The organism is Gaetbulibacter sp. M240 (assembly GCF_043876815.1).
Taxonomy (GTDB): Bacteria; Bacteroidota; Bacteroidia; order Flavobacteriales; family Flavobacteriaceae; genus Gaetbulibacter_A.
This window is the reverse complement of record NZ_JBAWKA010000002.1, coordinates 461373-519043: the sequence shown is the minus strand read 5'-3', so window position 1 is coordinate 519043 and position 57671 is coordinate 461373. Positions and strand designations below refer to the sequence as shown.

At 36.8% G+C, this 57671-nt stretch carries 54 protein-coding genes and 1 tRNA gene (2 of these 55 cut by a window edge); 40 read left to right on the top strand and 15 right to left on the bottom strand.

The genetic code is table 11. From position 1 onward, the window contains the following. The 5 genes from V8G61_RS07855 to V8G61_RS07835 all read left to right on the top strand — a co-directional run. Positions 1-378 carry the 3' portion of an SDR family NAD(P)-dependent oxidoreductase gene (locus V8G61_RS07855; RefSeq protein ID WP_394874989.1) on the top strand. Its footprint begins 306 nt before the window's first position, so the window shows 378 of its 684 coding nt (coding positions 307-684); the start codon falls outside the window, past its left edge; it ends in the stop codon at positions 376-378. Between the two features lie 2 nt (positions 379-380). Further along, positions 381-920, top strand: a complete 540-nt coding sequence (locus V8G61_RS07850) for a glutathione peroxidase (protein ID WP_394874988.1) — start codon at positions 381-383, stop codon at positions 918-920. A 66-nt stretch (positions 921-986) separates the two neighbouring features. Further along, positions 987-1448, top strand: coding sequence for a TspO/MBR family protein (locus V8G61_RS07845; protein WP_394874987.1), 462 nt, complete (start codon positions 987-989; stop codon positions 1446-1448). A gap of 10 nt (positions 1449-1458) precedes the next feature. After that, the gene (locus V8G61_RS07840) at positions 1459-1926 is read left to right on the top strand and encodes a cell division inhibitor (RefSeq protein ID WP_394874986.1); all 468 of its coding nucleotides are present in this window, start codon (positions 1459-1461) and stop codon (positions 1924-1926) included. A gap of 12 nt (positions 1927-1938) precedes the next feature. Continuing rightward, complete coding sequence (locus V8G61_RS07835) at positions 1939-3243, top strand: cryptochrome/photolyase family protein (RefSeq protein WP_394874985.1); 1305 nt, start codon at positions 1939-1941, stop codon at positions 3241-3243. Positions 3244-3333: 90 nt separating this feature from the next. Here V8G61_RS07835 and V8G61_RS07830 read toward each other — a convergent pair whose 3' ends face one another. Next, the gene (locus tag V8G61_RS07830) at positions 3334-5796 is read right to left on the bottom strand and encodes a family 16 glycosylhydrolase (RefSeq protein ID WP_394874984.1); all 2463 of its coding nucleotides are present in this window, start codon (positions 5794-5796) and stop codon (positions 3334-3336) included. Between the two features lie 307 nt (positions 5797-6103). Between V8G61_RS07830 and V8G61_RS07825 the strand changes: the two genes are divergently transcribed. Then, positions 6104-7522 carry a fasciclin domain-containing protein gene (locus V8G61_RS07825; protein WP_394874983.1) on the top strand — a complete coding sequence of 473 codons (1419 nt, stop codon included), beginning with the start codon at positions 6104-6106 and terminating at the stop codon, positions 7520-7522. Between the two features lie 154 nt (positions 7523-7676). On the opposite strand, the gene murA is transcribed toward V8G61_RS07825, so the two are convergent. The 3 genes from murA to V8G61_RS07810 all read right to left on the bottom strand — a co-directional run bounded on the left by murA (position 7677) and on the right by V8G61_RS07810 (position 9988). Beyond that, positions 7677-8987 carry a UDP-N-acetylglucosamine 1-carboxyvinyltransferase gene (gene murA, locus V8G61_RS07820; RefSeq protein WP_394874982.1) on the bottom strand — a complete coding sequence of 437 codons (1311 nt, stop codon included), beginning with the start codon at positions 8985-8987 and terminating at the stop codon, positions 7677-7679. 7 nt (positions 8988-8994) lie between these two features. Continuing rightward, positions 8995-9630 carry a DUF4290 domain-containing protein gene (locus V8G61_RS07815; RefSeq protein ID WP_394874981.1) on the bottom strand — a complete coding sequence of 212 codons (636 nt, stop codon included), beginning with the start codon at positions 9628-9630 and terminating at the stop codon, positions 8995-8997. A gap of 64 nt (positions 9631-9694) precedes the next feature. Further along, complete coding sequence (locus tag V8G61_RS07810; protein ID WP_394874980.1) at positions 9695-9988, bottom strand: DUF493 family protein; 294 nt, start codon at positions 9986-9988, stop codon at positions 9695-9697. Between the two features lie 73 nt (positions 9989-10061). Between V8G61_RS07810 and V8G61_RS07805 the strand changes: the two genes are divergently transcribed. The 5 genes from V8G61_RS07805 to V8G61_RS07785 all read left to right on the top strand — a co-directional run bounded on the left by V8G61_RS07805 (position 10062) and on the right by V8G61_RS07785 (position 14639). Next, positions 10062-10601, top strand: a complete 540-nt coding sequence (locus tag V8G61_RS07805; RefSeq protein WP_394874979.1) for an AAA family ATPase — start codon at positions 10062-10064, stop codon at positions 10599-10601. 1 nt (position 10602) lies between these two features. Then, positions 10603-12507 (top strand): ATP-dependent DNA helicase RecQ, encoded by a 1905-nt coding sequence (locus V8G61_RS07800; RefSeq protein ID WP_394874978.1) that lies wholly within the window; start codon positions 10603-10605, stop codon positions 12505-12507. 43 nt (positions 12508-12550) lie between these two features. Then, entirely contained in the window at positions 12551-13498 is a 948-nt protein-coding gene (fmt, locus tag V8G61_RS07795; RefSeq protein ID WP_394874976.1) for a methionyl-tRNA formyltransferase, read from the top strand. A gap of 186 nt (positions 13499-13684) precedes the next feature. Then, positions 13685-13957, top strand: coding sequence for an HU family DNA-binding protein (locus V8G61_RS07790; protein WP_394874975.1), 273 nt, complete (start codon positions 13685-13687; stop codon positions 13955-13957). A gap of 121 nt (positions 13958-14078) precedes the next feature. Further along, positions 14079-14639 carry a YqgE/AlgH family protein gene (locus tag V8G61_RS07785; protein WP_394874974.1) on the top strand — a complete coding sequence of 187 codons (561 nt, stop codon included), beginning with the start codon at positions 14079-14081 and terminating at the stop codon, positions 14637-14639. On the opposite strand, the gene V8G61_RS07780 is transcribed toward V8G61_RS07785, so the two are convergent. Then, complete coding sequence (locus tag V8G61_RS07780) at positions 14640-15479, bottom strand: aminotransferase class IV (RefSeq protein ID WP_394874972.1); 840 nt, start codon at positions 15477-15479, stop codon at positions 14640-14642. A gap of 61 nt (positions 15480-15540) precedes the next feature. Next, entirely contained in the window at positions 15541-15927 is a 387-nt protein-coding gene (locus V8G61_RS07775; protein WP_394874971.1) for an START-like domain-containing protein, read from the bottom strand. 132 nt (positions 15928-16059) lie between these two features. Between V8G61_RS07775 and V8G61_RS07770 the strand changes: the two genes are divergently transcribed. The 11 genes from V8G61_RS07770 to V8G61_RS07720 all read left to right on the top strand — a co-directional run bounded on the left by V8G61_RS07770 (position 16060) and on the right by V8G61_RS07720 (position 26207). Continuing rightward, positions 16060-16133 (top strand) — tRNA-Met (locus V8G61_RS07770). Between the two features lie 505 nt (positions 16134-16638). Continuing rightward, positions 16639-17046 (top strand): RDD family protein, encoded by a 408-nt coding sequence (locus tag V8G61_RS07765; protein ID WP_394874969.1) that lies wholly within the window; start codon positions 16639-16641, stop codon positions 17044-17046. A 208-nt stretch (positions 17047-17254) separates the two neighbouring features. After that, the gene (locus tag V8G61_RS07760; RefSeq protein ID WP_394874967.1) at positions 17255-18649 is read left to right on the top strand and encodes a S41 family peptidase; all 1395 of its coding nucleotides are present in this window, start codon (positions 17255-17257) and stop codon (positions 18647-18649) included. A 128-nt stretch (positions 18650-18777) separates the two neighbouring features. Next, positions 18778-19809 carry a medium chain dehydrogenase/reductase family protein gene (locus V8G61_RS07755; RefSeq protein WP_394874966.1) on the top strand — a complete coding sequence of 344 codons (1032 nt, stop codon included), beginning with the start codon at positions 18778-18780 and terminating at the stop codon, positions 19807-19809. Positions 19810-19899: 90 nt separating this feature from the next. After that, the gene (locus V8G61_RS07750) at positions 19900-20295 is read left to right on the top strand and encodes a VOC family protein (RefSeq protein ID WP_394874965.1); all 396 of its coding nucleotides are present in this window, start codon (positions 19900-19902) and stop codon (positions 20293-20295) included. A 234-nt stretch (positions 20296-20529) separates the two neighbouring features. Next, a complete protein-coding gene (locus V8G61_RS07745) occupies positions 20530-21339 on the top strand; it encodes a hypothetical protein (RefSeq protein ID WP_394874963.1) in 810 nt (269 codons plus the stop codon). A gap of 135 nt (positions 21340-21474) precedes the next feature. Further along, positions 21475-22284 (top strand): DUF6090 family protein, encoded by an 810-nt coding sequence (locus tag V8G61_RS07740; RefSeq protein ID WP_394874961.1) that lies wholly within the window; start codon positions 21475-21477, stop codon positions 22282-22284. Between the two features lie 56 nt (positions 22285-22340). Next, positions 22341-23105: a DUF6090 family protein gene (locus V8G61_RS07735; protein ID WP_394874959.1), complete on the top strand. Its 765-nt coding sequence runs from the start codon at positions 22341-22343 to the stop codon at positions 23103-23105. 313 nt (positions 23106-23418) lie between these two features. Then, positions 23419-24876: a PAS domain S-box protein gene (locus V8G61_RS07730; protein WP_394874957.1), complete on the top strand. Its 1458-nt coding sequence runs from the start codon at positions 23419-23421 to the stop codon at positions 24874-24876. 12 nt (positions 24877-24888) lie between these two features. Then, positions 24889-25536 carry a dienelactone hydrolase family protein gene (locus V8G61_RS07725; protein WP_394874955.1) on the top strand — a complete coding sequence of 216 codons (648 nt, stop codon included), beginning with the start codon at positions 24889-24891 and terminating at the stop codon, positions 25534-25536. A gap of 11 nt (positions 25537-25547) precedes the next feature. Then, positions 25548-26207, top strand: a complete 660-nt coding sequence (locus V8G61_RS07720; protein ID WP_394874953.1) for a phosphoribosyltransferase — start codon at positions 25548-25550, stop codon at positions 26205-26207. On the opposite strand, the gene V8G61_RS07715 is transcribed toward V8G61_RS07720, so the two are convergent. Both V8G61_RS07715 and V8G61_RS07710 read right to left on the bottom strand, forming a co-directional pair. Beyond that, positions 26189-27529, bottom strand: coding sequence for an erythromycin esterase family protein (locus V8G61_RS07715; RefSeq protein WP_394874952.1), 1341 nt, complete (start codon positions 27527-27529; stop codon positions 26189-26191). The two genes, V8G61_RS07720 and V8G61_RS07715, sit on opposite strands and share 19 nt — an antisense overlap. 76 nt (positions 27530-27605) lie before the next feature. Continuing rightward, complete coding sequence (locus V8G61_RS07710; RefSeq protein WP_394874951.1) at positions 27606-28760, bottom strand: hypothetical protein; 1155 nt, start codon at positions 28758-28760, stop codon at positions 27606-27608. A gap of 254 nt (positions 28761-29014) precedes the next feature. On the opposite strand from V8G61_RS07710, the gene V8G61_RS07705 reads away from it, so the two are divergent. The 5 genes from V8G61_RS07705 to V8G61_RS07685 all read left to right on the top strand — a co-directional run bounded on the left by V8G61_RS07705 (position 29015) and on the right by V8G61_RS07685 (position 36472). After that, the gene (locus V8G61_RS07705; protein WP_394874950.1) at positions 29015-29704 is read left to right on the top strand and encodes a Crp/Fnr family transcriptional regulator; all 690 of its coding nucleotides are present in this window, start codon (positions 29015-29017) and stop codon (positions 29702-29704) included. Between the two features lie 417 nt (positions 29705-30121). Continuing rightward, positions 30122-30625: a ferritin-like domain-containing protein gene (locus V8G61_RS07700; protein ID WP_394874949.1), complete on the top strand. Its 504-nt coding sequence runs from the start codon at positions 30122-30124 to the stop codon at positions 30623-30625. Positions 30626-31256: 631 nt separating this feature from the next. After that, complete coding sequence (locus V8G61_RS07695) at positions 31257-32666, top strand: PQQ-dependent sugar dehydrogenase (protein WP_394874948.1); 1410 nt, start codon at positions 31257-31259, stop codon at positions 32664-32666. Positions 32667-32943: 277 nt separating this feature from the next. Next, complete coding sequence (locus V8G61_RS07690; protein ID WP_394874947.1) at positions 32944-33585, top strand: hypothetical protein; 642 nt, start codon at positions 32944-32946, stop codon at positions 33583-33585. Positions 33586-33649: 64 nt separating this feature from the next. Then, positions 33650-36472: a CHAT domain-containing protein gene (locus V8G61_RS07685; protein WP_394874946.1), complete on the top strand. Its 2823-nt coding sequence runs from the start codon at positions 33650-33652 to the stop codon at positions 36470-36472. Here V8G61_RS07685 and V8G61_RS07680 read toward each other — a convergent pair whose 3' ends face one another. Beyond that, positions 36473-37201 carry a tetratricopeptide repeat protein gene (locus tag V8G61_RS07680; protein WP_394874945.1) on the bottom strand — a complete coding sequence of 243 codons (729 nt, stop codon included), beginning with the start codon at positions 37199-37201 and terminating at the stop codon, positions 36473-36475. It abuts the gene before it with no gap. Further along, a complete protein-coding gene (locus V8G61_RS07675) occupies positions 37194-37751 on the bottom strand; it encodes an RNA polymerase sigma factor (RefSeq protein WP_394874944.1) in 558 nt (185 codons plus the stop codon). The genes V8G61_RS07680 and V8G61_RS07675 overlap by 8 nt, the downstream gene beginning before the upstream one ends. 112 nt (positions 37752-37863) lie before the next feature. On the opposite strand from V8G61_RS07675, the gene V8G61_RS07670 reads away from it, so the two are divergent. From V8G61_RS07670 to V8G61_RS07645, 6 genes are all read left to right on the top strand, one after another. Further along, on the top strand, positions 37864-39183 hold the full coding sequence (locus V8G61_RS07670) for an OmpA family protein (protein ID WP_394874943.1): 1320 nt from the start codon (positions 37864-37866) through the stop codon (positions 39181-39183). 7 nt (positions 39184-39190) lie between these two features. Beyond that, a complete protein-coding gene (locus V8G61_RS07665) occupies positions 39191-40942 on the top strand; it encodes a hemopexin repeat-containing protein (protein WP_394874942.1) in 1752 nt (583 codons plus the stop codon). Between the two features lie 22 nt (positions 40943-40964). Next, positions 40965-42146 (top strand): hypothetical protein, encoded by a 1182-nt coding sequence (locus V8G61_RS07660; protein WP_394874940.1) that lies wholly within the window; start codon positions 40965-40967, stop codon positions 42144-42146. A 28-nt stretch (positions 42147-42174) separates the two neighbouring features. Continuing rightward, positions 42175-42693: a hypothetical protein gene (locus V8G61_RS07655; RefSeq protein ID WP_394874938.1), complete on the top strand. Its 519-nt coding sequence runs from the start codon at positions 42175-42177 to the stop codon at positions 42691-42693. Positions 42694-42824: 131 nt separating this feature from the next. Further along, positions 42825-43433 (top strand): hypothetical protein, encoded by a 609-nt coding sequence (locus V8G61_RS07650; RefSeq protein ID WP_394874937.1) that lies wholly within the window; start codon positions 42825-42827, stop codon positions 43431-43433. Positions 43434-43439: 6 nt separating this feature from the next. Beyond that, positions 43440-43811, top strand: coding sequence for a DUF4870 domain-containing protein (locus tag V8G61_RS07645; protein WP_394874936.1), 372 nt, complete (start codon positions 43440-43442; stop codon positions 43809-43811). 656 nt (positions 43812-44467) lie between these two features. On the opposite strand, the gene V8G61_RS07640 is transcribed toward V8G61_RS07645, so the two are convergent. Genes V8G61_RS07640 through V8G61_RS07630 form a run of 3 tightly spaced genes read right to left on the bottom strand, consistent with a single transcriptional unit; the run spans position 44468 to position 49415 of the window. Continuing rightward, the gene (locus tag V8G61_RS07640; RefSeq protein ID WP_394874935.1) at positions 44468-45208 is read right to left on the bottom strand and encodes an SOS response-associated peptidase; all 741 of its coding nucleotides are present in this window, start codon (positions 45206-45208) and stop codon (positions 44468-44470) included. Positions 45209-45243: 35 nt separating this feature from the next. Further along, entirely contained in the window at positions 45244-48201 is a 2958-nt protein-coding gene (locus V8G61_RS07635) for a DNA polymerase III subunit alpha (protein WP_394874934.1), read from the bottom strand. Further along, a complete protein-coding gene (locus V8G61_RS07630; RefSeq protein WP_394874932.1) occupies positions 48201-49415 on the bottom strand; it encodes a DNA polymerase IV in 1215 nt (404 codons plus the stop codon). Before V8G61_RS07630 ends, V8G61_RS07635 begins: the two co-directional genes overlap by 1 nt. Before the next feature lie 52 nt (positions 49416-49467). Here V8G61_RS07630 and V8G61_RS07625 point away from each other — a divergent pair, with 52 nt between their 5' ends. From V8G61_RS07625 to V8G61_RS07595, 7 genes are all read left to right on the top strand, one after another. After that, entirely contained in the window at positions 49468-50241 is a 774-nt protein-coding gene (locus V8G61_RS07625) for an XRE family transcriptional regulator (protein WP_394874931.1), read from the top strand. After that, a complete protein-coding gene (locus V8G61_RS07620; protein ID WP_394874930.1) occupies positions 50238-51572 on the top strand; it encodes an exonuclease domain-containing protein in 1335 nt (444 codons plus the stop codon). Before V8G61_RS07625 ends, V8G61_RS07620 begins: the two co-directional genes overlap by 4 nt. Before the next feature lie 150 nt (positions 51573-51722). Continuing rightward, entirely contained in the window at positions 51723-52748 is a 1026-nt protein-coding gene (locus V8G61_RS07615) for a hypothetical protein (protein ID WP_394874929.1), read from the top strand. Between the two features lie 169 nt (positions 52749-52917). Further along, entirely contained in the window at positions 52918-53655 is a 738-nt protein-coding gene (locus V8G61_RS07610) for a hypothetical protein (RefSeq protein WP_394874928.1), read from the top strand. A gap of 823 nt (positions 53656-54478) precedes the next feature. Continuing rightward, positions 54479-55381 carry a class I SAM-dependent methyltransferase gene (locus V8G61_RS07605; protein WP_394874927.1) on the top strand — a complete coding sequence of 301 codons (903 nt, stop codon included), beginning with the start codon at positions 54479-54481 and terminating at the stop codon, positions 55379-55381. Positions 55382-55547: 166 nt separating this feature from the next. Beyond that, positions 55548-56297: a DUF6090 family protein gene (locus V8G61_RS07600; protein ID WP_394874926.1), complete on the top strand. Its 750-nt coding sequence runs from the start codon at positions 55548-55550 to the stop codon at positions 56295-56297. A gap of 247 nt (positions 56298-56544) precedes the next feature. After that, on the top strand, positions 56545-57135 hold the full coding sequence (locus V8G61_RS07595; protein ID WP_394874925.1) for a hypothetical protein: 591 nt from the start codon (positions 56545-56547) through the stop codon (positions 57133-57135). 138 nt (positions 57136-57273) lie between these two features. Here the strand turns inward: V8G61_RS07595 and V8G61_RS07590 are convergent, their stop codons facing one another. Continuing rightward, on the bottom strand, positions 57274-57405 hold the full coding sequence (locus V8G61_RS07590) for a hypothetical protein (RefSeq protein WP_394874924.1): 132 nt from the start codon (positions 57403-57405) through the stop codon (positions 57274-57276). Between the two features lie 255 nt (positions 57406-57660). Beyond that, positions 57661-57671, bottom strand: partial view of a fibrobacter succinogenes major paralogous domain-containing protein gene (locus V8G61_RS07585; RefSeq protein WP_394874923.1) — the 3' end only. Its footprint extends 772 nt past the window's final position; the window shows 11 of its 783 coding nt (coding positions 773-783); its start codon lies beyond the right edge, outside the window; its stop codon occupies positions 57661-57663.

Here is a 57671-nt window from a genome sequence, read left to right as displayed (position 1 = left end):
TCAGTATTAAAACAAGGGCAGCAACCGGCAATTGTTCTATTTAGCACAGTAGCAACCAAATTAGGTATGCCCTTTCACAGTAGTGTCGCAGCAGCTAAAGCCGGTGTAGAAGGCCTGGCCAAGTCGTTGGCGGCCGAACTCGCACCAACAGTTCGTGTTAATGCCATTGCTCCTACGGTAACAGATACAGAATTGGCCTCGAAATTATTACGAAATGAAAAAATGATGGATAGCATGAAAGAGCGTCATCCTTTGAAAAAGTATCTAAATCCGGATGAAGTTGCCGATATGGCCGCATTTTTACTTTCCGATAAAGCAGCAGCACTTTCAGGTCAGATATTTGAAATGGATTGTGGCATTGTTAATTTAAAAATTTAAATATGAATCCCTTGAAAGCCTTTGCTTCTACCCTATTTTCTAATAAGCGTATGGAAAAAAAATTAGACATTACTAGCATTTACGATATCGCGATAAACAGTTTAGATGGAACACCTTTAAATTTAAAAGATTTTGAAGGAAATTTTATGCTGATCGTGAATGTGGCTTCTAAATGCGGGTTTACATCGCAATACAAAGATCTACAGGTTTTACAAGAAAAATACATTGAGGATTTGGTTGTTATAGGCGTGCCCTGTAATCAGTTTGGTCATCAAGAACCCGGCTCAGCAACAGATATTCAATCCTTTTGTGAGGTCAACTACGGCGTTACCTTTCCAATAACCGAAAAAATAGAAGTTAAAGGAGCTCATCAGCACCCACTTTACACCTGGTTAACCCAAGAAATAAATAATGGTGTTAAAGATTCAAAAGTGTTATGGAACTTTCAAAAATACTTGATTGGTAGAAACGGTGAATTGATTGATTATTTTACCTCAGCAACTGATCCAATGAGCTCCAAAATCACCAATCATTTGTCCTAAAGAAAGTGGGGAAAATTGTAAGATCCGAAATAATTTGATGCAGAAAAGGGACTCAATTCGTATCCAATGAAAACACTTAAATACCTCATTTTATTTTTGATCTTAAACTTCGGGGCCTTAGGTATTGGTATTTTGTTTATGAATAACGGACCACAATCTGCGTGGTATAGCGATTTAAATAAAGCCCCATGGACGCCTCCTGGATGGTTTTTTGGTTTAGCATGGACCACCATTATGGTTTGTTTTTCAATTGTTATGGCATTCCTGAGCAGTAAAGCAGATAAGACAAGACTCATTGTACTATTCAGTATCCAGTTTTTCTTGAATATCATTTGGAACTACATATTTTTCAACAAACATTTAATTGGTCTTGGTCTTGTAACGATCATATTATTAACTATTGTAGTTGGAAAATTTATTTTTGATTATAAAGGGATCTTGAAAACCAAAATTTGGTTAATCGTCCCTTATTTTGTTTGGCTTTGCATTGCTTGCTCCCTAAACGCGTATATCCTTATTAACAATTAATTCAATTAACGTGAAAATTTACACACTCCATAAAAAACAAAATTTGCCTATCAGTAAAGAAACGGCTTGGCAATTTTTATCAGATCCCAAAAACCTACAAACCATTACCCCGGATTATATGGGTTTTCATATTTTGTCTGGTGCCGACAGGCCTATGTTTCAGGGTCAGATCATCCAATATATCGTAACACCGGTTTTAGGTATAAAAACTAAGTGGGTTACAGAAATCACACATGTTAGAGAAGGCGAATATTTTGTGGATGAACAGCGCTTCGGACCCTATGACTTATGGCACCATAAACATTTCATAAAAGAAATTGAAGGCGGGGTTGAGATGGAAGATATTATAGATTACAAGATTCCATTTGGAGCTATTGGGAGACTGGCCCACCCCGTGGTTGTTAAACCAAAGCTTGAAGAAATTTTTTCATATAGAAAAGAAAAATTAGAATCACTCTTTGGCGTTTACAAAAAATAAAACATCCCTAAAATGAGTAAAAAAATAAACATATTTTGGTTTCGCAGAGATCTTAGACTCGATGACAATGTTGGGTTCGATGAAGCCTTAAGAGGTGGCTATCCTGTGATTCCAATATTTATTTTTGATTCTAAGATTTTAGAGAAACTTCCAAAAGATGATGCTCGGGTGACTTTCATACACAAAACATTGCAAGGAATGCGAGACACCCTTCAAAAGGAGTACAATAGTAGTTTGGCAATGTACCATGGTAAACCGGAAGATATCTTCAAAATGCTCTCAGAAACTTATGAAGTTGATACCCTTTATACCAATCGGGATTATGAGCCTTATGCCACAGAGCGCGATAAAGTGATCGAAAATCTGTTGAAGAAAGACGATATCAACTTTAAAACGTTTAAAGATCAGGTGATCTTTGAAAAAAATGAGGTGGTGAAAAAAGACGGTGATCCATATGTGGTTTATACGCCTTACATGAGAACATGGAAAGAAAATTTCAAAACCCATGATTTAAAGATTTCCGACACCAAGTCCAATTTAGATAATCTCATAAAGAATTCCAGATTACCTAATTTATCCCTTTCAGATATAGGGTTCGAAAAATCATCACAAACCATTGCAGATTACGATGTAAGGCCTACCGTAATCCAAGAATATGAGGCAACTCGTAATTTCCCGGCTTTGGATAGTACTTCGCATTTAGGACCTCACCTCCGTTTCGGAACCGTGAGCATTCGTAAAATGATCAAGAAAGCTATAGCTGAGAAGAATGAAATCTTTTGGCAGGAACTAATCTGGCGCGAATTCTTCATGCAAATCCTATGGCATTACCCCCATACAGTTTCAGAAAGTTTTAAATCGAAATACGATCGTATTGAATGGCGAAATAATGAAGATGAATTTAAAGCTTGGTGTGAAGGAAAAACAGGTTATCCCCTGGTTGATGCGGGTATGCGCCAATTAAACGAAACAGGATATATGCACAATCGCGTCCGCATGCTAGTTGGAAGCTTTTTATGCAAGCACCTTTTAATTGACTGGCGTTGGGGCGAAGCATATTTTGCTGAAAAACTCCACGACTATGAGATGGCAAGTAATGTTGGGAACTGGCAATGGGTTGCCGGCTCGGGAGTAGATGCAGCACCATACTTTAGAATATTCAATCCGACCTCTCAGATCAAAAAGTTCGACAAGGATCTGGAATACATAAAGAAATGGGTGCCGGATTTTCAGGAATTAACGTATCCGGAACCTATAGTGGATCACAAAGCTGCCCGGGAACGTTGTTTGGATACTTATAAGAAAGCCTTGAATTAAAGGCTCTTGAAAACGTTGCGATACATTTATTAATATCAGTTTATAATTAAAATTAAAGGCTAAAGGTAGAAATCCTTTAGCCTTTTTTTATTAGAGCTTCATGAATTTAGCTGTTTTTTCATGTGAGCTTTCGTCCCTGATCTTTATAAAATACAAACCACTTGGGAATTCTGCGACATTGATGGAACTTACATCGCCATCGGTCATTTTAGAAAGTAAGCGCTGACCACTAGTATTATAGACGTTTATAGTCGATTCAGTAGCGAATCCAAATGTTCTGATATACACTGCTGTAGAGGCGGGGTTAGGAAACACCCTTAATTCTAAACCGTTGATTGGATCTTCTGAAACTTTTGTTTTTGAAGCCAATTTAGCGGTTCCTCCGGTACATGTTATTGCATTATTAGCCGCCTCATAAACCAAAGACGCATGGGATACATTGTCAATACAAATATTAATAGTTAATGTTCCTTTTGCAGACAAAGAGGTTTGTAAAACAGCTACGCCATTGCTATCCGTGGTAGCTGTTACCTCTTCACTGAAGGTGCCAGAAAATGTACCAGTTACAGTGGCATTAGGAACAACATTTCCATTATTGTCTTCAATAGTCACTGAGGCTGTTCCATATTTTTGTCCTCTACCCGCACTGGCAGATCCTAGAGTTACAGAAGCGACCTGCATGGAAGTTGCCTGCCTCGTGGCTTGTCCGATAATAGTGATACTTGTAGAAGTCCCTTTAGCTCCAAAATCGTCAGTAGCCTCTGCTGTGAGATTAGAATCGCCCAAGGGTACCGTAAAATCCCTACTAAAAGGAGCGGTACTATCAATACCAAGAGATACACCGTTTGAAAAAAACTCAACTTGGGTTACCGTGCCATCAGGATCAGAAGTATTTGCTGAAATGGTTATAGTAGTATTCAGATCAAATGTAGCACCATCCAACGGATCAGAAATAGAAATCGTTGGCGCTTGGTTACCAGTCGATCCATTATCAGCTGCGTAGCTATCCAAGTTATCAAAATAATAGGTGTCGCCGGTAAAGGTGTTTGAGGCGAATAATAGAATCATCTTTGAAACGTCACCATCCGGTGTTGAAGGATCCGGACGATCCAATAATGTAAATGGCAAACGCTGCCAGGCATTATTAGTTTCAACTTTAGCCATATACCTACTATGTCTCCCAGAGGGATAGTTGGAAGCCGTTGCTAAAGGAGTTTCTAATTGCAGGATAATTTCTGTACCCACAGGCGCCGTTGTATATACATCCAGATAAAACTTTTTGGATTTATCCACATAATTGGAAGCATCGGTTATATTCGAGACACTATAAGTGATCAAATCGTATTGTTCCGAACTATTTCTAACATATGCACTACTAAGATTACTGCTGTTTACAACATCCGGCGATGGATTTGAAACTTCTGTTAAATCCCCTGTTGCAGATGCTAAAGTGGCTGTTCCTGGATCATCAAAATTCTCAAAAGAAAATTCCTTAATGTAGGGTGGTTCTACTTCAATATAATTTGAATAATTTTTTTCTGAACAGCCATCATTAAATGATGCTGAAACCCGTCCGCTGAAAGAGCCAAAATCAACTGTTACCGAAGCCGTTCCCTGACCACTTACTATGGTGGCGTCGGAAGGTACCCTCCAATTAACACTCGTTCCAGGAGCCAAATTTTCGATACTGTAAACCACACCTGTAGCCTGATTCGAAACTACGGCCTCCCCTGTAAAATGAGGTTTAAAACCGTCATAAACGCGCACATAATCTACTTCCATGGAAGACGGTAACATCGTATTGTCCACTGGTCCTCCAAGACTTCCGCCTACGGCCACATTAAGCAAAAAGTGAAAATCATTATCAAAAGGCCAATTATATGGGGATACATCGGCTATTTGTTTTTTAGAATACAGAATACCATCAACATACCAGCGAATTTCACCAGGCTCCCATTCGATAGCAAATTCATGAAATGCATCCGGGAAATTAGCATCCTTTAAAATATATTCATTTCCTTGATATTGATTGTTGGGATAAAGGTCACCGTAATGAATAGTTCCAAAAACTTCATTAGGATTAGATGCCACACTCTCCATTATATCAATCTCGCCACTCTTAGGCCAGGTTCCATAAGGCTCATCGGTTGACAGCATCCAAAAGGCCGGCCATAAACCATCACCATAAGGTAACTTTATTGAGGCCTCAAATCGTCCATAGGTAAAATCGCCTTTGTTCTTAGAGTTAATTCGCCCTGAGGTATATTGTGACCCTTTGTTACGCTCTTTTCGTGCAGTAATCTTTAGCGTCCCGTTACTCACTGTAACATTGGCCTCCTGGTAGGATTGTAACTCATTGTTTCCCCAGCCACAAATGCCCTCAGCACAACCGTCGCCTAATTGGTAATTCCATTTGGTCAGGTCTAAAGAATTGCCTGAAAACTCATCGGACCAGACAATATTAGGACATTGTGCTAGTGCTAAATGCATCCCAAATGTTAAAAAAATAAGATGTAAATAATTTTTAATAGTCTTTTTTGTAAAGTTGCTCATATTCTTAGGTAATTATTATTAATTCCTTAAACATAGATTGCGTTATAACTTTCTCCAAAAAATCCACCCATACAAAACCTATACATTTTTTGTTGTGTCAATTTATATAAGCCGCAATTTGTTGTAAATAAATTATTTAACACGGATAATACCCAAATTATAATGCCTCAGAATATCTTCAAAAACAATCGTTAAAATACAGAGGTTCCCAAAACCCATTCTTATTGCTTATATTTTGTTTAACCTTTTTTGGTTTTTGTTAAACAATTTTATATCTTTAAAGCATTAATAAAAAAAATGTATAATCATGAATACCATTAAGTTAAGTAAGAATCGCCCGAATCTATTTAAACTTCCTCTTCTCATGATCAGTTTTTTACTTATGACTTTGTCGTGTAGTAAAGAATCCATAAGCGATGCTCCAGTAAATGAAGTAGATCCTTCAATTACGGAAATTCTTGCTTCGTTCAACAACACGGCTAAACACGGAAAAGAAAAGTCAGATGATAACGATGTTTGGGAGACTGACGCCACATTCGAAATTTTGAGTGTTGCCCTTGCCAAAACTAAATTATCTAGCGTGGTATCTAAAAACCGACTAACCCTTTTAGCGCCAACCGACGAAGCTTTCATGGCGGCAGGAATTACGAAACAAAGTGTTGCAGATATTCCAAATATTGAGAATATTTTATTGTACCACGTCTTACCACAACCGGTTTATAGTTATGATCTAAGCTCCGGACCCGCGACTACAGCAGAAGGTACTGATGTTATTGTGAGCCTGAGTGACAGTGGCGTTATGATTAATGATGCACAGGTAACCACCGCCGATATTTCAGCTCGAAACGGTGTTATTCATGTCATAGATAAAGTTTTAATGATACCCTCAGGCAACCTGGTGGAAACAGCATTGAGCCAAGCTCCAGAGTTTTCGATCTTAGTTGAAGCTGCTTCAAAGGCTGGTTTAGCAGAAACGCTAGCCACAGGTGGTCCATTTACCGTATTTGCACCAACAAATCAAGCCTTTTTAGATTTATTGGAGGCTACACCTTATACGAGTCTGGATGATATCCCGGTTGATATGTTACAACAAATCTTATTATACCATGTTTTGGGCGGTTATACCTTTAGTGCTCAACTCACTAACGGATACGCAACCACTTTGAATGGAGCAGCCGTGAACGTTGATCTCGGTATGGCACCTGAAGTATATATTAATGATTCCAAGGTTTTAGCTACTGATGTTCAAGCCACAAATGGTTTGATACATGTGATTGATAAAGTATTGTTGCCACCAACCATGAATTTGGTAGAAATTGCGGCAAGTTATGAAAATGAGTTTACTGTTTTATTAGCTGCTGCGACCAAGGCAGGTTTAGGTGATGTCCTGATGGGCAATGGACCTTATCCGCAGCTTACAGTTTTCGCACCGACCGATCAGGCTTTTATAAACTTTTTGAACGTTGCTAATGCAGAAGAAGCTATCGCAGCTATTGAGACCTTGAACGCGGAAGATTTAGCACCTATCCTTCTTTATCATGTTGTTGAGGGTCGGGTATATTCAAGTGATTTAGCGAGTGGTCCTGTAACGACTTTAAATGGAGATTTCGATCTGGATCTCAGTACTTTAAGCATTAATGGAACTGTGAACCTTGTGCCGGAACTTTTAAATGTTCAGGCAACCAATGGGGTCATCCATGTAATAAATGGTGTTTTAACCCCTTAACAATATTAAAAAGCAATTGATTAATAGCGATTTGTAAATTTCTTTTATAAAAAGTCAATTGAATTAGTCGAAGGTATAACCGCCTCCCTGGTTATACCTTTATTTTTTTGTATTCGAATGTATTCAGATAAAACGTTTACCTCTAAGAAGTAATTTAAGCGATCCGTTCAATTTTTGCACCGATGGCACGTAAACGTTCATCAATATTCTCGTAACCACGATCGATTTGTTCTATATTCATAATCGTTGATGTACCTTTCGCTGAAAGCGCTGCTATCAATAAAGAGACACCGGCACGAATATCGGGCGATGTCATAGTTGTCGCCTTTAAGGTAGACTTGAAATCGTGACCAATAACAGTGGCGCGATGAGGATCACATAAAATAATTTTAGCGCCCATATCTATAAGTTTATCCACAAAGAACAAGCGACTTTCAAACATCTTTTGATGGATCAAAACACTGCCACGGGCTTGAGTCGCAACAACCAAAACAATACTCAAAAGATCCGGTGTGAATCCGGGCCAAGGAGCATCAGAAATGGTTAAAATTGATCCATCGATAAAACTTTGAATTTCGTATCCGTTAGTATGTGCAGGAATATGAATATCGTCACCAAGCTTTTCTACGGTAATACCCAATTTTCTAAAAACATTAGGAATCAACCCAAGATCATCCCAGGACACATCAGAAATAGTGAGCTCACTTTTGGTCATAGCTGCCAAACCGATCCAGCTACCAATTTCAATCATATCCGGTAGCATGGTATGTTCAGTGCCGCCTAAGGCCTCCACACCATCAATGATAAGCATGTTGGATCCTACACCTGAGATCTTGGCCCCCATCCGGTTCAACATCCGACATAATTGCTGTAAATATGGTTCGCAGGCCGCATTATAAATGGTTGTTCGCCCTTCGGCTAAAACGGCAGCCATAACAATATTGGCCGTCCCGGTTACTGAAGCTTCCTCGAGCAACATATAGGTCCCTTTTAATTTCTTGGACTCAACACCATAAAATTGGTCTTCACGACTGTATTTAAAGTTGGCACCTAATTTTATAAGACCTTCAAAATGTGTATCTAGTCTACGACGCCCTATTTTATCACCACCAGGCTTGGGTATATAACCCTTTCCGTAGCGCGCCAATAAAGGCCCAACGATCATGATCGATCCACGCAAGCCACGACCATCTTTTTTGAATGCATCCGATTCCAGATAATCCAAATTAACATCGTCGGCTTGAAACGTATAGCTTGATCGCGATAACTGATGAACTTTTACACCCAGGTTTTTTAATAAAATGATAAGTTTATTGACATCAACGATATCCGGAATATTATGGATCGTTACGATCTCAGGGGTAAGTAATACGGCACATAAAATTTGTAAGGCTTCATTTTTAGCACCTTGTGGTTTTATACTTCCTTTTAATTGATGACCACCTTCAATTTTAAATGTTCCCATAGATTATTTAGTAGCGCTTACGGTGTTTGCTTGATCCTTTTTTATGATGCGTTTTCTTAGCGTATTTAGTTTTAGTTCGCATTAAACTTGAGGCATCCGAAAGATCCTCATCTGTATTCTTTAAATTAATTTTTCCTCCTGACAATTCGTATAAATGATCATAGATCACTTCATCTTCAACCGTGTCTTTATTCCAATTTAAAAAACACTTTTTCATATGGTTAGCAATGGTATATTCCAGAGCCTCTTTAAGTTCGCCTTCTTCCCACGTATTAGCAACGTCGATCATGGTCTTTATATTGTTTCCGTAGAATCGATATTTTGGAAAATTTTGTGGATATTTCAAAGGGTCAGGACGCTCCTCAAATACTTCCCTGGTTGGTTTTTCATAAGGAGAATCAACATCCAACTCAAAGTTGGACATAATAAACAATTGATCCCATAGTTTATGCTGGAAATCAGGCACATCGCGCAAATGGGGTTGCATATTACCCATTACCGCAATAATAGCCTTAGCTTGTTTGTTTCTTTCGTCTTTATCCTTAACTGTTTTGGCGTGATTGATCATTTTTTGAAGGTGTCTTCCGTATTCAGGAATAATCAAATGTTCACGTTCCGTGTTGTACTCTAAATCGTCGATCAAAATAAATGTGTTGCTTAAAATTAGTGCATGTAGTTGTTATGCTCTCGCAAAATACAAAAAAAAACTATAGACTTATAACGCCTTCAACTTTTTCTGCGACTTCCTTGTATTTTTTGATAACTGTTTCGGGGTCTTTCATTTCTACATTAATAGAAACGCTGATATAATTACCGTTTTTAGATTCAGTAGTTTGAATAACCGCTCCCATATTGTCGAAAATATTTTCAATAATATTTTTTTTAAATGAATCCGATTTTATGATAAACTTATACAAGTACTCTGTTGGCCAACTGCTGGTATCATAGAGTTGTTCTTGTAGTTTCTTATAGAAGGCTTCAGATTTCGAAGATTCGCTCATAGTAATTTTTTAGAGTGCAAATATACATTATCGTGGGTTTAAATTCCTATTTTTACGGCTAAATTAACACCTTTTGAAAACAAAACGCATTGTAATAACGGGAGGTCCCGGAACCGGAAAATCAAGTGTTATTAATGCGCTCACTGAGCGTGGATTTACCTGCCTTGAAGAAATTTCAAGAGAAGTAACCTTAGAAGCTAAAAAACAAGGTATTGATCAACTGTTCTTAACCGAACCATTGCGTTTTAGTGAAGCCCTGTTACAAGGCCGATTGCAACAATATCATCAGGCCCATAATCTATCAACGGATACCGTATTCTTCGATCGTGGCATTCCGGATATTGTAGCTTACATGGATTTTGCTAAATTGAATTATCCTGAAGATTTCACAAAGGCTTGTCATAACCACCCTTACGATGCCGTTTTTATTTTAAAACCCTGGAAAGCTATTTATAAGACAGATAATGAGCGTTATGAAAATTTTGAAGATGCTATGATTATTCATAAGCATCTCGTAAACACTTATCAGTCATACAATTATCAGCTTATTGACGTACCATTTGACACGGTTGAAAAACGTACCGACTATATTTTGAATATTATCCACATCTAATATGGAGCATCCTGTAAAACTGCTGGAACGTTATTGGAACTTTACAAGTTTCAGACCCCTCCAAGAAGATATTATTGCATCGGTTTTGGCAGGAGATGACACCTTTGTATTATTACCAACAGGAGGCGGAAAATCGTTGTGTTTTCAAATACCCGCTTTAGTGAAACCAGGGATCTGTATCGTTATATCGCCGCTTATCGCTCTCATGAAGGATCAGGTAAAGGCCTTACAAAACAAAGGAATAAAAGCCATGGCGCTCACCAGCGGGATAGGAGCTTCTGAGTTAGATACCCTCTTAGATAATGCGATATACGGAAATTATAAATTTTTATATCTCTCTCCGGAACGTTTGCAACAGGAGCTCGTTCAGGATCGCATTAAACAAATGCCTGTAAACCTTATTGCTGTAGACGAAGCCCATTGTATCTCGCAGTGGGGAAACGATTTCAGACCGGCCTACAAGAATATTTTAAATTTACGTCAATTACATCCGACTGTTAATGTGGTGGCGCTAACCGCTTCAGCCAAACCAAATGTCGTGGAAGACATCATCGTCGAACTGGATTTTATGAATCCAAAAGTTTTTAAAACTTCTTTCTTTAGATCAAATTTAGCCTATATGGTCTTTCATGAAGAGGATAAATTATACCGTCTTGAAACTATTTTAAAGAAAAATAAAGCAGCTTCAATAGTCTATGTTCGCAATAGAAAAAGCACCCTGGAAACCAGTCAGTTTTTAAACGACAAAGGACTGTCGGCAACATATTACCACGGAGGATTACCATCAGCCGAAAAGGAACGTCATATGCTAGAATGGTCACAAAATCAAAAACAAGTTATGGTTGCTACCAATGCTTTTGGAATGGGCATTGATAAAGCCGATGTAAAAACCGTGGTCCACTTAAATCTGCCCGAGAGTATAGAAAGCTATTTTCAGGAGGCTGGTCGTGCTGGCCGTAATGAAAATAAGGCTTACGCCGTGATCCTAAAAAACAATAGTGATCCCGATATGGTTAAGAATCAGTTTTTAAAGGTTTTACCTGATGTGAATACAGTTAAACATGTATACAGAAAACTGTGCAGTTATTTTCAGATCCCTTACGGGGAAGGCGCTTACAACACCTTTAATTTCGATTTCACCAGCTTTTGCAAAACCTATAAGCTTCATACGATCTTAACCTATAATGCTTTGCTTATTTTAGACCGCAATAGTGTTATTAGCCTAGCCAAACAATTTAAAAATAAGGTTAGTTTGCAATTTAAAATTAATAATAAAGCCCTACTGAGTTATCTCGAAATGGATACTAAAAAGGCCCTGATCATTAAAGCTTTGTTGCGCTTGTACGGTGGTGTTTTCGATCAGGAAACACGCATCAATACCTCTAAAGTTTCAGAAAAGGCAGGGGTGTCAGAACAGGATGTGATTCAAATTTTAGAAACTTTGGAAAAGGATAATGTAATTCATTTCAAACACGTAAAAACCGACGCACAGATCACCTTTATTGAACCGCGAGAAGATGATATTACCATAAACAGAATTGCACCTGTTATTAGTCAGCAGAACCAATTAAAGCAAGAGCAAGTAACTGCCGTGTTAGAATATATTGAAAACGATGCCGTTTGTAAAAGTGTCCAATTGCTGAATTATTTTGGTGAAGAAAAGACTGAACCTTGTGGGATATGCTCAGTATGCATTGAAAAAAATTCCAATCCATCTGAAGAGGAACTTAAAAAACTAAAAAATGAAATTATTCTCTTGTTAGAACATTCTGATCTTTCATCACGAGAGATTATTTCCAAAATAGCTGGATCGGAAAACAACATTAAACAAATGCTTAAAATATTACTCGAGCAAGAGGTTATTAAAATAACTAAAACGAATACCTACACACTGAGTCATTTATAATATGTATTTTTTAGCGGCGCTGTGATAAAACAATAGTAAAGAAATGAGAGATTTAGAAATCGTTTTTATGGGCACTCCTGAGTTTGCCGTTACCCCTTTAAAAGCCTTGGTGGAAGAAGGCTATAATATTGTTGGTGTCATTACTGCGCCCGACCGCCCTGCCGGACGCGGACGAAAACTACAAGAAAGTGCAGTTAAAGTCTATGCCAAATCACAAGGTTTAAAGGTTTTACAACCCACGAATCTCAAAGATCCTGAGTTTCAAAATGAACTTGCAAAGCTGCAGGCTAATTTACAGGTAGTCGTGGCCTTCAGAATGTTACCAAAAGTCGTTTGGCAACAACCGGAATACGGCACCTTTAATTTACATGCCTCAATATTACCGAACTACCGTGGAGCAGCTCCAATAAACTGGGCTATTATAAATGGTGAATCTCAAACGGGCGTGTCGACCTTTTTTATTGATGAAAAAATAGATACCGGTGATATGATCCTTCAGGATACTATAACAATAGAACCTGATGAAAATGCCGGTAGTTTACACGACAAGCTTATGATGCTTGGTAGTGACCTCATTTTAAAAACAGTCGCCTTAATTGAAAAGGGTGAGGTAAAACCGATTCCACAAAAAGAAACTACGGCTATTAAGCCAGCTCCAAAATTAGATAAGGAGAATTGCAAGATCGATTGGGACCAATCTGTAATATCCATTTACAACCTCATTCGGGGTTTAAGTCCATATCCCGCTGCCTGGTGTACTTTAAAGAATGGTGATGAAACTTTGGATGTAAAAATATACGCAGCTAAAAAACAGAAAGAGGCTCATAAACTTTCTCCGGGAACAATTATTACGAGTAAAAAAGAACTTAAAGTAGCTGCTCTGGATGGTTACATTATAATTGACCAAGTTAAACTCCCCGGCAAAAAATTAATGGATACCATATCCCTTTTGAACGGGTACACATTTTCGGAGGAGGCAAAAATGCTCTAACCCCTTGTTAATAGTGCTTTTTTTAAATAACCTGTTAAATAATCTAAGCTTTATTAACAAATGATCCAAGTTATTAACAAAACCTTGGATTTCCCTTGCTATTACTTGCATGATTGCATAATCCGTATAAATTTGTAGAGGATTTAACAAAAAATGTTTAACCAATTAATTACTAAATTTAATATTATGAACAAAACAGATTTAATCGACGCAATGGCAGAACATGCCGGAATTACAAAAGCAGCTGCTAAAAAAGCTCTAGAATGTATGCTTATTGAAATCGAAGGCGCTTTACAGAAAGGAAACAGAGTTTCTTTAGTAGGTTTTGGATCTTGGTCAGTTTCTAAAAGAGCTGCAAGAGAAGGAAGAAATCCTCAAACTGGTGCGACTATAAAAATTAAAGCTAAAAAAGTTGTTAAGTTTAAAGCTGGATCTGATTTAGCAAATGCAGTGAACTAATTGAACCTGCTTTTTTAACATAAATAAAGCCTTCAATTTTGAAGGCTTTTTTTGTATAAAGCAAAATACTTTGTTTATTACAGAAATAAATATTAGATTTAAATGTTAAATTTCCATTAAAATGGTAACAATAAAACCTAAAAAAGGTGACTTGCTCATAGCCGAACCTGCTATTATTGGAGATGTATCTTTTAACAGATCCATTGTCCTATTAGCAGATCATACGGAAGACGGTTCTATTGGTTTTATCCTCAATAAACCTTTGGAATATACCGTTCAGGATTTAATTCCTGAATTGGAAGCAACGTTTAAAGTCTATAATGGCGGTCCCGTAGAGCAAGATAACCTGTACTTTATTCATAAAGTTCCAGACCTTATCCCGAACAGTATTGAAATCTCTCTTGGTATTTTTTGGGGAGGCGATTTTAGTAAAGTTGCCGAATTGATTAAAAACGAATCCCTCCAGGAAACAGACATCCGTTTTTTCCTTGGGTATTCAGGTTGGGATAAGTCACAACTTGAAAATGAACTAAAGGCCAGTTCTTGGGTAGTCACCGAAAACGTTTATAAAAAAGAGATCATTGAAAAAGATTATGAATCTTTTTGGAAGGAAAAAATGTTGGAGTTTGGTGGCGAATACAGTATTTGGTCTAACGCCCCTGAAAACCCGAGCTATAACTAGTTAGGCAGTAATTCTTTCGTTTAATTTTTCTATCAGTTTTTCGGAAACATCCGTTGTAAACACCTTTTTCCTGTATTTACTTATGGGTTGTATGCCCCATATGACATTAGTGATGAAAAGTTCATCGGCCTTCTGAAGTTCAAAGGGTGAAATGGATGCCTCTTCAAAGGTGTATTCTTTCCAAGACTTTCCAAGCTCTAAAATTTGCTGACGCATAATGCCTTTTAAACAACCATCGGCTAAAGGCGGCGTTTTTATGGTGTTTCCCTTTACTAAAAAAATATTGCCATTTAAGGCTTCAACCACTTGTTTTTCGGTATTCAATATCAGGCAATTATTCAAACCATTTTCTTTGGCATAAATACTGCCAACGATATTCAAAGCTTTGTTATTGGTTTTTAAGGTCGATAATAAAGACGGTGACAAGTAATAATCCTTAAAAAGATCTACCTCGTACGGTTCCTTATTTAAGGCGTAGACATCTGATTCTAAAACACTCACCGAGATCACGAATTCAACATCATTGGTTTCGGGAGTATATAAACCGCCATCCTTGCGATATACAATCACTTTTACACGAGCCGTATTATTTTCAAGTCCATTCGCCTTTAAACTCTTTATAATTTCCGCCTCCAAAAATTCCATAGTAAAACTCATGGGGATTTCCATTCGCATAATACGCATAGAGGCCATTAAACGGAAGTAATGATCTTCCCAAAACAACACCTTGCCTGAAGTATATTTAATGGTTTCAAATATGGCGTCTCCGTAATTTAAACCGCGATTATTAGCTGATATAAATTGATCGTTTTCCTGAATTGTACCGTTAAAATTTTGCATAAAAAAAGCTCATTCTTAAGAATGAGCAAAGATACTTTATATTATATAATTTACCGCCTTTTTAAGCAGAACCTAACACTTGTTTTAGATCAGAAATTTGATTTTCCCAAAGCATTTTAGCTTCATCGAGTTCGTCTTCTTCTACAAAATCTGTAACCATTAACGAAACGTCTTTTGTAATCTCATCAACCTGAATCCGGATTTCGAAATAATAGATTTCATCTTCATCGTCGACCCAGCGAAATTTAACACTTTCACCACTCTTCTTTCTAATTAAACGAGCCTTCTCTTCACTGCCATCCCAAATAAACGTAAAATATTCCCCTCTGGAATTAACATTATCTGAAAACCATTCCGACAATCCTGAAGGTGTCGATATATACTGATAGAGTAATTGTGGCGATGCATGTATAGGAAATTCTAATTCGAATTTAATTTTGTCGTCCATAAATAGTAGTAAAATTTATTGATGCCCAATATATACATTAATTGATAAGTTTTACAACAATTTAATGGAATATTTTCGAGAATTTATGTTTGCATGGATTAATAATGTTATTATCTTTGCAGCCTTAAATATGGCGAGGTAGCTCAGCTGGTTAGAGCGTCGGATTCATAACCCGGAGGTCGGGGGATCGTGCCCCCCTCTCGCTACAACAACAAAAGTTCAACACCTAGTGTTGGGCTTTTTTTTATACGCATTACCCGGAGTTTGCTGCTGGGTATAAGTGAATAAAAGCCGAACCTGCCAACCGGTAGACTGGTAAAAAATGCCTTGGTATTTGTGAAGGCAGACTGTAAAGAACAGAAATTTCAGACCAATACCAAAAACCTAAATGCCGGGAGCTCAAAGCGAAATAGGGAGAGTGCGTTCGCTCTCCTATGTGAGCCAATTTCGATTATTTTACTTTTAACCAATATTCTAAAGATAAGAGACATTGATCTTCAAATTCATTAATAACTGTAAGATTAATTGACTCAAAGTGACCCCCGTAAAAGAATAATAAAAGACTCCAAAAGTTCTTGTTATCCAGAGATAAAAATCCAAAATGGTGTATATTTACCTATATATAAGGAGTTGTAAGCAAGCAAAAATAGCAATCATCTGAATTCAATATTAGAAAATAGAATTAAAGCAATTTTAGTTGATTATCTCATCATGTGTGTAATCGGATTATTAATTTTTGCAATAAATGACAATCTATATCTTGGAATAATGATTGTTTATATAATTACAATGAATAAAGACTTTCTTAACGGAAAAAGACTTTTCGGAATCCAAGTACAAAATCTGACTGACCAAAAAGCTTCAGAATGGAAATGTTCATTGCGGAATTTTTTGCTCATAATCCCAATAGATTTTCTGTTTACAATTTTTAGTCCTACGCGAAGAATTGGAGACCGAATTGCAAAAACTAAAATCGGAATTGAAACAAAGCAAAATTTAAAAACAATTAGTTCGGAATTGAAAAATTATCGAATTAATAAAGAATTAGTTTTCGGAATAATTTTCGGAATTGCCAATATTTATGGACTTTTATGGTTATACGGAATAATATTATCGTGAATAGAAAAGCCAGCTTACAACACCGTGTAAAAAACATTGCTTATTTTAGTTCAATCGTTTGGTCGTTGCTTTGTTTGCTAGCTTCTAATTTTCCTTCGGAAAATCCTCGCACTCAAACACGCAACGTTCCTTACGCATAAACGTTGTTCCTGCTAAATACAAAGTAACATTCGAAGAATTCATTCGTCATTAAAAAAACAAACAATTAATGAGGAACCCTTATATCATTGCATTTTTCCTTTTTGCAATATTTTCGCAATATTCCAAAGCCCAACTATCTGAAAAGAATTTTAGTCGAAATGACATTATAGAAGATTTAGATTATCTTCATAACTCATTAAAAGATGCTCACTATAATCTCTACGCCTATACTTCAAAACAAGACTTTTCGAAGAATTACCAGAATGTAAAACAATCCATAACTAAGGATTCTATTACTCTATTACAAGCCACCACTATGTTTCAAAAAGTGATATCATTGGCAAATAACGGACATACGGAAATAGAATTCCCTGGAGCTTCTTACGCAACATATGCCTATAGTGGAGGAACAATATTTCCCTTAGAAATTGCTTTTGAAAATAACAAAAGTTTAATCCGAAAAAACTTTTCCTATAATCCTGACATTAAAATTGGTTCGGAAATAATAAGTATAAACGGGGTATTAATGAAAGATATTTTAGCTGAAATTTACCCACAAGTTTCAGCTGAAAGAGCATACTTTAAAAATGCAAAAATAGAAATGTTTTCGTTTCCCAGATTATATTGGCAAGTATTTGGAAAGCAAGATAACTTTCAAGTTGAAATTCTCTCAAATGGAACTGTCAAAAAACATTCAATAAAAGCGGTAAACCTCATAGAAGATTATGAAATGAAAAGAGCCGAAATATTGAATGCTAAGATGGAATTAAAGTTTATAGATCAATCTGCCTATTTAAATCCGGGCAACTTTTCGGGCGACGAACAAGGGTATCAGAAATTCATTGATTCTGCTTTTGTAGAAATAAAACAACGTAACAGTAAAAATCTAATAATTGACCTTAGAAATAATGCTGGTGGTAATGACTCTTTTAGTGATTACTTAGTATCCTATATTGCTGATAAGCCCTTTAAATGGAATTCGGAATTTAAAATAAAAACAAGTCAATTTCTTAAAGACCATACAAGGAAACACAATGACACTACAGCTGCTTATTTTCAAAATATACTCGCTCATAAAAATGGAGAGCGATACAACTATGACTTTGATGAATACCAGCCTCAACCAAAACCTAAGAGGTTTCAAGGAGCGGTGTACGTTTTAGTCAACAGACAATCACATTCGCAATCGGCCGTTACAGCTTCTCAAATTCAAGATTACAAGTTTGGGATTATTGTTGGGGAAGAAACAGGCGATTTTCCAACACTTTATGCTTCACAATTTCAATACTCATTACCTCGTACAGGAATTGTAGTTAAAGTATCTAAAGGACAAATTGTTCGTGTAAATGGTAGTAAAAAACAAGAAGGCGTTAAACCTGACATTAGGATTAAAGACCACTTGTTGGATGAAGAAGATGAGATATTAAATGGTATTTTGAAAAAACTGAATCGAAAGTACTAAACACAGCAATGGCTCTAAATATTTGTTTCTTCTCACCAACTTCTGAAAATCCAACTAAATTTATAATTTGGGATGTATTTACTAAATTAGTTGGGTAAGCCACTCAACAACTCATAGCCGGAGACGTCATGAGTAATAAAAGTAAAAAGATCATGAGCTACAGGTATATCAGCTTAAAAGAATTTGGTGGTCCTGAGGTATTGGAATTAGAAATAAAAGAAAACCTCCCCGAACCGAATGAAGGTGAAGTTAGAGTCAAGGTATTGGCGACTAGCATCAATTTTACCGACACCTTAATCCGAAGAGGCATTTATCCCGATGTAAAAGCGAAGCCTCCCATTACGCCAGGTTATGACATGGTGGGAATTGTAGACAAGCTTGGTTTTGGAGTAACTGATTTTACAGAAGGACAAAAAGTAGCAGAACTGACCGTTATTGGAGCTTACTCAGAATATTTAATTCTACCTGCCAAGCAGCTAGTTCACGTACCAGAAAATGTAAATGCGGTCGAGGCAGTCTCAATGATTCTCTCTTACGTGACAGCCTACCAAATGCTAACCCGGTCAGCAAACATTAAAGAAGGAAATAAAATACTCATTCACGGAGCAGGTGGGGCTGTTGGTAGTGCCTTATTACAAATTGGATCTTTATTTAATTTGAAAATGTTTGGAACTGCATCAGCCGACCAGCATGACATCCTAAGAGAATCAGGTTGTCATCCAATTAATTATAAGTCTGAAGATTTTGTTCAGGTAATCAGGGATTTAGAACCAAATGGACTCGATGCCGTCTTTGACCCCTTTGGTGGAGACCACTTTAAACGTTCCATTAAAACACTGAACAATAAGGGAAAATTAGTTGCATTTGGAGCTTATAATGCAAAAACACAAATGGACCTAATAAAGAGTTTTTTACGTGTGCAAATATGGAATTTAACGCCTTGGATGCCTTCTACCAGCTTCTACTCCATTGGTTCGTGGCATAAAAAGCGTCATGGTTGGTTTGAAAGTGACTTAAAAAAGCTTTTTGTCCTACTATCAGAAAAAAAATTGAAACCCCTAATATCCAAAACCATTAAAATCGAGGAAGCTAAAGAAGCACATGAATTAATTGAAAAAGGAGGGTTAAAGGGGAAACTTGTTATAAAAATGAATAATTGAAAAAACTCCCCACATCAACGGTTATGGCACATGCCCTTAGAAACACGGATCATACATAAATCGTTGGAAATCATTTAAAAATCATAGAAAATGAAAGTAACACTAATTAGTATTCCGGTTAGAGACCAAGAAAAAGCCTTGAAGTTTTATACTGAGAAATTAGGCTTTATTAAAAAGAAGGACGAACCTGTGGGTGGTGGAAATAGATGGTTAACCTTGGTTTCAAAAGATTGGCAAGAGGGACCAGAACTATTGTTGGAACCAGCTCCTAATCATTTTGAACCATCAAAAATTTATCAAAACGCATTGAAAGAAGCGGGAATTCCCTGGACCCAATTTGACGTCGACGATGTGGATTCTGAATATGAACGACTGAGGGATCTTGGTGTCGAATTTAGTGTTAAACCGACTGAAGCAGGAAATGTGAAATATGCCATTCTCAATGACACTTGTGGAAATTATATTCAACTCGTGCAGTTATTATAAAAAACACTACTTCCACTAAACGGTTTAAAACATAGAACGGACAATGGTTTCCGCAAGTTTTGGATATTCAATGAAAGTAGAACTAAATATTTGAAATATGTGGAATAAAAAACGTTGGATATCATGAACTAAAATCAATTGCTTACAACCAAGCAAACCCAAAAAATGCTATCTTTAACTCGAAGCGAAATGCCGGTCAAAGCGCTGTACATCATTATAACCAACCACTAACCAATGATAAAATTCTTTAGAAAAATTAGACAGAATTTACTTTTAGAAGGTAATACTGTTAAGTACTTCAAATATGCTATTGGAGAAATTGTGCTTGTTGTTATTGGTATTTTAATTGCATTACAGCTTAATAATGCAAAAGAAAATTGGCAGAGGGAAAAATTAAGGCAAGAGCTATTTATAGAATTGCGATCAAGTATTATGGAAGACACTCTTTCCCTGAATAGAGAAAAGAACAGATTAAAATCGGCTTATATAAATGCCATGCTCTTAAAACGGGTTATAAAGGAAGATTTACCTTATACAGAATCATTGGATTCTTCTTTAGCTTTAATTCGACGGGCATCAATTATTACGGCTGATTACAAAATTTACGATAGACTATTGGCTCTTGGCATGGATGTTATAAATGATAAAGACTTAAGTAATGAAATTGTCCATTACTATGAGGATTCCAAAAATCAGGAAAATACTGGAGAAGATGCCATTAAACTGTTAAAAGAGCGAATCTATCCGAATTATTTTATAAGCTATAGCGGTTCTAAAGCGGTGCCAGAGGATTTTGAAAAGTTGAAAAAATCTAATGAATTTAAAATAGCGCTTGACTATTCTTCAAGGAGTTCATATTCTTTAATAGGACGATCTGTTCACAGAAAAAATCTAGCTACGGAAATTCTTAAAATTTTAGATAAAAAAATTACAACTGACAGGCATTTGCTGGATAAAGAACCTTATATAAGAACCGCGAAAAAGGACACAATTGACATGACAAGAGAATATGATAAATTAAAAGCTATTATTAATGATTTATGAAAGTACTATTCCACCTATAATCAATGACAATTCTAATTTACTCACAAAAGTCCTTGGATGTTTCTTATTAGATTGTATACCCGCAACTATTCTTGCATGAAGCCATTGGGCTTCATTGAAACCAACCACTAACCAATGATAAAATTCTTTAGAAAAATCAGACAAAAGTTACTCAATGAAAATAAATTCAGTAAGTATCTACTTTATGCATTCGGAGAAATTATTTTGGTGGTTATTGGTATTTTGATTGCATTACAGATAAATAATTGGAATACGGAACGCATTAACAATAATCGTGTTAAGCAGTATGCGAAATCGTTAATTCAAGACCTTGAAAATGATATTGCTATGATTAATGTAAGTCAGTTTCAAGCGAAAAAAAGTTTTAAAAAAATAGATAGTTTAAGAAGTTATATTCTTTCTAAAGATCTATCCGAATTGTCAAATACCGACTTTTTCGTACTTACCCATGACATTATGTATCGACCCTATATGTGGAATAGATCCACTTTTAACGAAATGAAAAACTCGGAAATACTTCATAATTTTAAAAATGACAGCTTAAAGAAAAAGTTAATAGCTTATGAATCATTTTCATACCACTTGGATGAGGATTTTGATCAGGATATGACGAATGCACATAAGGCCGAGGAAGTTACAAGTGAAATTATGGATTTGAATAATCCATATTTTTCTCAAATGTTAGTTTTGGAAAATGAAAGATTTAATGATCCTACTTTAGACCTTTTTAAAACGATAGAATACCAAAAAGCAAAAAAAGAAGATCGTGTATTTCAAATTACTGATGAAAATAATTTAAAAAAGTTCGTTAACGCTTATATACGAATTCAGGATTCATATAGAATTAGGGCATTTAAAGAGATGGACGAGATTAAAGGAAATGCTAAAGAGATTATACAATTCCTTAATTATGAATCGCAATAATTAAAAAACGAAAGCATAGCCTAGTCCATGCCCTTCATTATAATTGATAAACACTCATGATAAAATTCTTTAGAAAAATTAGACAGAATTTGCTTTCAGAAGGAAAAACTGTTACGTATCTCAAATATGCCATTGGGGAGATTGTTCTTGTGGTCATTGGAATTTTGATTGCGCTACAAATTAACGATTGGAATGAAAACAGGATTAACCGAAAACAAGAACATCAAATACTGTTGCAACTTAAAAGTGAATACACCGAGAACTTAAACGAACTTGACAATAAAATTACGATGCGAAATAATATGATTGACGCTGCGTATAGAATACTTTCGGTTAAAGAGGGCCTTCAGGAAAATGTCCCTATTGACAGTATTGGGTTAGATTTATTAACTTTAAATAGCACACCTACTTTTGATCCCGTTATTGGAACAACAAATGAAGTATTATCATCAGGTAAATTGTATCTATTAACTAACGACACCCTAAAAACCTTGCTTACCAATTGGTCTGGACAAGTAAATAGGCTTACGGAATACGAGCAAGATTTACGTAACTATAGCATTAATCATTTTTTTCCTTACCTAACAAAAAACCATAGTATTAAATTATTGTTTAATGGATTATGGTGGACAGATAAATTCAATTTTAAAAATAAAGACAAACGTATTGCGGTCAATAAAATAATTGAAGATGATGACATCGACGATTATATTTTGACCATAACCGAACAATGCGGCATTACTAATAATGAAGCCGTGCATGTTAGAAACAACATAGAATCAATCTTGGAATTGATAAACGCTAACCTTGATAAAAAATAACGAAAGTATAGCCTTATTATTAACCAATACTCATGATAATATTCTTCAGATAAATTATACGAAATTTATTTTCAGGAGTTAAAACTGGTGCGTATTTTAAATATCCTTTGGCGAAATTTTAAAGGCATTAGCCTTTGTTTACGAAATAATTCTACAATCATACATTAAAGTAAATTTAAGCCCTGCTATCAAAATGATATTCATCATTTTATCTCCTTTTAACATTTCATAGTTTTACTAAGAACCGCAAAACCATAGCATCGAATGCTTTGGCTTAACATGTTTTAGGACTTTCATTTTAACACTTTATCATGTGAAACTTTCAGCTAAAATTCGAATTACCTCAGGTTACATCATTAACATGATCGTTATATTGGCTATAGGCATCATTCATTTGAACCAGGTAACCACAAGATCCGAGAATTTACTTTGGAATTGGGTCCTGTTCGCGCTTGTTGTGCTATCTATAGGAATGCTCACAACGGTTTTCTTTATGCTCAAAAAGCAACTCAAAGCGAAAAAAATATACGAAATGGAACTGCTAAAAAACCAAAAGTTATTGCAATCTATTATCGACAACACCTCCAGCCCTATTTGCGTTAAAAAATTAAATGGCGAATACCTCCTTGTAAACCAGCAATATCAGAAATTATTTCAATCTAAAGAACAAAACCTCATAGGTAAAACAAATCATGATTTTCTTGAAAAAGAGGTGGCCGACCGCTATCGTAATTCTGATCTGGAAGTTATTAAAGCTGAAAACGAAATTCATATTGAAGAAACCATCGAACAGGCGGACGGCGTGCATACCTACCTATCTGTTAAATTTCCCTTGTTTGATAGTTCAAACAGAATCTATGCTATCGGAACGATCGCTACCGACATTACAGATCGTAAAAAAACAGAGCAATCTCTGAAAGCCGCTAATAATTTTTTCAATTTATCTATTGATAGTCTGGTTATCGCCAATAACACCTCCTTCATAAAAGTCAACCCTTCCATCAGTAAAATTTTAGGCTATAGTACTTCAGAGCTTTTAGAAAAACCGTTTTCTTCTTTTATTTTTCCTGAAGATATCTCAAGAACTTTCGAAGAGATCAAAAAACTTGATAAAGGAGAAAACATTATCAATTTTAAAAATCGATGGGTGTGCAAGGACGGTTCTGTAAAGTGGCTTACTTGGAATGCTACTTTAGATAAAAGCACGAACCTTATTTACGCCGTTGTACATGATATTACTGAAGAAATTAAACTCAAAAATGAAGCTGAAGAAGAACGTAATGAATTACTGGAAAGTCAGCAAAAAATGAACATGATCATTGAAAATATCAGTGATGGGGTTATCGTTGCCAATTCGGATAAACAGGTTTTATTAGCTAACCATAGTGCCAATGAACTTTTTAATATTGAGGATGATTATAGTATTTCTTTTAATTTCTCCAATCATTTTGACGTGTTTTATCCCGACGGAAAAACCACCTTTCCTTCCCAGGAATTACCAGCACAAAGGGCTTTAGCCGGCGAAATCACAAACGATGTAGATGTTATCTTAAAAAACTTGGAAACCAAAGAAAAACGTCGGGTGTTATTGAGTGGAAGACCTATAGCGAACAGTCAGAATGAAGTGGTAGCGGTTGTAGTAACCATAAAGGATATCAGCGTTTACAAAAAACTAGAGGAAGATCTTGAAAAAAAGGACTTGGAGTCACGATCTATGATCGGATATAAACTTGAGCACGTTAAAAAACGGAAAAATCCACAAAAAGATTAAATACACAAGGTTATGAAAACATTAGAACAGCATCCCGTGTCTATTACGATCGGAGATAAACAATTAAAAGGTATTTTAAGTATTCCAGAAGATGCGAGAGGTTTAATTATATTTTCGCATGGGAGTGGCAGTAGTCATTTGAGTCCACGAAATCAATACGTTTCCAACCAATTGAACGATAATGAATTTGCTACCTTACTTTTCGACCTATTAACACCTGAAGAAGATCAATTTTATAACAACCGTTTTGATATCAAATTATTGAGCAAACGCTTGATCGAGGTTACACACTGGACGGAAAACCAAGCCAATTTGAAGGATCTACCCATAGGTTATTTTGGAGCAAGCACAGGAGCAGCTTCAGCGCTAAACGCTGCTGGTAGTTTAAAATCAAAAATCAAAGCCGTGGTATCTCGCGGTGGACGTCCTGATCTGGCTGATGCCGAGCAATTGAATAAGGTTTCCGCAGCCGTTCTGCTGCTTGTTGGTGGTTGGGACAGGCAGGTGATACCGCTAAATCAAATGGCCTATCGTTTTTTGAATGAAAATTCCAAACTTGAAATTATTCCCGAAGCCACTCATTTATTTGAAGAACCCGGAAAACTCGAAGATGTGACCTATGCCTCCATCGAATGGTTTCGACAAAATCTAATCCCTTAATACTAAAAATCATGTTTACCAATAGAGTTCAAGCAGGCCAATTATTAGCAGCGGCCTTAGGAGATTATAAAAACAGTAATTCTGCGGTTCTGGCAGTTCCACGAGGCGGATTGCCTTTAGGGGCCATAATCGCAAAAGAGTTGAATTTACCTCTGGATATCGTTCTTACTAAAAAAATAGGACACCCCTATAACAAGGAATACGCCATAGGGGCCGTTAGTTTAAAAAGTAAAATTCTGGATCCTGAAGCCTCAAGATCAGTTTCAAAGGTCTACATCGATGAAGAAATAATAAAATTACGAAGTGCCTTGAAGGAAAAGATGAATATTTATTATGACCGTGATGAACCTTTAAAACTCAAAGGAAAAACCCTGATCGTTGTGGATGACGGTATTGCCACCGGAAATACCATTTTAGCTACGGTTCAACTTCTAGCAAAAGAAAGACCGAAAGCCATTATTATCGCTATTCCCGTATCCTCCAGATCGGCGATAACCAAGCTGCAAAACGCACCTGATGTTTCTAAAATAGTTTGCTTATTGCAACCCGATAATTTTTATGCCGTTGGTGCTTTCTATAAGGATTTCACTCCTGTTTCAGATCTGGAAGCCATTCAATTATTAAAAGAAAACAAGAATAATCAAAAGATGAATTACACACCCCAGGGATAGGTTTCCGGAATTTGATGACCGTCAGGTTTTATGTGCACAGGATGAAGTGCTGAAGAGGTATCGATGTGAATAAATCCATCATAGCGTAAAGGAATATCACTTGGGACGTAATTTCCAAAACGCTCGTATTCCGGTTGATACACAACACCAATTGCCCGGTGGTCCAACCGTGTTTTAAAGGTAGGATCATTTTGCCATACATCGGTTGTAAATACCAGATCTGCACCGTCACCCGCTTGATGCAAAATAGCCTCCCAGCTATCTTCAGCCGCTTTCGGAACATTCATAATCTCCATGGCGTCCCCCCATTTTCGTCCGGCGATCACGGTGCCTTGATAAGTACCGAAACCTACTTTAAACACCTCATCAGCATGATGATAGATCGATATAAGCTCACCGATATTCACCATACCCTGCCGACTCATGTCTGTAGCTCTCGCATCGCCCACATGCGTATTATGTGCCCAAACGATGGCTTTAGCTTCATCACCATGAAAATCCATGAGGCGCTCCAGCGTTTCAACCATATGACGATCTCTGACATTCCAGGACGCTCCGCCACCTTTGATCATGGTCCGATAATATTTTTCTGCATTTACCGCTACCAGGGCATTCTGTTCGGTATTAAATACAGCTTCAGGATCGGTATTATAGGAAGTGATTTTAGTTCTAACATCTCTTAAGAGATCAACCACTTCGGTCTCGCAGGTTTTCGGAATAAGCCAGGTAGCCCTGGCATAATCTGTACCCTCGTAACCAAAAGGCTCAAAACATTTTACAGCCTCCTGTGCTTTTATATAAGCAGCATGATCTGTTTTTTCGAGGTATTGCATTAAAGCTTCCAGAGATTCGCCCAAACTGTAAACATCCAGACCGTAAAAACCAACTTTACGGGTTGTTGCTTTTTTTGTATTAAAGTCTTTCAACCAGTTAATAAATTCAATGACTTCCCAATTAGCCCACATCCAGGTTGGCCAGCGGTTGAATTCGCGGATCGTGTCATAAGCATTGGAAGGGTGATCGCCATAGTTTTTTACATAGCGGTTTACTCGATAACAATCGGGACTATCGCCCTCCACGCCAACAAATGAAAAACCTTTCTCCTCAATCAAACGTTTGGTAAGGATAGCACGCCATAAATAGAACTCATGAGTACCATGGGTCGCTTCGCCAAGAAGGACGTATCTAGCATCTCCAATGCGTTCTATTAAAACATCTAGATCTTTTGGTTTTGATAGGGTTCGAGCGTGTTTCTTCACCTTGTCCACCAGTGCCTTTGTGCTCTTATAATAGTGTAACGCATTATCGGTTTCTGTTTTCATAATCTTTTGGCTTTTTATTAATTCTTACGCAGTTTTTTAAATGCCACTATCAGGATATATTTCTAACAGGATTGAATTACTGATACAAAATGGCATTCCACGAAGAACTTGAAAAAGGCATGTCATCCGATTTCAATTCATAGATGCTCCTACCCTGCAAAAACAAGGTAACCACGGCCAAATTTGTAAGTTCCACATTAGGCGGACTGTGTTTTCGTCCAATAACCAGGTCACTCGTTTCCGGATTATAGGTGCCCCAAGCTTCATAGTTTCTTTTCAGGAATAAGGTGTCTACTTTTTTGTTGAAAATAGCTTTAAAGATACTTTTCATATCAAAGGCAGTTTCCTCAGTGTAGGCTTTGTCTTTAAAATCCTTGATTTTATGGTTGCGTTGTTCACGTCTTAAGGGTGCTACCAGTTCTTGGGCCCTTAATTTTATAACCTTTAAACTATGTGTTTTAAGGGATTCAGGAAGGTGTTTGGCGAACAGGTTTTTATATGAATTAATTTTTTTATACATCGCGAATAAATGATCAGAACCGGAGATTACTAGTGGTAAGCCCTTGGCATTCAATTCAGGAAGAATAGCCTTATTCACCGCTCTGAAAAATTTCTGAATTTCCAGATCTGAATCATCCTTTCCAGCACCATAACCATGCATGGCCATGGCCTTACTTCCTTTTTGAACACTGCGATATTGCAGGTTATTCTCTTTAAAATCGTACCCTACAGTTTCCTGAAGTACCAAAGGCATCAAATCCTTTAAATTTTGTTCTGTAATGGAATCGTCCGTCACCTCAAATAATTTTACTTTATCCGACTCAAGTCGAAGAAGATAGAAATTAAAACCATCAGTAAAATTTACAATCAGCGGTTTTAGGTAAAATGAGCTATTCACATAATTAAAAGGTTCCGGGGCAAACGGTAAATTAAAAGTTTCAAAAACCTCATTTGACGCTAAAATAGCTAAACCTTGAGATTGGTGTCTCCAAAAATCATGGTCATCAACCAAACTAACAATTGGCTTTATTTTACGTTCAATGATGTCCTCCGACAAACCAGCTGCCACAAGTGCTTCTTTGACATGTCGGATTTCATTCTTTAATCTCAGGTTATCTTTTTGTTCCTGAACAGCACGACCAAAACGGTGTGTTGGGATATATACAGATATGCACTCCGGCTCATGAACGGCCGCGAGTTGTTCTATTTTTTTTCTATTTAGACCTTTCATGATCCACTATTTAAAATTAACGTAATTACTTATATTAAATGTACTGCTCGTTAGACTGATAACATAGGACTTAAGTCTCTATAGAAACTATTTTTATCACAATTTTCGGTCGACATTTCAGCTGGTTATTTTCTTTTTTTTAAGAGATTAAAAATGAATGTTTTAAATCATATTTATCTGTTAACTTGATGGTTATCATTTTAGGAACAACAGCTTTTAAATACCTTTGGCCACATCACCAATAACAAAAGATCATGTGGCGCAATAATGAAGCCTTAACCTTTAATGAGCAAGCAGGGAATTCAGGTACTCACAACAATTCCTTTGATCTTATAGAAAAGAAGGATGTTCTGGTCTTTAAAAAAGGGCAGATTATTTATTTTGAAGGAAGTTCACCTCAGGGTATTTATTTGATAAAAGAAGGCGTGGTGAAAGTGAGTAAATCGAGCTGTAATGGCAGAGAGTTCATTACACGGATTGCCACTAATGGAGATATTTTAAGTTATGGTGACCTCGCTTTAAATGCTCGGCATTCCGGTTCCGGAGAAGCACTGGAAGAAACCGTGATTTACTTCATTTACAAACATGACTTCCAAGAAGCCTTAAGGAGTCATGCGGAGTTCTTCGAGTTTTTCCTTGAAAAGCTGATTAAGTATGTGCGCCAATTGGAGACCAAAGCTTCTCAAATTGCCTATAAACCGGTTAGAGGCCGTTTGGCTGATGCCCTCTTGTACTTAGACCTAAAATTTAATGGCCCTCATGAAAATGCTTCTGAGATCAGTATTAACAGAAAAGATCTGGCCGGTTTAATTGGTACCGTAAGAGAAACGGTAAACCGATTATTATCAGAATTCAGATCAGAAGGTTGGATAAAAACTGATGGCCACAAGATTCATATTCTCAATCCTAAAGCACTTAAAAAAGCCGCTCAAATGTATAATTAAGAACAGTAAACGGGAACCCGAAGATCCCCGTTTTACACAAAGTTTTGCACTTCAGCAAAATTTTAAATATCAAACTACAGTTATTTTGGCTTCATCATCCGGCCTGAAAACCGTCAGAATCTAACGCAACACTCTTTTTCTTATTCCAACTCACGACTCAGCAAGAATTTCAAAGAAAAACAACCATTCCGTTTAGCTTTACAGCCTGCCTTTTATCTCTCATTTGATGGAATAAATATAAAATCGTTTCCAAAAAAGTACAAGGACTTAGATTATCCTGAACAGTGATTTTCAACTAAATAAAGTTTTAATTTCAACCATAAATATTCTAGTCCTGAATAATAAAAGTCATTTATTTTTATCCGTGTAACAACTATCTTATAATGCTATTAGAAGTATCATTTAAAACCTAAGATCATGACAAAAAGAATTGAAAATTTAAAGGATGTTTTCCTCGAACGCGGACGTGAATTATATAACGCATCGGTAGAAGAACAAAAAGAATTACCCAGAATGCAAAAACAAGTTACCAATTCCGGTTTAAAACAAATTATAGACCTCGAATTGAGTACGGCTTCAAAACAAAGCCTTAAGTTATACGATTTCCTTTCAAAGTTTGATGTTAAACCCAAAGGTGAAAAGGACGAGTGCTGCCATTCTATTGTAAAGGAGGCTAACAAAATGTTGGCAAAAACAACTGATAGTTATGTTAAAGATGTGGTTATTTTGGAATCCATTCAACGTTTGAATCACAACAATATTTCAACGCTAGGTACTTTAGCATCCTATGCACATGAAATCGGTGAAGGTACAATGGCCGCCTCTTTACACGAGTTGGTAGACGAAGAAAAGCGTATCGATACTAAGTTATCTGAACTCGCTAAATCTAAAATCAATAAAAAAGCTGCTTCCGTTTTCTAAACGTTTTAAAAGGTGAGTCTATGAATGCGATGCAGTATACGAACAGATTCTTTTACATCTTGGCTACATTGTTCTACATGATTAATTAATAATGAATGGATGTCAAATGATCTTGTTCTGCATGAAGGTGGTTTAAATACCACCTTCTACTTTTTTAATTTTTATTTTCTTCCTTTATTTTGAAACGGAAAGACCTTTAGAATCGCAGTGCCATACCAGAGGGTCTTTAATTGCCGATTCCAGAATGTGGAGTTAAAATGTTACTACCCCATTAAAACAGTAAGGGGGAATCCATGATTCCCCCCTAATTCAAAATCTTACGTATGAGGTAAAATTTTAAACTTCAAGCTACAGTTATTACAATGTTATCATCCAACCGAAGTTTTCCGACAACAATCACAGAAAAACTAATCCATTCCAATGACTATTTTCGAAAAAATAAATCAAGTTTCAAAATTAGTATTAATGCAATCCAACTGTTTCCAGTTAATCCTTTATCGCTAACTTGATACATCAAATATATAACAGAACTAGAGGTTTTACAATGACCTGCATGATGTACCTAAGTGATTAATATTTCCTTTTAAAGTTCTTTTACTTAATTTTAGGAGCTTAATACCATAATGACCACATGAAACTTCGATATTTCGCGCTTCTCATATTTTTATTGTCTGCTATAACCACCAATTCTCAGGACTTTTCAAAAATGAAAGTAAAGGACCTGTATGAAAATTTATGTATGAGTTGTCATACTTCCGGTGCCGTTGGCGGTAGTTTAGTAAACAGGACATGGAAACAAGGTTCTTCAGACGCCGAAATTCTTAAATCGATAAAAAATGGCTATCCGCAACAGGGCATGGTGGCATTTGGCTCAGTGATATCTGATGCCCAACTGCAAGCTCTCGTAGTTTATATTCGGGAGTTGGAATCACAGGAAGTCAAAAAAAACATAACGGAGGTAGAACCAAATAGAATAATTAAAACGCAACAGGAATCGTTCAAGGTAGAAGTACTTACCACCGGACTTAAAACGCCTTGGGGCTTGACCTTCCTTCCCGACGGGAGAAAGCTCATCACAGAACGACTTGGCCCTTTGCGAATCATTAATACGGATAACACGCTCGACCCTACACCTGTTAAAGGAACACCTGAGGTTATATTTGACCGCCCGGAAGGTGGTATGATGGACATTGCGCTCCACCCTGATTATAAAAAAAACGGCTGGATTTATCTGGCATTTGCCGATGGTTGGCGTGATGAAAACGGTAAATCCTGGTCACAAACAGCAATTGTTCGGGGCAGGATCAAAGATCACACATGGATAGATCAGGAATGGATTTACAAGGCCGATAAAAAATTCTATATGAAATCCGGTGCGCACTACGGAAGCCGGATCGCTTTTTATAAAGGCTACATCTATTTTGCAATCGGAGAACGCGGTTCCATGGGGCAGGCACAAGATCTAAGCCGACCTAACGGTAAAATATTCCGGCTTTATGACGATGGTAGGGTTCCTAAAGACAATCCTTTTATCGGTGACCCTAATATCCCAGGTGGTATTTGGAGTTATGGTCATAGAAATCCTCAGGGTCTCGTGGTTGATAAAAAACATCGTTTGTGGGCTACTGAACATGGGGCGCGTGGCGGTGATGAATTCAATATAATCCATAAAGGAAGGAATTACGGCTGGCCGGTTATTACGCATGGGATCAATTATAATGGTCAACCCATCACTTCAATTACCGAAAAAGAAGGCATGGAACAACCGGTTCTTCACTGGACACCTTCGATAGCACCTTGTGGCCTAACCCTGTACGATGGCAGAAAGTTTCCAAACTGGAAGAATGATTTTTTTACCGGCAGCCTGAGAGCTGAAGAATTGCACCGCTTGCGGGTTAAGAATAATAAGGTTATTAATGAAGAAATTATACTGAAAGGTTTAGGACGCATTCGCGATGTAAGAACAGGACCCGACGGTTATATTTATTTGCTTACCAATGATCCCGGCCGATTATTACGCCTTGTAAATAAAAAGAATTAGACAGCCTGAAATGAAAAAAACTCATACTATAATTCTGGTTGGTTTGACACCCGTAAATCGATTGAATTTTATTTATTGTAAAATTTAGGTAGTGGAAATATTTTATTCTAAGATTGGAAATAGTATGAAAAATACCTAGATTATAGTTTTCCCGAGTGGTACAATCTGCTGGAACAAATTATAAACGTAAAATGATAGTTGTTTTAATTTAATTAGAAAAAATGTTTACTCTTGGAAGTGTTTTACATTAATAAAAAACAATTAAAAACTTAAAACCATGAAAACAATGTATTTATTTTTTATTTTCTCTTTTCTCATTGGGGTTTCTTGCTCATCGGATACACAACCAACAATAGAACAAACAGAACCAATGGAAATTTTTTCTAGTAATAATGTAGAAGAACCTCAAAACATTTTTCTGGAATTGTACCTTCACCAATATTTTTTAGAAAATGAACTTACGCTATTAAACAAAAGAAAGCAGGAATTGACTGCAGAGATTGAGGAAGGTAATGATGAAAAAATACCAGATCTTGAAGAGGTTCAACAGCAAGTTGAGATTTATGAAAAATATCAATCTTACAATGAAGAATTAATAGAAGGAATTATTCCCATAGATAGACCACCGAAACCTCATCCATGCGATAATCCTGGCAGTGATAACAATTGTCCTGTTCCTACGCTAGGTAGTTTCAATACCCTTGTACATCCAGATCAGGGGGAAATATCAACCGTTTTCTTAAATGATGATGAACCTGTTTCGGAATTAAACGGCGTCGAAGAATCGGAAAAATATCAGGGATTAATTTCTTACAATATATCAACAACTTTTATTGGAGAAGCGGTTTTGAAAATTACAAAATACTATGAGCCTGCAGGTTCTGAAATTTCCTATGAAGTACACGTTATTATCGAATGATTCTTTATTGAATTCAGAATTCATTACATTAGTCTTCAAGCCAAAACACTTGAAGACTTTTTTTATGTTTAGATATCTTATTATTTTTTTCTTCGCTTATAGTTTTACAGTTTGCTCTCAAGAAAATAATAATGATGAAAAAATCACCTCTTATTTCTACGAAGGTTATAATAAAATTTATACTCAAAAAGATTCTGCCTACTATTTTTTTGATAAGGCCCTCTATCTTGCTGATCAATTGAAGGATTATGAAACACAACTCCAATTATTAAGCTATAAGGTATTTACGAGTGGCTATCACTACGATATGACTGTTTATCGTAACAGTTTGGATGAAATCCTTAAGATCATGCAAGTTGACTCTTTGTCTTCAAAAGTGAAAGACCTAAACCTCTATAAGCAGCAATTACTTTTAGATACCGGTAACTATTACTACAAACTTAAAGACTATTCCAGAGCTAAGCCCTATTTTATTGAAGCTTATTCTGAATTATCCAAAATACCTAAGGATAATCGCTCCATGAATGACCAAGAATCCCTATTAAGCGTTTACAATTTTTTGGCCTCCATCTATAAAAATACCGGAAAATATGATTTGGCTGAGTTGTATTACAATAGATCAAACCAACTTAGCAAAGTTATTTATGAAGGCGATAATTTGGCTATGCACTTGGCCTCCACCAACAAATTGAAAGCACAACTTTACAATAATAGTGGGAAATTAGACAAGGCACATTTAATTTTAAAGGATGTTATTGGTACCCACGAATTCTTTTACAAAAAGGACAAAAAATATAAAAATAATCTGGTCTCCGTTTATCAGACCATGGTTGAAAATTCAATAGAAAAAAAAGATTATAAGACTGGTTTAAGTTATTTAAAAGCATGTGAATCTATACTCCTACCTGAAGATCCCTTTTATAAAAAATCACTCATTTTATACGGTACTATATATTCTAAAATGGGTAAGGACGAAAAGGCCTTAGAATACTATAATTCAGCTTTAAAAGCATTTCTAGATTATCATCAAACTCCAAAACATATTGATGTCGCGCGGGTTTTCGCAAAATTATCTCGGTTTTATTTAGATAGAAATAATTCCCGAAATGGTTTAGAATATATTGAAAAGGCTTTACAAAGCTTAGACTATAAAGGTAAAAACAAAGCTTCAACAGTACCTGCATTATTATATAAACGAGAATTACTTCATTTTTTAGACCTTAAAAACCAAAATTTAGTCCTAGCCTTTAACCTCAGTCAAGATCAAGATTATTTAAATCAGGCCATTAAAGTAAACGTCTCAATTTTAGAATTGTTTGGACTTCTTAAAAAGGAATTTGAAAGTAAACTTGATAAGGAATTTCTCTCGAATACGGCGTATCCTATATTTAATAGAATGATGGATATCACATATTTAGCTTATAGCCTCAGCCCCAATAAAGACTTATTAACATTAGCACTCAATATCAGTGAAAAAAACAAAGATATCTTTCTATTAGATGCTTTTAGAGATTCAAATGCAACGAGGTTTAATAATGTTCCTGAGAGTATTTTAGATCAAGAAGCCCTTTTTAAATCGAATCTCAACAACCTGGAAAAGACTATATTTAGTACAAAAGATACTATAAGAACAAAAAAATTGAAGGATGATTTATTTATTTTAAAAAATAACTATTATCTGTTTTTAGATTCTATTTCAGTCAAATACCCTAACTACTACAACCTTAATTACCAGGAGAAAAACATCACTCTTAATGATTTAAGGAGTTCCATTATAGACCTCCCTGAGCTCATCATTTCTTACAAGCTCACAGAAGATAATCTTTATACTATAGCGATTAATAAAAATAAAGAAGTCTTTACGAAAACTACCTTTTCCTCAGAGGAACGGAAGTTGGTTTCCTCTTTTTACAATCAAATCTCTAAAGTTTCATTGCAAAAATCAGATCAATTAAATGAATTTGGAAGAGCCCTTTATAACACTCTGTTATCTGAAATCTTAATTCGTTTTGAAGAAAAAAGCTTGATTATCATACCGGACGGATTATTACATTATGTCCCATTTGAAGTATTGACTGATTCTACCGGAGATTATCTTTTATTCGAAAAAAAGATAAGTTATAATAGTTCTATATCATCTCTGACACACTTAAAGGCAAAGAAAACGGGTGCTAAATCAAAATTAATTGCTTTTGCTCCAGATTTCAAATGGAATGAAAAAGGTTCTTTTATACAAAGCCCCTTACTTCATAATAAGCTTGAGGTTGAAGGTATATCTAGATTTTTCGAGACAAATTCTTTTATGGACCAAGAGGCTACTTTGACAAATTTCAAATCGAATGCGTCCATGTATAACATCATCCATTTAGCAACACATGCCTCTGCAAATGATGAATTCCCGGATTATTCATACCTGGCTTTTTCCGCATCTGATACAAAGGATCATACATTGTATATAAAAGACCTTTACAACACACAAATAAATGCTGATTTGGTGACTTTAAGTGCTTGCCAAACAGGTATAGGAAAATTAAGGAATGGCGAAGGCATGATTAGCTTGTCTAAAGGGTTTTATTATGCCGGAGCAAAATCATTAGTAAAAAGCCTCTGGAAGATTAATGACAAATCCACTTCCCTTTTAATGGAGGCATTTTACCGCGAATTAAATAACGGAAAATCAAAAGACGAAGCACTTCGATTGGCTAAAATTAATTACTTAAAAACAGTTGATGACGATTTACTAAAGCATCCTTATTATTGGGCTGCATTCATAGTTTCCGGAGATATTTCACCATTGAGAAATCATTACTCGTGGTGGTATTTTGGCTTATTGGCTTTGATAATAGTCAGTGTAACAATCTTCATAGGAAAAAAGAACAAGGTTTGATCAATCGAGTTTCTCTTTTAGTTCTTTCGCTTTTTCAAGTTTAAAACTTTTTAATTGGATCAAAAGATCTAATTCCTTCTTGGCCTTTTCTAAATCATTTAATTTTAGATAACATAAGGCCAGATACCAATGTGCACGATCGTTAAGTAAAGAATCATTCTGTATATAACCATTAAAAAGTGAAATAGCTTCATCAAAGTTCTCGAGTTGCATTAAAACAATGGCATTATAAAACGCAATATAGCTATCATTTTTTTGTTGTCCCAGTTCTTTGAAAAGCTCGAATGCTAATTGATAATCTTCTAATTCATAGGCCAAAAAGGCTCTCGATTCAAGATCTTCCAACTGTTTACCACGCTCCAGTGGGTGCACAATATTCTCATAAGGCTTATAATACGCAGCATAAAGCTCCTGCGCATTGACCTTAGGTGAATTAAAAAAATAAAACCAAGAACCCAAACCAACAAGTATAACTATCGAAGCAGCCGCAAACCATGGAACCAAGCGTCCGATCTTTGTTCCTTTATTGGACGAAGTGTTTTCCAAGGAATTTAAAAATATTTTAGTTTTTCGTCGTTCTTCGTTTTGTAAAGCAGATTGTAACTCCTTTTGAAACTGAAATTCCTTCAAAAATTCCATATCCCTCTTAAGCAAGTCTTCAAACGTTCTTTGATCTTCTTGGGAAAGAGTGCCTTCAAAATAAGCCGTTATTAAATCTTCTTTAGTCATTTTCTTTCTTTATAAATTCTTTCAATGTCTTCAGGCATCTTGATTTTTGGCTTTTCACCACATTTTTATTTTCATATCCCTGTATGTCTACAATCTCATCGATTGTTAAACCACGGTAATAAAATAAACTCAAAATTTGCCGGCACTTTTCACCCAATAATTTAAAATTCCTTATCAGTTTTTGTTGGTATAAATTAAGAGGCTTATCTTCTAATACACTATTCATAGTAGCATAGTCATGGGTATTAAAAACATAATCGTCTTCCGGGTTACATGTTTTTAGATTTCGTCGTGACTTATCAAAAATCATGTATTTACCAACACTAAATAAATAGGTTTTTAAGGTGGATTTTAAATCATCTAATTTTCCTTTTTGAGCATTCTCATAAACCACGATTACAGCGTCTTGATATACATCTTCGAAGTCTTCCTTTTTGAGGTCATATCTACTCGAAAACTTAAAAAATTCAACTTTATAGTCCAAATAGACTCGTTTCAGCACGTCTCGGTTTCCTTTTTTAAGTTCAGAAATAATTTCCTCTTTATGCATTAATGAATTTGTGGTTGATAGGTTAACACTCTAAAAATAAGATTTTCTTATCAGGTATGTTAACCTTTTTCAAAAATATACATCAATAGGTGTAAACTACAAAATCATTAAAATGAAAACGATCAAATTACTTAGTGTTCTTTTTTTAATCATGAGCTTTTCAACGGAAGCCAATGCGCAATTATTTAAAAAGTTAAAAAATAAAATTGAAAAGGCTGCAGAGGAAACCGTTATTGATAAGGTTGAGGATAAAACCAGAAAAGAAACAGGAAAAGCAGTTGACACCCTGCTAAATGGTAAAAAGAGAAGAACTAAAAAAGAAACGAAAAATAGAAAAGGCGAGGAAACCGAAGCCGGAAATTCCGCTGCCCAACAAGAAACATTATTTGAACATTATAGTAAGTTCGATTTTGTACCAGGTGATGAGATAAAAACCTACGAGGATTTTTCGGAAGATAATATTGGTGATTTGCCTGCCCATTGGAATACGTCAAATTCTGTTGAGGTGGTGGGCTTAAATATTTATGAAGGTAATTGGGCCCAATTGGGATTGGGAAAAGGGTCATTTGTCCCTGATTTTATGGATGATCTTCCTGAAAATTTCACTCTTGAGTATGATCTAATTATAGATTACGATATCAAAATGGGCGGGTTTAAACCTGTTTTTTTTACCACCATATCTGATTTAGAAAATCCCAACTATGACCTTAACGATGATACTCCCGGTAAAAATGGAGCCTCCTTTTTAATTTACGGAGGAGTTGGTGATAAAGGAAAGATTGAATTTTATAAATACGCTACAGATAATAATTTAAATAGTCGAACAGAAAAGGACTTTTCTACTTTACAATACGATTCTTGGACCCCTACAAAGATCATGCATGTTTCTATCTGGAAACAAGGAAAGCGCTTACGCGTGTATCTGGATGAAGAGAAAGTATTTGACCTTCCTAGAGCTTTTGAAGATTCGAATTTAGCAAAAAGCTTTCGGTTTTTCACCAATGTACCAAAGGATGATATTTACTATTATCTAAGCAATATTCGATTTGCAGAAGGAAAGTCAGATATACGAAGTAAACTGTTAGAGGAAGGCAAGCTTGTAACATATGGCATAACCTTCGATACGGGTAGTGCAGTTATAAAGCAGGAGTCTTTCGGTGTCCTTAAAGAAGTAGCCAGTGTTCTCAAAAGCAACAAAGACCTTCGTGTGAAAGTCATTGGTCATACAGATGCTGTTGGTGATACTAACAATAACCTTAAACTTTCTCAAGAACGTGCACAATCTGTGGTCAATGCTCTGACTGATTATTTAAAGGTACCCGAAGCGCAATTAGAAACTGAGGGTAAAGGCGAAACTGAACTTTTAGCAGAAGGCAACTCTCCAAGTGACCATGCCAAAAACAGACGTGTTGAGTTTAACATCATAAAATAAACCATTTATGAAATCGAAACTGTCAATACTGTGTACCGTCTTGGTCTTAGGCCTAGCCTTAAAAGGCCATGCACAAAGAATAAAACCACTCACGAAAAAAGTGCCCCTACGTGTTATGCCGCGCGTTTCACCAGTAGTAAAAGCCAATCGAATAGACACTAAGCTTCTTTATAGTTTAAAAGGAACTTGGATCAGAATCGGAGGAAATAACGATGATGCTGACGGTATGACGGTGACCGTTAACAATACTGAAGGAACTATTGAAAACCCCGCGAAAACACCTCTTAAAAAGGGAGACCTTAAATGGAAGAATATAGAAATCCAAGATTCCAAATCTATAAAACATCAAGAACTTGGAAGTAATTACAGCTACTACGATGCAAAAATGATATTCGTGCACAAAGACACCATGAAATTAAATGTTCTGGCCTCGGGAGCAGGCAACTATCAAATTTGGGTAAGGCTGAATCCTGAGTCTACTCAAGAAGCCTCAGGAACAGAGCCCAACGAGCAAGAAATTGAAGAATCGGTTGCGTTTGTCAATAACGATCGTGATTTGTTTCAAGCATCATTAGTACATCCTAATGGTAAGATTTACTTCTTTAGAAGGGTTTTTTACCATGCCTATGACTTTGAGAATAAAAAGCTATTAGAATTAAATCGGATTGGGAAGCCAAGCTGGAAGGGAACAGACATCAGTTTGGATGCCGCTGTGACCGATCACAACAACAATGAAGCCTATTTATTTAAAGGAAATACCTTTTATAGATATTCATTCAGTCAGAAAAAAGCAGTACAAAAGGGCATTGTTGGAATAGATAATTTTCAAGGATTGGAGGGGCCTTTTGATGCCGCCTATTGGGTAAATGGAGGGGAGATCGTCTTCTTCTTTAAGGATGGGGAGTTTTTTCAATGGAGTGCAATTTCGAAAAAGGTTATTCAAAAAGGTGCCATAGGCGAAAGGTACTTTAAAGGCGTTCCAAAAAACCCGGATGCAGCCTTATTGCGCAATGGTTACGTTTATTTTTTTAAAGGCGACTTGTATTACAGATATGATAGTAACCAAAGAAAAATAAATAAACGAGGGCGAATTGGCTATGACGAATGGCCGAACCTGTACCCAAGAGTCGATGCCATTTTTGATGCTGAAAAGCCATCAGATTATAGCCATGAAAATCAGCTATTAGATGTTATAAAAGATGAATATGTCTATGTATCCGCAGACTATTGGCCCAAAAAGAAGGAGGAAGAATCGTGGTATGAAAAACTTCCTTTTATAATTAATTCGGCACCAGAAGTAGGTCCAAGTCGTCAATCTCATAAACAATTTAAATTGGGATATGACAAATATCCCGGTATTCCACCATATATAGATGCCGTATGCTATGATGACTCAGCGAATGAAACACTCTTTTTTAAAAGCAACAAATATTACGTTTTTGATAATTTAATAAATAGTGTCAAAAAAATTGGAGTCATCAATAATGATGATTTTAAAGGCGTACCATACAACTTAGATGCCGTCTTCTGTCAAGGAAGTTTTATGTGGTTTTTTAAAGGAAACAAATACTACAAATACATGCCAAAAACCGGGAAGGTTCTTAATGAGGGCTACATCAGGGCCTATTTTAAAGGCATCCCTGATAATCTTGATGGGGCAGCTCTATTTCATGGAAAAATTCGATTTTATAAAAAAACACTTGAATATGTCTATGATCAAAATAGCAGAAGGGTAATCGATGTTAATGGAATTGATTAAATCAAGTTTAAATATAAAAATCATGAAATCAATAATATTTTTTTTAAGTCTGATAATGGCTTGCACCATCTCTTTCGGCCAGAATCTGAAATTGAAGAACAGAACAGCCACTGTTAAAACCAACATCCAGACCTTAAATACCGAAAACCAAAATCAAGACCAAACCCCAATCATTGCTTATGGTCATAAAGGCGAGGCCATTATTTTATATTCAAATAAAACCTACAATGCCAATGATAAGGTTCCGAAAGAGCTTAAAGAGGTTTTATTTGAATATTTGCAAGGCGGCCATCATATAACGGATATTGAATTTACGCCTCAAGGAGGCTGGGTCATAGCCACGAACAGAAGCATATTCGTAAGAAATGTGCAGGGACAGTTATTGGACAAGGCTACTAAAACCTACCAATCTGGCAATCATGTGATAGATGTTGAATTTAACCCAGATAACTGGGATAAGGAACGAGGCTTTGTATACCTAGACAATACTATGGCTTTAGTGTCTTCATCTACTAAAACCATAAATTTTAATAGAACTGTAGCCATACCCAGGCCGCAACATGGCACTACAGAGAATGCCAAATCTAATGCCAGCAAGGTTACCTACAGGTTTCGATTCGACTGGTTGGGTGTTTTTGAAGCCAATGATCGAGGTATTCCGGGAGGAAAGTTAGACTTATATGGCCATTGCGATTTAGAACTTTGGTTTACAACCCCTGATGAAGATAAAATTAAATTGCGATTGGACAAGAATTTAGAATTTACCAATGGAACCTCAAGCCGGTTTAAGGGCGAATTATTTAGAATCGATAGAGACAAGGCAGTAGAATTGGGAAAAGGCGAAGGGATGTCCTTGGCAGAAAATGAAGCTTTTGTGCACATAGACCTCAACGATTTTGGAGGTATTTCCCTAGAAGACTTTGAGAAAAACGCTTACCTCAGATTTTCAGTACATATTAAGGAGAGTGACACGGACCCTAATCCCATCCGCGTTTTTAATGAAGAAGTTTCAGATGACGAGTTTCCTGCCGTCCGAAAGTCCTTGTATCTCATAGACGCGCCTATAGACCCCATTATTTCTCTTCGAGGATTTTTCTCAGGAAATCGAGGGAACAACGGTATAAACCGAGAGAATGTGATCAGAACAAACCATAAAAAAGATGAGATTGGTTTATCCTTTAGCTTAAACAGAGAAGTTGAATAATCTAATTAAAAATTTAAATTTTAAAATCATGAAAACAACACAATTATTTATTGCAACACTATTCATTTTTAGCGCTTATTTAGTGAGTGCTCAAGACCATGGAGAAACTTCTGCTAATCCTGAAGAAGAAGCTATTCTAAGCAAGCCTATCAATCCAGATATACTTGCTTTTACAGTCTTTATTAATGAATCTTCAGAGGAGATTCAAGGCATTTGTCACTATAACGACTTTGTGAAAAATCAAGATATGTTAAAGGAAAAATATTCGGGAGCCAATCCGTTTTATTCCGTAATGATGGATGAGGGCTCTTATAATCTTGAAAAATTGGATTTTGAAGAAGGAATAGTACTCACACTTTTTATGCAACAAGAGTCTGGTGATGAGCCCATAATTGAAAGGGAACTTATTCCGGGTGGGATGTTTATTCCAGGTGGAATGTTCATCCCCGGCGGCATGTTTCAGGAAGTTGACGTTGTCGAAATAGGTAAAACTAAAGCAAAAGTCAACTTAGAAAAGGAGGGTGAAGTCTCTCTTATTTTCTTCTAAGCACCAAAAACACCAATAATATAATTCTTTGGACCTTAAAAATTTAAACATCCAATTAAATAAATATTATTCTGAAAATAACTTGGAAAAAGATTCAAAGACAATACAAAAATTAATAAATCTTATAAAAAATGAAAACTATTAAAACACTTCTATTAGGTATCCTCGCAATATCTGCAATAACTGCTTGCAAAAACGAAACTGCAGATAAAATAAGAAACGCACAACAGAATATCAGCAATATCACAGATATGGTAAGCAATGCCAAGGAGTCCCAGAAAAAAGCAGAAAAACTTAAGGAGCTTGAACCCTTGACTAACGAGGAGCTAAAAGCCTGGTTACCAGAATCGGTTGACGGTCTGAACCGGACCGGATTTAAAGTGGGAAAAGCCGGTTATCTTAATGTAGCTTCCATAGAAGGAACCTATAAGGAACCTGAAGGTAAGCAACTACGAGTAGAAATCATCGATGGTGCCGGTCAAATGGGAAGTACATTAATAACCGGAATGGGAATGTCTACCAATATGGAAATGGAGGAAGAAAGTGAGAGTAGACATATAAAAACGGTAACGGTAAACGACATCAGGGCAAAGCAAACCTATCATAAGAAAAGAGATGATACCGACCTACAGTTCGTATACAAGGATCGGCTCATCGTAATGGTAAATGCAAAAGACATGGATCCAGAGGCAACATGGAACCTTATTGAAAAATTAAATCTGAATCAACTTTTAAAATAAAACAGCATGGAATCTACTGAAACAAATACAACATCCACACCATCTCGAACCAACGCAACAACTCAAGAAGGTAAAACGGTTGCCATTATAGCCTACATCACCTTAATCGGTTTAGTGATTGCCTTTATAATGAACAATGAAAAGAAAAATAGTTTTGCGAGTTATCACATAAAACAGTCATTAGGCTTAGCCTTAACAGGTATTGCCTTAGGTATCGTTGGAATGATTCCTTTTTTAGGGTGGATTGTAAACTTTTTAGGTGTTTTCATTTTGCTCTATATGTGGATAATGGGATTGGTAAATGCCATAAACGAAAAGGAAAAACCGGTCCCAATTCTGGGTGAAAAATATAAGGAATGGTTAAAAAGTATTAAATAATTAAAAAATTGATGCTTGAACCACTCCTGAATAAACGGCTTTTGATATTCTACAACTTTCATCGTTAGTTGTCATTCCCGCTAAGGCGGGAATCTTTTTTTTGGCGTTACCCTGCGGGTCGGGCTATACGCTACAAGTCCTCGCTCGTTCCTCGCTGTGGGCTTTTCGCTTCTATCCCTAACGCAATGACCATCATTGCAAACAACGTGAAGCAATCTGTTAAAAAATAAATCCGGTGTCATTCAGAGCGCCAGCGAAGAATCTCACACCATAAAAAGAGATTCTTCAGTCACTGCGTTCCTTCTGAATGACAAACGTCATGGCGAGAACAGCGAAGCCATCTGTTAAAAAATAAATCCGGTGTCATTCAGAGCGCAAGCGAAGAATCTCACACCATAAAAATAGATTCTTCAGTCACTGCGTTCCTCCTGAATGACAAACGTCATGGCGAGCACAGCGAAGCCATCTGTTAAAAAATAAATCCAGTGTCATTCAGAGCGCCAGCGAAGAATCTCACACCATAAAAAGAGATTCTTCAGTCACTGCGTTCCTTCTGAATGACAAACGTCATGGCGCCTACAGTGAAGCCTTCTGTTAAAAAATAAATCCGGTGTCATTCAGAGCGACAGCGAAGAATCTCAACAATAAAAATCGAATCAAATTTTAAAATGTTCTAATTCAGGATAATATTGAAGCTCCTGTATTCCCGGTACATCACTATCTGCTTTCGGACTGAACAGATCCTTGCTTACCGGGTAACAATCTAATGTGTCATCAGGAAAGGGACTTTGAAGTACATCTTTTATGGAAGCCTCATCATCAGTTTCGGAAAGCCAGTTTTGAACTTGATCATCGGATAAGATCACGGGTTGGCGCTTTTTGATATTGTGGATCTTTTCAAATAATGGACTCGCCTTTTTAGTCAAAATACTAAAGGTGACATAGGTACCAATAAGGGTGTAAATTCCCGCTAAAGACAAGCCTTGATCGTTTTTATCTTTGATGAAGAAAGGGTATTTTTTCTTTTGATGATCATGGGGCTCAAAAAAGCCATCGACCGGGATCACACAACGCTTTGTTCTTATAGAATTTTTATATAGAAAATGACTGAATACTTTCTCTGACTGCGCGTTTAGTCCACCACCAAACTTCACCGCTTCTTTGTAATAAGGTTTTATGTCGTTAGGCTGTTTATTTTCCGGTACAATACCCCAAACACCCGGTGCCAGTACCTCAGGTTTTTGCTGCGGAATCAGTAACACATTGGGATGCGCAAATCCATTTAAATGATAATGCGGTTGATCCATGATCGGACGGATCGTATCATCACTCAATTTTACCTGATACCGCTTTTCTAAGGCGCGGCTATTTCTGGTCGTGGAAATATGAAAACACATGGTGATTGTTTTATATCTCGGAAATTACAAAAAATTTAATTCAAACGCGGATCGGGTTTCAGTGCCAATTTTCGGGTGCGGATCACCTCGATACTGTAAAAGCCAAATTCTTCGATCACCTTCCCGAAACATTCATAAACGCCAATCCCGTGAATCGGATATTTTTCAACCACATGATAAAAATGGACCGCATCAAAATAATCGCCTTTCCGGTCGATAAAGGTTGAAAAACGCATAAGCTTATTATTGGATGCCTTATGATAGCGTGTATTCACGAGTTTGCCATACAACAAGACCGGCTTGTTCACCTGCGTTTTCATATCCTTCGCCATGATATGCGACTTAAACGATTCATTCACCATACTGAAATAATCAAACAGCGAAAAACCCAGTAGCTCCATCTGATCATAGGCATCTTCCACCCAACCCGACACCAGTTCCGGCAACGTAAAATTTTTATGATTTGGGCGAAACAATTGCTTTTGTTGCGTGTGCGGTTTTCCGGTGTTCAGTTTGAACATGGCCTGCCACAATAAGCCCGCCTTAGGCACACCTATAAACCGAAAGGCTCCGATGCGAATCAGGATCGTGAGCTGCTCGATACTGATAGCCACACGATCGATAAAGTCATCCAGAGACTGATACGGCCCGTTAAAGTTCCGTTCGGTCAACAGGCGTTTTACCGTATAATGCTCCAGGTTTTTCAAATAGCCCAAACCCAGATAAATAATATCGCCAACGATCGTATTGGGATGGTCACTGTTATTGATACAAGGTGCTTCCACCTGTGCCCCACACTGCTGCGCTTCGTGAATGTAATGCTCGGTGCTGTAAAAGCCACCGCCGTTATTGAGCACCGCCACCATAAACTCCATCGGGTAATAACATTTCAGATACAGACTCTGGTAACTCTCCACAGCATACGAGGCCGAGTGTCCCTTCGCAAAAGCATAGCCCGCAAAACTCTTGATCTGATTCCATACTTCGAAGATCAGATCGTCGTGATAGCCCTTGGCGCGGCAATTAGAAATAAATTTTTCTTCCACCGCCACGAATTCTGCCCGCGAGCGGAACTTCCCACTCATCCCACGTCGCAAAACATCGGCTTCGCCCAGAGTGAGTCCGGCAAACTGATGCGCTACTTTCAATACATCTTCCTGATACACCATGATGCCATAGGTTTCCGGCATGATCTCCAGTAATACCGGATGGCCTTCCTTTCGGCGTTCAGGGTCGCGCTGGCGTTTGATGAATTCCTGCTTCATCCCCGAATCGGAAACGCCCGGCCGAATAATGGAACTCGCCGCTACCAAGCCCAGGTAATCCTGCGTTTGCAACTTTTGCATCAATCCGCGCATGGCCGGCGACTCCACATAATAAGCACCCGTGGCTTTACCGTTCTTTAGCATGGCATTCACCTTAGGATCTTTTTTAAAGGTTTCCACATCGGTGATATCGATTGGCGGATCGTCGGGTTTGTTGTATCTGATAATTTCCAGCGTATCCTTGATCTTCGCCAAACCACGTTGCCCCAAAATATCGAACTTAAAAATACCCACATCCTCCGCAATGATCATATCGAACTGTACGGTTGGAAAGCCTTTGGGCGGCATATCGGTAGCCGAAAAATAATGTATGGGGTTATCCAGGATCAGGATGCCACAGGAATGCACACTCACATAATTGGGAAAGCCCTGGATGAGTTTGCTGTATTTCAACACCAGATGCCCGAACTCGTCCAGCTCCGGCTTTTCGTATTTCCCCACACTGATCTTATCGATCTCTTCTTTCGGTAAACCAAAGACCTTCCCCAATTCCCGAACCACAGCGCGATACTTAAAAGTGTTGTACACGGCTAAAAGCGCCACATGCTTAAAGCGTTTAAAAATATACTGCGTGATCTCCTCCCGTTCTTTCCATGAAAAATCGATATCAAAATCCGGTGGCGAACTGCGATACGGATTGATAAAACGCTCAAAATACAGATCCAGTTCGATCGGGTCCACATCCGTAATACCAATAAGATAGGCCACAATACTGTTGGCACCACTGCCCCGCCCCACGTGTACAAAGCCACGTTGTTTCGCATAATCGACAATGTCGTGATTGATCAAAAAATAGGACACAAAATTCATCTCCCGGATCGTTTTCAACTCGGTCTGCAAACGGTCCTTGATCTTTTGCGTGGGCTGCTTGTAGCGCTTCGGTAAGCCTTTTTTACAAAGGACTTTCAAACGTTCAAAATCGGCGTCGGCATGCTCAAGATACAGACTCTGATTCTGTGAGATCCGGTCGTTGCCGAAATCAAAATGAATGCTGCACTGCTCCAGCAAAGCTCCGGTATTCTCTAAAATGAACGGAAAATTCTGAAAGGTTTCCTTTAGTTTTTCTTTGGAATACATCACATCCGTTTCCAGACATTCCTCCGTTTTCGGGAGCTTGCTCAACAGCGTATTATTATCGATCGCCCGGAGCAAACGATGCGCATTAAAATCGCGCTTCGCCCGTATGGTTACCTGTTGTTGCAGTACCAACTTCGTTTTAAAATCCTTGTACATGGTGAAGGGCAAACGTTTCATCTCGTCCACAGAAACCCCAATGAATTCATAGTCCTTAAAATAGGTCTTTTCCAACTGCAAGACCTGTTCAAACGGATACACTACAAATACCTCTTTAAAGTCCGGAGCCAGTTCCGGAAGCACTTTTTTCGCATGTAAATGCTCCGATAAAAAGCCATTCAATTCATAAAATCCATTGTTGCTCTTTGCGATGCCCACAAACTGCTGTTTCGCGCCATTGCGAAAATCGATACCCACCACGGGTTTGATCCCGTAATCTTTCGCTTTGCGAATAAAATTCAAACAGGCCGAGGTGTTATTAATATCGGTTAGTGCCAGCGTTTTAAAACCATGCGCCTGCCCGAGTTCCAGAAGGTCGATTTCTGAAAAGGTGCCGAAGCGTAAGGAATAGTATGTGTGACAATTCAAATACATTATTGATTGCGGTGTGCTAATAAGGTTGGTGGTTCGCCACTAAAAGGGTTATGAAAACGCCCGATGGTCCTGGCTCCCATGCCCGCCGCTTTTTGGATGCTGAGTTCCCCGTAGCGGTTTCGGATGGTATCCATAGCGCTATACAGACGGAGCATTTCCTCAGAGTCGTCGAACAGGTTGATCTGATAATTCCCTGTCACCAGGTCGCTGAACTTCACCCCAACCAAACGGATCAGCAAACGTCGCTGGTAGAGTTTATCAAACAGTTCCATCACTTTTGGGATCAGAATATGGTCGGCACTGGTATAGGGAATTTTAAGCTGTTTGCTATAGGTATTGAAATCGGAATATCGGATCTTGATACTGATGCAGCCCGTTAATTTCTCACCGCGCCGCAACTGAAAGGCCAGGTTTTCCGCCATAGCGAAAATAGTGGTGCGCAGTTTTGTGATATCGGTGGTATCCTTCCCGAAGGTGCGTTCTGTGGAGATCGATTTGCGCTCGTGAAACGGCACCAGCGGCGGATTATCCAGACCGTTGGCGCGCAGCCAGATCGTTTTGCCGTTCATACCCAAAACGCTCATCATCATTTCCAAAGGCATCTGCTGTACCACGCTCACCCGATCGATCCCCAGGTTCCGTAGCGTCTGAAAGGTCTTAGTCCCTACGGAAGGAATCTTTTTAATCGACAAGGGTGCCATGAAAGGCTTTTCAAAGCCGGCATCGATCCGTAATTGATTATTCGGTTTAGCCTCGCCGGTGGCCACTTTCGATACGATCTTATTGGCCGACAAACCGAAGGAGATCGGCAAACCGGTCTCTTTAATGATGGTGGACCGCAATTCGGAGGCATATTTATAGGTTCCAAAGAAGTGATCCATTCCACTCAGATCGGCATAGAATTCATCCACACTAGCCTTTTCAAACACCGGTACTTTTTCTTTGATGATATCCGTGACCAATCGTGAATATTTTGAATAGATCGACGAATTCCCACGGATCACCACGGCTTCCGGACAAAGCCGTCGCGCCAGTTTCATCGACATGCCCGAATGCACCCCAAAACGACGGGTTTCATAACTGCAGGCTGCCACCACACCGCGATCGCCCGTTCCGCCCACCAGCAAAGGTCGCTTCTGTAACTTACTGTCTATCAATCGCTCACAGGACACAAAAAAGGTGTCGAGATCAAGATGTAAAATCTGTTGTTTCATATTACAAAATTAGCTACATTTACAAGCAATTATTGCCAACATTTGTAGCATTATGAAAACCATCTCAAAAAACCTCCGACATCTCAGACAGCTCAAGGGTGTCACGCAAGAAATCCTGGCGGAAGACCTCGGCGTTACCCGCTCGCGCATCAGTTCGTATGAAGAAGGCCGCTCGGCACCCACCATCGAATTTCTCATCCAACTGTCTGATTATTTTAAAATTCCTATTGATATTATACTGCGAAACGACCTCAGTAAGGCGCAAGATATGTCCTTTATTGAAGTGGGGAATAAACGTGTGCTCTTCCCGATCATGGTGGATTCCGATAATGAGAACCTCATCGAAGTGGTGCCCGTAAAAGCCTCTGCCGGGTATCTGGACGGTTATGACGATCCGGAGTATATCGAACAGCTGGAAAAGATCAAACTCCCTTTTTTACCTACCGGAAAACACCGTGCCTTTCCTATTAAAGGCGACTCCATGCTGCCCATGAAAGATGGCTCCTATGTGGTGGGACGTTTTATTGAAGACCGCCGCGACATCACCAGCGGGCGTACCTATATCGTGATCAGTAAGAACGATGGGATGACCTACAAGCGCGTGTACAACCAGATCGCAGAGAACAACACCCTGCTTTTGGTGCCCGACAATACCCTATACGGTTCCTATGAAATTCCTATAGACGAAGTACAGGAGATCTGGGAATTCACCTGCAGCATCAACACGCAGGAATACGACGAACAGGAACTGAAACTCTCCAGCATCATCACGATGTTCAACAGCCTGGGTGTAGAACTTAAAGCGCTTGAAAAGTTAGTGAAATGATGTATAACATTATCGATATTGAAACCACCGGCCGCGGTAACAGGATCACCGAGATCTCCATTTTTAAATACGACGGCGATACCGTGGTCGATGAGTTTACCTCGCTGGTAAATCCCGAAGCCCTCATCCCCACTTACATTACCGCGCTTACCGGGATCGACAATGCCATGGTGGCCGATGCGCCTGTTTTTGGTGAGATCGCCGAACAGGTATTGGCCATTACGGCAGACTGCATATTCGTGGCGCATAATGTGAATTTTGATTACAATATTATCCGTAACGAATTTAAAGCCCTGAACATTAATTTTACACGGCGTAAACTCTGCACCATCCGTTTGGCGCGGCAGCTGCTCCCCGGACACCGCTCCTACAGTTTAGGGAAATTGTGTGCCGCTGAAGGGATTCCTATTGCCGACCGCCACCGGGCCCGTGGTGATGCCGAGGCCACCGTGATCTTATTTGAACGTTTGCTGAACAGCGAAAACGCCGACCAGGTGATATCCACCTTTTTTAAAAAGAACTCCAAGGAAGCCACGCTCCCGCCCCACTTACCTGCCGCAGTATTTAATGGGATTCCCGAAGCGCCCGGGATTTATTTATTTAAGAACAAAAAAGGCAAGATCATTTATGTGGGCAAGGCCAAGAACCTGAAAAAACGCGTGCTGAGCCATTTTTACGACAAGTCGGATAAGGAACTGCAATTGTGCCGTGAGATCGCCGATATCGATTTTGAACTGTCTGGTAGCGAGCTGATCGCTTTGCTCATGGAAGACGCCGCCATTAAACGGCATTACCCGCCCTACAATGTGCAGGCGAAACGCAACCCCACGGCCTATGGAATCTTTAGTTATGAAGACCGCAACGGTGTGCTGCACCTGGCCTACAACCGTTTAAAAAATTGTCCGCAACCCTTTATGACGCTGTATACCATTACCGCCTGTCGCAGTTTTTTGGAACAGCTTTGCGAAACCTATACGCTCTGCCCCAAATACTGCCATTTGCAGGAAGGCGTGGACCAGTGTAACCACTATAAAATAAGGACCTGTAAAGGTGTATGTCGCGACGAAGAAGCCCCGCAGCAGTACAACCAACGCGTAAAAAAAGCGATCGCCCAAACCACCGCCACCTTGCAGGATAACATTATAAAACAACCGGGGCGCTCTGCGGACGAAGCCGGCTTTATTTTAATAGCCAACGGCGTGTATAAAGGTTATGGCTTTATAGACCATACGGCACAAATTACGCACACAGAAGCTTTGGAAGACCATTTGATCCCACAGCAGGATAATGTGGATGTGCGGAAGGTGTTGCGGCGGGAGTTGTTAGGCTAAGTTTCTTTTTTATTAACAATCACTCGTCAATAACTTGTTTTTACTTTCTTACATAAAAGTAAGGGGTTTTGTATATTTGAAGATGAATATGAGGAAGTTAAATACGATTGTGTTTAGACAATTGTTGGCATTCATTTTAAATAACGCAGTATGAGTGAAAAATCACCAAGAGAACAATTTCTAGAGCGAATTAATGAAATCATTAGTACGCCAGTTGAGGATTTAATAAAGAATTCTAAAGCTAATGAGACAAAAGGAATTCTTGTTTATAATGAGATAAAACCAAAAATTGAGGAATTAAAAGATTACCTAAGTCAGGTTAGCATAAATAATTTGAATCAATTACCCGATTCTCGTTTTAATATTCTTCATTCTAAATTAAAACCGATTCTTGACGAATTAGATAAAATTCAAACTACAGATAAAGACCCAAATAAAACTGATGCCCAACAAAAACAACAAATTGTTCAGTTTTTTACATATGGTGCCAACCAAGGTGGAAATGCCTACTTTGAAAAAGAAAAGGAAGAGATTTGGAAAATAATTCTTGAAGCTATAACTCTTGAGAATCGCGTATTACAGGATAGTTCAGTTGCTGTCAAAAAAGCCAAAGAACTGGATAATGTTATAAAGAATGCCAAAAATTCTCAAGATGAAATTAATAAAGTATTAAATTCGGCAAGGACTGAATTGTCAAAAGGCGGAGTAAGTGTACATTCAGATATTTTTGGAAATCAAGCAGAAACTCATAAGACTAGTGCCAACAACTGGAGGAAGAATGCAATTGGACTTTTAATTACAAATTCGATTCTGATAATTATTATTTTAGTTTTAGTTATTTGGGTTGTTGATGATAAGACTTTGAGAATAGAAATGGGGATTTTTGGTATAGCTTTAATTTCACTTGTGTCTTATGCAATTGTTTTGTGTGTTAAAAACTTCTTTGCAGAAAAACATAATCAAAATGTTAATCAACATAGGGCAAATTGTTTAGGAACGTATAATACTTTCATAGATTCAGCAGATGAAGATCGAAAGGCCGCGGTACTTTTGCAAGCTACAACTACGATTTTTTCACATCAGAAATCTGGTTATTTAACCAAAGACACTGAAACGAATAATCCGAATCCAATTGTAGAAATTATAAGGAAAGTAACAAACGGAAAATCCGAATAAAAAAAATGAAATGCCAACAAAGATCGCTGTAAGTAATTGCTTGTTCTCGCCTACTTTTAAAAACCCTCGCGGATTTTCAGTTTGGTGTGTAACTGCAAAATTATATGCTAACCAACGCAGCTACTCATAGCCGAGACCGTTGTGCTTCATTATCACAAACCGCTAACCAATGATAAAATTCTTTATAAAAATTAGACAAGATTTACTTTCAAAAGGCAAAACTGGAAAATATTTGAAATATGCTATTGGAGAAATTATACTTGTAGTTATTGGGATTTTGATTGCTCTACAATTAAATAACTTAAACGAGAACATAAAAATTGAAAATACTAAACAGGAATATTACAGGCAATTATTGATTGATTTGGAAAAAGATAAAATCTACATAGAAAACTTCATCTCTTATTTAGACTCTTCAAAAACAAAATACAATGCTTATTTAGAAACCTATCTAGAACCGCATTTAAATATTTCACAGGCAATCGAAAACATTTCAAAGTTAGAGATGAATATTAGGTTTATTAATTTCAACACAAATACTATTTCTTCTTTAGAAAACACAGGTGATATAAAACTTATACCTGTAGAAATTCGAAATAAATTAAGTGAGTTAAAACGAGATCAAAACATTTTAATAACAGTATCTAACAACAACATAGATGACGCACTTGATTTATTAAAAATGATAAGTGTGGAAACGGGAGGATGGACAATAAGAAATAGATTACCTAACCAAACAATAGTAGCTGAAGCACTTCAATTGGATGAGAATAAAATTTTTAAATTATTAGAATCTTATCAATCTTGGAAAATTACAATTGAAAACATAAGTATGAATCAGTTACAATTAGTCCAAAACAAAGAAGAAGAACTGACAATTCTTATTAATAACGAAATGAAAAACTAACTAAAGCACAACATTGTATAACCGCAATTACGGCGGATTCGACTACATCCGAATCCACTCTGAATTGCTAACGTCAGTGCTAAACCGAAAATTAACGTATATATCCGTAACTGACGGTTATACTAGACCGTTGTGTGCAAGCTGAAAAAACGATAATAATTGAGAAAATCTTTTTACTTATTATTTCTGATTCTATTTTTAATTGGAATTCCGCTTTTTTATTTTATGGCAATTAATACTTCTGTCAGCTTAAAACATGAAACCGAATTTGGTCAGTGTATCTCCCAAATCTCTGAAGCTAATTTGTGTATTCAACACGATATTTTTATGGGACTGACTTACCTTTGTTTACTACTGTTTTTTCTGTTTTTGATTTTTAACAGAAGACTTATTAAAAAATTATAAAGTGGCCATTTTTCAAATAATTTTTGGCAGATATTTAATTGAACTAATCGGAGCATCCATTCGATTTTTATTTGGATACATAAAATCTAAATTGTTTGGAACTAAACTCATAAAGTTTGAGAACTATTGGCATAAAAAAAAAGGAAACCAATATGACAAACTTGAAACTGAAACTGCCAATGGGATTGCTGGTTTTTTCTTTTTTGCCATCTTTATTGGAATTATTATTTATTTTACTATTTAAAAAAATATATCTGAATTAAAAGCCAGCACACAACCCAGTATATAAAAAATTGCTAAATTAGTGCTTAACCAATATTAGTTGCTATGTTTGCAAGCTTCTGATTTTCCTTCGGAAAATCCTCGCACTCAAACACGCAACTTTCCTTACACATAAACGTTAGATAGCATTAAAAATTTGATTAAAAAGTATTTAAAAAAGTTATTATTAATAGTTATCCCTAAGAGCTTATTTGCGAAAGGGAAAGCTATATTTTTTTATACTTTGTATAAGAGAACAAAAAATAAATTTATGGATGCCGATCCTAATGAAAACTTTCTATCCATCTCTGATTTAAGGAAAATGCAACTACAGTTTAAACATCCCCCTGAATATGGTTACTCTAAAGAAATATTAGATAAACGTGGAAGGGAAAGAGCTGATTACCTTTTAAAATTAGTTCCTAGAAATATTGAATCTACTCTAGAGCTGGGTTGCTGGGATGGAATGGTATCTTATCATTTAATGAAAAAAGGGAAAAAAGCTATCGGGATTGATAACAGAAATGAGGGATTTGATAGCCGTGCTTTAATAGATAAAGTTTGTTTAATACAAATGGACGCATCTGATTTAAAGTTGAAGGACAACTCAGTTGATTTGGTTTTTTCTTATGATGCATTTGAGCATTTTTCAAATCCTGAAAAGGTAATGAGTGAAATATATAGAGTACTGAAGCCTAATGGCTATATTTATTTAGAATTCGGCCCATTATTTATGTCCCCTATGGGATTACATGTATATCGACAAATTACAGTTCCTTACTGTCAATTTTTGTTTTCAGAAAATACACTCATTGAATTTGTGAAAGAAAAAAAACTAGAATCAATTGATTTTAATCATTGCAATGGCTGGTCTCTAACCAAATTTAGAGATCTATGGAAAACGTATGATGAAAAGTTAATAAAACTAAAGTATGAAGAGAGTAAGGATTATCGTCACTTGAAAATTATAAATAAATACCCTTCCCTCTTTAAAAATAAGACTGAAAATTTTGAGAACCTTATATGTTCTTCTATTAGTGTTTTTTTTCAGAAGAAATGATAAAAACACTATCTAAACCTGACTATAATCCATTGCTCGCTAAATGCTAAACCAAAAATCAGCATATTTAACTTGGCTCGATTCCTACTCCGAAAATCCTACGGATTTTCATCGCAACGGAATCATAGCCAAACCGTTGTACTTCATTATCAGAAACCGCTAACCAATGATAAAATTCTTTAGAAAAATACGATACAAGCTTATTGAGAAAAACAAAACTGGAAAGTATTTGAAATATGCCATTGGCGAAATATTTCTTGTAGTAATAGGGATTTTGATTGCACTTTCTATTAATAACTGGAATGAGCAAAGAAAAGCGCAACAGAGTGAAATAGAATTATTAAATCGTATTTTAATTGATTTGCAAATAGATGAAAACAGAATAAATGATCACATCCAATATTATAAAAAAGATCAATCAATGCATAATCACATTTATCTAGAAACTCAAGGAACTTCGTATACTAAGTCAATTATTGACCTTAGTACTTTAAGGTCTGCAAGAACGTTCGATCTAATAATTGAGGCAAACTTTTCTAACTTTACAAAGGAAATAGAGAAGAATACAACTAGAGAAAATATTTATAATTATTTCAAATTTGAGAGTAATGTTAATGACGCACTTGAACATTTACAGGATTTTAAAGAAAATAATCTAAAACCATTTTTATCAAAAAATGGAATTAATGATACCAAAGAATTATTTAAGCATCATCAATTAAAATATTTTGAACTGAGAGAAAAAAATATTATCTCTTATTCTGAATTAAAAAAACAATATGGCACCCTGGAATTAGATCAAATGCTTTACGATCTAGGTATAAAAACATCATGGGTCCTTACCTCGCTTGATGATCTTTTAAAGGCAAATAAAGCAATGCAACTGAGTTTAAAAAGCGAATTGAATACAAAATAGCTGAACTAAGGAAAAGTAACGAAAGCACAACACCGTGTATAATTAATTGCTAGGTCACTGCCGACTTACGAACATTCCTTCCGAATATTCTATCTGTGATTTATTTGCTAAATTAGTTGCCTAACCACGAAACTAAATATACACCGAACCGTTGGCAACAAGCTGAAAAATGAGTTTCTGGAACAAAAAACGTTTAAGTACAAATACACGAAATGAGTATTCTACTTTACTAATTAAATTAGTGGAATTGAATAAAAACAAACAGTGGTTGGAATATTTTCATAATTTGAAACTTGGTTGGGATTTGCCAGGTGGAGGAATGGGTTCTCTTAATGACTGGAGCCCTAGCTATGAAAATGATATAGAATATGCTTGGTTTAATCTCTTGTATAGAATAACATATAGGTTATTGACCGAAAAATTGGAATCGGAATACATCAAAGACGACTATTCAATAAAACATCGATATGAACTCAATATTCTAAAATGTTCAAATTGCAATCAAAAATTCGAACACCCGAGAATATTTGAAGACCACATTGCAGCATTCTATTATTTAAAAAATTTCTCAAAGTTTGTGGAACAAAAAATGTTAAAGAATTTCACTAACCCTAATTTTTCATATAAAAACCTTGAGGCTAAAAAATTAAGAGAAATCTTTGAATCTGAATACAAGAAAAACAATATTATATTGTTTGACTTCTTAAAACACAAACGGATTTGCCCAAAATGTGACACTAAAATGAAAATTGAGCATATTGACTACGAAATTGTAGAAAAAGAAAATAAATTTGAACTGAAAAGAATAAGGCCAGTTGCAAACAAAGAACTGAGTTAAAAAACAAGCGATATTTAGCTTATTTTGAAAATAATAATAGCTTCATCATACAAATTTAGCCCGGCTCTGAGAAGTCTCCTGACTTCGCACCCAAATATTGTATCAAACAAAGTATGCGAAGTTGCAAACTTCGCAGAGCTAGGTTTTGATTATAATTTTTATTGCTACAAACTCCTTTAGATCCCGGTTCTCTTGTTTTAGAGTTTGAACCTTGATGGTGTTGGCTTCACGAATGCTATCGCCATTTAAGCGTTTTTTACCAGCTTTCATAAAGTCCTTACTTCATTTGAAGTAATTGTCTTGGGCAATACCTTCTTTTATGCATAATTCTGATTTTATATTCAGAACTATAAACTTTTCTTGTATTTCTTTAAAGTTCACTAATTAATGAACTGGTACTTTGTTTCTTGGCCAATGTAAGTACATTTAAAGGTTGTTAATTTAAAAAATATCTCTCTTGAAATTTTACTCCTAAAAGGTCACTTTTTGCTGAAGTCAAACAATATTATCCTATTAAAGCAGGTATCAATCTTTAA

What these genes read in the sequence shown, in the direction of transcription:
- fmt (WP_394874976.1), top strand. Translation starts at nt 12,551, where the DNA reads ATGAGAGATTTAGAAATCGTTTTTATGGGCACTCCTGAGTTTGCCGTT.
- V8G61_RS07725 (WP_394874955.1), top strand. Translation starts at nt 24,889, where the DNA reads ATGAAAACATTAGAACAGCATCCCGTGTCTATTACGATCGGAGATAAA.
- V8G61_RS07750 (WP_394874965.1), top strand. Translation starts at nt 19,900, where the DNA reads ATGAAAGTAACACTAATTAGTATTCCGGTTAGAGACCAAGAAAAAGCC.
- V8G61_RS07650 (WP_394874937.1), top strand. Translation starts at nt 42,825, where the DNA reads ATGAAAACTATTAAAACACTTCTATTAGGTATCCTCGCAATATCTGCA.
- V8G61_RS07645 (WP_394874936.1), top strand. Translation starts at nt 43,440, where the DNA reads ATGGAATCTACTGAAACAAATACAACATCCACACCATCTCGAACCAAC.
- V8G61_RS07830 (WP_394874984.1), bottom strand. Translation starts at nt 5,796, where the DNA reads ATGAGCAACTTTACAAAAAAGACTATTAAAAATTATTTACATCTTATT.
- V8G61_RS07670 (WP_394874943.1), top strand. Translation starts at nt 37,864, where the DNA reads ATGAAAACGATCAAATTACTTAGTGTTCTTTTTTTAATCATGAGCTTT.
- V8G61_RS07640 (WP_394874935.1), bottom strand. Translation starts at nt 45,208, where the DNA reads ATGTGTTTTCATATTTCCACGACCAGAAATAGCCGCGCCTTAGAAAAG.
- V8G61_RS07685 (WP_394874946.1), top strand. Translation starts at nt 33,650, where the DNA reads ATGTTTAGATATCTTATTATTTTTTTCTTCGCTTATAGTTTTACAGTT.
- V8G61_RS07665 (WP_394874942.1), top strand. Translation starts at nt 39,191, where the DNA reads ATGAAATCGAAACTGTCAATACTGTGTACCGTCTTGGTCTTAGGCCTA.
- V8G61_RS07765 (WP_394874969.1), top strand. Translation starts at nt 16,639, where the DNA reads ATGTGTGTAATCGGATTATTAATTTTTGCAATAAATGACAATCTATAT.
- V8G61_RS07660 (WP_394874940.1), top strand. Translation starts at nt 40,965, where the DNA reads ATGAAATCAATAATATTTTTTTTAAGTCTGATAATGGCTTGCACCATC.
- murA (WP_394874982.1), bottom strand. Translation starts at nt 8,987, where the DNA reads ATGGGAACATTTAAAATTGAAGGTGGTCATCAATTAAAAGGAAGTATA.
- V8G61_RS07630 (WP_394874932.1), bottom strand. Translation starts at nt 49,415, where the DNA reads ATGAAACAACAGATTTTACATCTTGATCTCGACACCTTTTTTGTGTCC.
- V8G61_RS07845 (WP_394874987.1), top strand. Translation starts at nt 987, where the DNA reads ATGAAAACACTTAAATACCTCATTTTATTTTTGATCTTAAACTTCGGG.
- V8G61_RS07720 (WP_394874953.1), top strand. Translation starts at nt 25,548, where the DNA reads ATGTTTACCAATAGAGTTCAAGCAGGCCAATTATTAGCAGCGGCCTTA.
- V8G61_RS07705 (WP_394874950.1), top strand. Translation starts at nt 29,015, where the DNA reads ATGTGGCGCAATAATGAAGCCTTAACCTTTAATGAGCAAGCAGGGAAT.
- V8G61_RS07690 (WP_394874947.1), top strand. Translation starts at nt 32,944, where the DNA reads ATGAAAACAATGTATTTATTTTTTATTTTCTCTTTTCTCATTGGGGTT.
- V8G61_RS07735 (WP_394874959.1), top strand. Translation starts at nt 22,341, where the DNA reads ATGATAAAATTCTTTAGAAAAATTAGACAGAATTTGCTTTCAGAAGGA.
- V8G61_RS07635 (WP_394874934.1), bottom strand. Translation starts at nt 48,201, where the DNA reads ATGTATTTGAATTGTCACACATACTATTCCTTACGCTTCGGCACCTTT.
- V8G61_RS07775 (WP_394874971.1), bottom strand. Translation starts at nt 15,927, where the DNA reads ATGGACGACAAAATTAAATTCGAATTAGAATTTCCTATACATGCATCG.
- V8G61_RS07825 (WP_394874983.1), top strand. Translation starts at nt 6,104, where the DNA reads ATGAATACCATTAAGTTAAGTAAGAATCGCCCGAATCTATTTAAACTT.
- V8G61_RS07700 (WP_394874949.1), top strand. Translation starts at nt 30,122, where the DNA reads ATGACAAAAAGAATTGAAAATTTAAAGGATGTTTTCCTCGAACGCGGA.
- V8G61_RS07695 (WP_394874948.1), top strand. Translation starts at nt 31,257, where the DNA reads ATGAAACTTCGATATTTCGCGCTTCTCATATTTTTATTGTCTGCTATA.
- V8G61_RS07655 (WP_394874938.1), top strand. Translation starts at nt 42,175, where the DNA reads ATGAAAACAACACAATTATTTATTGCAACACTATTCATTTTTAGCGCT.
- V8G61_RS07615 (WP_394874929.1), top strand. Translation starts at nt 51,723, where the DNA reads ATGAGTGAAAAATCACCAAGAGAACAATTTCTAGAGCGAATTAATGAA.
- V8G61_RS07680 (WP_394874945.1), bottom strand. Translation starts at nt 37,201, where the DNA reads ATGACTAAAGAAGATTTAATAACGGCTTATTTTGAAGGCACTCTTTCC.
- V8G61_RS07850 (WP_394874988.1), top strand. Translation starts at nt 381, where the DNA reads ATGAATCCCTTGAAAGCCTTTGCTTCTACCCTATTTTCTAATAAGCGT.
- V8G61_RS07790 (WP_394874975.1), top strand. Translation starts at nt 13,685, where the DNA reads ATGAACAAAACAGATTTAATCGACGCAATGGCAGAACATGCCGGAATT.
- V8G61_RS07785 (WP_394874974.1), top strand. Translation starts at nt 14,079, where the DNA reads ATGGTAACAATAAAACCTAAAAAAGGTGACTTGCTCATAGCCGAACCT.
- V8G61_RS07810 (WP_394874980.1), bottom strand. Translation starts at nt 9,988, where the DNA reads ATGAGCGAATCTTCGAAATCTGAAGCCTTCTATAAGAAACTACAAGAA.
- V8G61_RS07745 (WP_394874963.1), top strand. Translation starts at nt 20,530, where the DNA reads ATGATAAAATTCTTTAGAAAAATTAGACAGAATTTACTTTTAGAAGGT.
- V8G61_RS07780 (WP_394874972.1), bottom strand. Translation starts at nt 15,479, where the DNA reads ATGCAAAATTTTAACGGTACAATTCAGGAAAACGATCAATTTATATCA.
- V8G61_RS07715 (WP_394874952.1), bottom strand. Translation starts at nt 27,529, where the DNA reads ATGAAAACAGAAACCGATAATGCGTTACACTATTATAAGAGCACAAAG.
- V8G61_RS07675 (WP_394874944.1), bottom strand. Translation starts at nt 37,751, where the DNA reads ATGCATAAAGAGGAAATTATTTCTGAACTTAAAAAAGGAAACCGAGAC.
- V8G61_RS07760 (WP_394874967.1), top strand. Translation starts at nt 17,255, where the DNA reads ATGAGGAACCCTTATATCATTGCATTTTTCCTTTTTGCAATATTTTCG.
- V8G61_RS07755 (WP_394874966.1), top strand. Translation starts at nt 18,778, where the DNA reads ATGAGTAATAAAAGTAAAAAGATCATGAGCTACAGGTATATCAGCTTA.
- V8G61_RS07620 (WP_394874930.1), top strand. Translation starts at nt 50,238, where the DNA reads ATGATGTATAACATTATCGATATTGAAACCACCGGCCGCGGTAACAGG.
- V8G61_RS07835 (WP_394874985.1), top strand. Translation starts at nt 1,939, where the DNA reads ATGAGTAAAAAAATAAACATATTTTGGTTTCGCAGAGATCTTAGACTC.
- V8G61_RS07710 (WP_394874951.1), bottom strand. Translation starts at nt 28,760, where the DNA reads ATGAAAGGTCTAAATAGAAAAAAAATAGAACAACTCGCGGCCGTTCAT.
- V8G61_RS07610 (WP_394874928.1), top strand. Translation starts at nt 52,918, where the DNA reads ATGATAAAATTCTTTATAAAAATTAGACAAGATTTACTTTCAAAAGGC.
- V8G61_RS07600 (WP_394874926.1), top strand. Translation starts at nt 55,548, where the DNA reads ATGATAAAATTCTTTAGAAAAATACGATACAAGCTTATTGAGAAAAAC.
- V8G61_RS07800 (WP_394874978.1), top strand. Translation starts at nt 10,603, where the DNA reads ATGGAGCATCCTGTAAAACTGCTGGAACGTTATTGGAACTTTACAAGT.
- V8G61_RS07625 (WP_394874931.1), top strand. Translation starts at nt 49,468, where the DNA reads ATGAAAACCATCTCAAAAAACCTCCGACATCTCAGACAGCTCAAGGGT.
- V8G61_RS07590 (WP_394874924.1), bottom strand. Translation starts at nt 57,405, where the DNA reads ATGAAAGCTGGTAAAAAACGCTTAAATGGCGATAGCATTCGTGAAGCC.
- V8G61_RS07740 (WP_394874961.1), top strand. Translation starts at nt 21,475, where the DNA reads ATGATAAAATTCTTTAGAAAAATCAGACAAAAGTTACTCAATGAAAAT.